Here is a 45,141-nt window from a genome sequence, read left to right on the forward strand (position 1 = left end):
TGTTAATTGGTCAGTCGTAGTTTTTTTTCACTTGTACAGATATGTGATTTTTGTAAAGTGTGCTTTACATTATATGCAAAGTATACAATGCTATAAATGCAAAGCCAACTATACATATGGTGGGGGATCGAGGACCAAGGCCATGAAGACGAGGATTCAGGAGTTGCGTAAAAAGCACAAGATCAGTCAAGAGGAGCTTGCACTCGCGGTCGGCGTGACGCGTCAGACAATAACTTCGCTCGAGAACGAGAAGTATGTTGCCTCACTCATGCTAGCTTATAAAATTGCGAAATATTTTCACTTAAGGATTGAAGATGTGTTTGATTTCAGTGATGTGGAGGTTGAAGGGCCATGGTCGAGTTTCGGACGGTTTTAACCCGGAGATTAAGATGGCTAATCGGCGTAAACGGTGTGTTTACTCTGATCGTTATTTTGACTGCGCTATACGGGTATAAGGTCCAAAGCGACGCGGGCGATTTCGTACACGGATTGCAAGTCGGGATTTTTATCGGCATGCAGATCATAATTTTGTTGGTCGGGAAAAAGTTGCGGGCCGCGCTGCGAAACGAATCGTTGCTAAAGACGCTATACATCGAAGAGCATGACGAACGGAAGAAGCTGATCATGGAAAAGACGAATTCTTTGAGTTTGTACGTAACTTTGTTTTCCGTCTCTTTGGCGGCGATTGTATTCGGCTTCTTTAACGTTACGGTTTCGATCACTCTGTTTGGAGTACTGATCGTGATCCTTCTCACAAGGATTTCCACAAAAAAATATTACAATCGAAAATTTTAACAAAAAGCAACTTTCGGCTGCTTTGATCATTCCGCTAACGGGAGAACATTTGTTCAATATACAGTAATGAGAGGCTGCCGAAACTATCGGCAGCCTTTCACTCATCTAACGGGCAGCATAGCGTAATTAAAAAAAATTGTAAAAAACTGGTATTCATGATAATTTTAGAGCATACAGTGTGCAAAATTCATCCAATTACAGGAGGCTAACGGGCAGCATAATTGTGTGGTAAAATAGTAAAATGGTGTAAATTTTTTACAAATTCTTGCCAGTATGAAAAGGTGTTGAAATCATTAATTGTTGATGGAGGTTTTCATTGAAGGATCTTAACCATAAAAGCCTATATATTTTTCTAGTAACTCTGTCTTTAGTAAACGTTGTTGTTTATATTATTTGTAGAAATAAATCCTATTTTGATTTCTTGAACTGGAATTTATTTTTAGCTTGGATTCCACTTGTACTGTCTAATTTGGTGTATCTTATTTACAAGCGTAGTAAAGTGAAGTCTATTTTTCTCGTACTATTTGGGATGCTATGGTTACTCTTCTTTCCGAATTCCCCGTACGTTATAACTGATCTTATTCATTTAACTGTATTGAAGGATCTGTATGCAAATAATGGAAATATTAGTTTTGCTTATTGGATTGATTTTATAGTAATAAATTTATTTTCTTGGACTAGCTTGTTACTTGGGGCAATCTCAATATATCAAATTCAATACATAATAATGAGTTTATATAACAAGATAATATCTTGGTGTTTTGTTATTATAGCTTCAGTTGCAGGCGGGTATGGAGTTTTGTTAGGAAGAGAATATCGATTAAATAGCTGGGAAGCAATAACTGATTGGAGTAAAGTAACTGGAATCATAGAAGGAAGTTTAACAAGTAACTCGTTTTTCTTTTGCTTATTATTTGGCTTATTTATTGGAACCGTGTATTTAACGATTTATTTATTAATTAACTGTATGAGTTCATCAAATCAGGGAAGCAAAACCTTCACATAACACTATATTCACACGGTGAAGCTTAACGGCTCCTTGGTCTGCCCGTCGAATTGCTAACGGGGAACGTTTGTTCAATAACCACACCAATGGGAGGCTGCCAGTATAATCGGCAGCCTCCATTTCGTTAAGGGGCCGTTTAGTGATATTGCTTGAGTGCAATAAGTATGCACTTTTAGTACAGGTACTTACAAAAAGGTAAGTGCCAATGTGAAGTGATGATAGGAAGAATTGGGGTAAATCAAATCCATTTATAGTATAATGATTACTTCAATATGGGATGGATACAGCGAAAAGAGGGAACAGATGCCTACGATACTAGTTGCTGACGACGATGCAAACATTCGCGAACTCGTCTGTTTATTTCTACGCAATGACGGATTCGCAACAGCCGAAGCCGCGGACGGCGAAGAAGCACTGGCCGTCTACGCCTCAACGCATGTCGATCTTGTCGTGCTCGATATTATGATGCCGATCATGGATGGTTGGACGTTATGTAAGGAACTCCGGAGAGCGAATCCTGATCTTCCGTTACTTATACTGACTGCGAGAGGCGAGACATGGGAGAAAGTGAAAGGGTTCGATCTTGGGACGGATGATTATTTGACGAAGCCATTCGATCCGTTGGAGCTTACAGTTCGTGTTCGGGCATTGCTGAAACGATACAAGATTGGCTCCACGCAGACGATCCAGTTCGGCAACGTCACGATTGATCGACAGACGTATAAGGTGATGAGAGGGACGGAGTCGCTCACGCTGCCGCTCAAGGAGTTCGAGTTACTGTATAAGCTGGCTTGTACACCCGGACAAGTCTATACGCGCGAGCAGTTGATCGATCAAATTTGGGGTTTTGACTACGCCGGGGATGATCGAACCGTGGATGTACATATTAAACGCCTGCGTGAACGGTTCGCAACTACAGCCGATTTTCGGATTGAAACGGTGCGTGGGCTTGGGTACCGGCTTGAGGTTTACGAATGATTAAATCCTTATATATTCGAGTTGTCCTGACATTTCTAGTCTCCGTCATCGCGGGCACGGTCATTGCTTTTTATGTGTCTACTTGGATATTCGAAGAAAAATTGAACGAGAACGCGCAAATTAACTTACGTAACTTTGGTCAAGACGTCGTCCGGATTTACAAGACGCTTCCGTTACGCGAAGCGGACTCGTTCGTAAGTGAAATGAAGCAGCTCGATTCCTATTATATTCGCATTTACGAGGCAACGGGTCAGTTCCAATCTTACGGTAAACTTAACGGACACAAACCTGTTATGGTGACGATGGAGCAGCTAAAAAAAGTCATTGATGGTGGCGTTGTTCAAGAAACGCCGAACGGTATTGCTACAGTCCTCTTAGGGTTGCCGTTGAAAACGGAAATGGGAACGAAAGCGATGTTTTTGGAAACACTCGCCCCTCCTTCTGCCTCTTTTGTCGCCAAGTGGGGATTGATCTTTGCAATCTGTTCGTTGCTCGCGGGAAGCTTATTGATTCTCGTTGCTTCTGTATTCCTGGTCAGACCAATCAAAAAGCTGACAAAAGCGACCAAGCGTATTGCAGCTGGAGATTTCAACGTCAAGCTGAATATCAAGCAAACGAGTGAGCTGGGTACGTTGGCTCGCAGCTTCGAAGAAATGATGCACGATCTGCAGCAACTTGAGCAGATGCGCAGGGACTTCGTATCGAACGTGTCGCACGAAGTACAATCACCGCTCACCTCGATATCCGGTTATGCTCAAGCACTTAAGCAAGTAAACCTCGCAGATCACGAACGAAGCCGTTATCTGGATATTATCATTACGGAAGCGAAGCGGATGTCCAAAATGAGTGATAGCCTGCTCAAACTGAGTTTGCTTGAATCGCAGTCACAGCAACTCCGTCTAGCCACACTCAGCCTTAGTGAACAGATCCGACGAGTCATCGTGGCGCTCCAGCCGCAATGGTCTGCCCGCAACATTCATTTTGAGCTTGATTTACAGACCGTTAAAGTAACGGCTGATCATGACCAGTTAAATCAGGTATGGACGAACATCCTCGCCAACGGCATCAAATTTTCCAAGGATGACGGCGTGATTTACGTCAGTATCCTCCAAGATACCAAAAACGTGACCGTCCGAATATCCGACTCGGGCATCGGTATTCCCCTCGAAGATCAGAAACGTATATTCGAGCGTTTTTTCAAGGCCGATCGTTCCCACAGTCGCAAATATGAGGGGAGCGGTATGGGACTTGCCATTGTTAAACAAATCGTATCGCTGCATCAAGGTGACATCCGAGTGGAAAGTGAACCTGGTCAAGGAACGACCTTCATTGTCACCTTGCCAATCACTACGCCAACAGATTAAATTGATTGCTACGGCTTCATGCGCAAGCTTCCTTGCGTGTGAAGCCAATTTTTTTTGCCAGTTCATATTCCGTTCATATTGTCGTCATAGGGAGTACATCTTCGTCGTATAAGCTTCTCTTAACGGCTCCTTATCCAAGGGCAGCCCAATAAAGAGATGAGGGACAGGAGAAGATGAACATGGAACCAAAAGAAGAGGTAATGAAAAATAGAATGCGTAAGCCGCTGCGCATTTTACTCAAAACCCTAGGCGCTTTAGCCATAGCCATCGTGCTGTTTCTAGCTATTGTATTTATCGTGAATATGTTCGCCACGAAATCGGAGCAAGGAAAAATAGAGCCCTACGGTCAGCACGTATCTGTAGACGGGAAGAATATGAATGTGTTAATTCAAGGCGAAGGCGAGGAAACGATCGTGCTCCTGCCTGGTTTTGGAACGGCTACGCCAGCGCTTGATTTTAAGCTGCTTATCGATCAATTATCTCCAATCTACAAAGTTGTAGCGGTTGAGCCTTTCGGTTATGGATTAAGTGATGGAACTGAAAAAGAACGAACCACGGAAAATATCGTAGGTGAAGTTCATGAAGCGCTGCAGCAGCTTAATATTAACCGATACATGCTCATGGGCCACTCCATTACAGGCATTTACGGAATTGATTATGTGAGCAAATATCCAAACGAGGTGACTGCATTTGTCGGAATCGACAGCAGTGTTCCAACACAACCAGGTATGGATGTCAAATTACCAATCAAAAAGTTAGAATTTCTCAAAAAATCGGGTCTCTTAAGAATGATGATGAAACTAGGTGCTGACCCCTATGCTTCATTAGCATTTGACGATAAAACCGTAGAGCAAATGAAAATGATTTCGTATAAAAACATGAATAATGACACGACCTTGAATGAGATGGGCCATATTTCTTCTAATTTTAAAGGGGCTCACGATTTAACATTCCCTAAAAACCTTCCACTTCTTCTCTTTGTACAAGCGAATAATGAAGGGGTAACAGGATGGATACCTTTGCATGAAGGGCAGATCAAAGACTCGGTACATGGAAAAGTAATCACCCTGGATGGATCACATTATTTACACCATACCAAATTCAAAGAAATCGCTGAAAACGTTAGATTATTTATGAACGAATCAAAGTAAGTGTACGGAGTAAGCTTCATCCACGATTTTGCAAATGGTAATAAGTGATGTGAAAAGCCATCCTTTGGGACGGCTTTTCACAGTTTGTCCAATTCGGCCGGTGTCCTGACGCATACTTTATTTCCCAGGTTTCAACCGCTCACGCTTGAATTAGGAAATTCGGGACACTATAGCCTAATAACCACAAGGACGAGGCTGCCGGCAAAGTCGGCAGCCTTTTACTCACCTACCTAGCAGGATTGTGAAGTTACTCTGTGGAATAGGGGAGATATCTTAAAGGAGGATTTATAGATGAATGTATTAAAATGGTTGGAAAACTGGTGAACGATCTGAAATTGATTGGGTTCACTGTAAAGTTATTGATAATGTATTTAAGGGGAGAGGCGGAAGTAATAACTTAGAAGAAATGATTGTTAGAGTTTGATTGGGAGGGAATTTGTGAGAACAAGAGGGAAGTACCTTCTAGCAGTATTGGTATGTATTATGCTTGGGATCGCTTCAAGGATGAATACCTCCGTGCTGCCAAATTTTGTGGTGAAACATTTTGGTGACGCTCTCTGGGCGGCTATGATTTACTTTGGTGTTCGTGCACTATTCATCCGAATGTTATCTGTGAAAGTCCTGGTGCTTAGTCTTGGGTTCTGTTGTGTAATTGAATTCAGCCAATTGTACCAAGCAGAATGGATAATCAACTTAAGAAACACTCTACTTGGCGGGCTAATACTCGGAAAAGGATTCCTATATGCAGATTTGGTCCGATATATTGTAGGGGCTATAGCGGCTTACGCATTGGACCACCTGCTAAAAGAGACAGAAAAGCCCTAAGGCACGGTGAGTAAACTCTAAAGTTTGAAGAAGTACCTGATTCCATTTATTCTTTAGAAGGAGTGTGAGAAGTATGTTTCATGTAAAAGATATTTTATCTAATCAGTTGTTGGCAAATGCTAATGACCCTAGTTGGTACCTACCTTTTTCCGATGCAGTTGATAATTTGTCAGAGGAAATTGCGTTTTGGAAACCTAGTGAAGATAGTAATAGTATAGCTGAAATTGTGCAGCATTTACTGTATTGGAATGAAACTTGGCAGACCAGGTACCAAAAATCTCATGTCAATGCTGTTCCTCCGATAGGAGATAATAATAGAAGTTTTATAATTCCCGAAGATCAAAAATTCACTGACTTAAAAGAACGACTTGTAGAGGTGCTATTAAAATGGCAAGATCTACTTACTGAAGAAAAACTCGAAGATGATGTATTAGGTTTTCCAGTGGATGCCAAGTGGTGGGAAATAATCGGAAATGTCTCAACTCATAATGCATATCACATTGGTCAAATCTGTTATATTCGTAAGCTACATAAGAGTTGGAATGCAGATGTGAACTAAGAAAATTAAGGAGATTACAAGAAGTGGGAATTCTTTGTCTCTACAAGAAATTGCAAATTTGTTTGAACTAACAGGTATGAATGAATCAGGAAGAATTTATAGGCCTCTTGAATGTAATAGTGGTGAAGGATGGAGAGCATCCCTTGCAATAGGCTTTGCGTTCCAGAAAAAATTGTTTTGCGCTCCCTGGGTAGAGCCACATGGAATTGAATACATATTGAGTGAATATAGCAGAAAATATTTAAAGATACTTCAAGAAGCAGGAGCGGCAATAATTCTGCCTGTAAGTAACGAGAAGTATGTAGCTAGTATTGCTAATGAAGTAGTCCACCTTAAAGAATCGTTCCTTACTCATTGACTTTAGAATAAATAATTATAATCGAAAATTCATGTAGACCATGGAGGAGATAGAATGGGCACAAAGTTCGCCAATCTTCATATCAAAACTATTAATCATGAAGTAATATTGGATGCACTGCAAAGGTTGAGCAACAAAGCTGGATCAATCCTTGCTACTCCTGATTATTCTGCTATGAGCATTATTGATCAATATGTTTACAGATCTTCTAATGAGAAACAGATTAATAAAACAGCTTCTTCAGTATCTTTTTATCTTAACCAAGAAATGAGTTGGTCCAATGTCCTTAATGATCATTTTTCATGGGGAACAGTCGAACAAATTGGAGAACTACTTTCTAACTTCGTATCAGAGCCTGTAATGACAATTGGGTTCTTTGATGAAGATATATTTGAATTTACTCTATTTCAAGAAGGAGAAATAAAAACTAAAAAATACTTTTGTGAAGAATGGGCAATAGAAGAATATGGCTTAGTATCGGAAGTAATTGATCTTGATTATTTAGAGAGCGTACTTGAACTAAATCATGAAGAGATAACCAAATTATTAGAATTACGCAATCCTGAACAAGCCATTGATGAACTTTCAAGAATGATACAAATAAATCTTTGGGTTCATTCAGAATGGATTAGTGAAGATAATGAGATTGAGGAAAGATACTCAAAGCTAGAATTAAAGATAATGTAAGTATTTCAAGAGGACATGAACTGCCGATAAACCATATTCACGCTTCGGGGCAATCGCCCCTCAGTCCAATATGACTCTTTAAACTAACGCAGAACGATAGCTCAGCGGCAAACTTTTTGAACACTCAAATTGGGTGATGATAAACTTTGTATGGTGAAAGAATGGAAAGATGGAGTTATTTCGAACTTAAACAGTATGTTTACAAGGATTTTGAAGAATTTACTTTGAAGGATGGTCTCCAACCAAGGCAGGCTATTTCTAGAATTCAAGTTGAGTATGAAAGGGTAATGGACGAGAGTTATCTCGAAAGTGTTATCATATATTCTCAATTAGCCTCGATTGCTCTAGAGAAAAATTTCATAAGCCAAAGAGAGGATATAAGACTGAATGTAAGCAAAATGCTTAAAGAAATAAAGTACTCCGACTTTCAAAGTGAGCTAACAATCGAAGAATTAGCAGCTTTTAAGCGTGATTTAGATGAAGTAACTAACAAACTTAATGACGATTCTTTGAGAAAGACTTAACTAACATGTAACGATAAGCGGAACAGCGGATGCCGATGCATCCGTTTTTTGTTCGCTGAGCTAACGAGCAGCATAATTCAAACTTCAATACAAAACAAATTAAATCAAATATACCCTTGTTTTAGTTCTCTCGTCGCCTTATGGTGATAAATGGAAGGTATTCTTAGAGAGTCAATTTCATGGGGGATATTATGAATAATCTAACAATCGAATTGTGCGAACTTAAAAACAAATTTATCATTAATAACCTGTACCCCCTGTACTTACACGATTTAGCGGGAATTCGGAATGTACTGCCAAATAAATATGGTGTTTTCGAGGATGATGAAAAATATCATACACTTGAACAACAAATACCTGTATTTGATATATGGTGGGAAAAAGAGGGGATTCTGTTTCCTTATCTTTTAAAAGTCGATGGATTACCAGCAGGATTTATTTTGGTTACAAGTCCACCCTATTTGTTTGATAATTGTGACTTTATGATAAACGAAATATTTATTCTAAGGCCATATAGAGGTAAAGGAATAGGCGAAAATTCCGTAAGAGAAGTCTTCAACTTACATCGAGGAAAATGGATGCTCTTTACTACACCAACTGACAAGAATTTGGATACTATAAGTTTCTGGAGAAAAACATTGTCTGGGTATACAAATAATCAATTTACCGAAGAAGATAAAGAACTGAATGATGTCGGATTCTCCAAAGTTTTTAAATTCAATAATGAAAAGTTTTTGAAATAAGTATAGAGTATGTGGGATTTCCTTTTTCTGAGAGGGAGAAAATAAATTCATTCTATGAGAGCAAGTTTGACGAGGATGAAGAGCGTATTAAAAAACGTATTATGAATGTCGAGTATGATTTTTTTAGCACTACAAATTTTAAAGATAGAAACGATCCAAAGAACAATGTACTGTTTGAAAAGCTATCCTCAGATCAAAAAGAAATCAGAGAAAACTTTGAAAATTATACAGATAAAATTAGTTAATCCTGTTACTACAAATATTAATGATATTTCCCATCTTCACGCTCAATCAGAGTAGGATGGTTTCGTTTTATGGTTAAGGGTTAACTTTCATCGGCAAAACTTTATTGCGCTAGCGCAGAACGTTAGGTTATGAAAAGAAAGCGGGAGGAAATATGATTCTTGAAAGATATGGAAGCATTATTAGAACAAATAAAGAGCTTACCTTATTGTAGAGTAAGACCATCAATGGGGATGCCACATATGGACAAGCATTAGCTTCCTGCTGATGTAAGACGTTTTTTTGAGCTTTGCGGAGGAGTGGTTCTTTTTGAAGGCAAAGGTTATACATGCGAGATAATTTCGCCAGAAAAATTCACTCTATCTAATCCAGTCATCATTGGAGAATCAGTAGAAGAAGATATATCTTCACATTGGTATATAATTTGCCAGGATGGTACAGGCGATTACATCTCTATCGACCTACATCAAGACCGATTAGGAAAATGTTACGATAGTTTTTGGGATAGACACGGGGTTGTGGGGGACTGTCCTGTAGTAGCTAATTCATTTATTGAGCTACTTAATCAATTGGTTAAAAATAACGGTGAACGATGGTACTGGCTAAGAGAGGATTTTAAATCCTTAGGGGATGCTTACGATTGAGATTATTGAGGATGATTCATTGGGCTAGCGCAGAACGAGAGCTTAATGACTAACACAATTTGTTGAGGAAGTCTGCTATTATTGAATGGACGGGATAGCGTACAAGACCGGAAATTTGTGGTGATCATAAACAATTAAAAAAAGGAATTAATAATAATGAGTGATTTGAAAGTTCCACACAAGATTACTGGGGTTATCCTTAATTTAATGCTTTCGATCTTTTGTAGTCTACTTGGCTTGGTTTTGTTAATAAAGGTTTCGAATAATAATTGGGTAATCTTAATAATGGTATTTTTTCTGTTTTCACTCTCTTTAATTGGACCAATACAAATTTTGAATAGAATAAGAGGAGTCCCAGTACTCATTCTTACTGATTATGGGTTAACAAATGGCAGGGGAATGTTATTTTTTAAATGGGATGAGATTGAATCCTTTACTTTTGAGAATATAAAATTATCGGAGTATCTAACAGTCAAAGTTCAAAACGTTGAAACCATTATAAACAGAAGTAAGGGTCTTAAGAAATACTTATATATCTTATTTAAGTACAATGATCGCTCTCGAAATTTTACTATTATAAATGTAAATATGTTAGGAATATCAAAATCGAAACTAACTGAAGAAATTAACGAACGATTACAGCGGTTTAATGATACGGAATGCTAATTTATTTATTTTAGGTATATGGATAGGGATCGCCGGCTCTCGCGCAGTCTGACGGTCCCTATTTTACTGAACTAACTATGTTCGATTTTAAGAAAAAGGAAAATAAAGGGTATCTAAAGAAGGAGGGATTTTACTTGGTAGAAGATAAGGCTCTTCAACAGATTAAAAAATTAAGACTAAAAACTCTGGGATTGCTTTAGGCAATAACAGAAGAACAATCGTACATAATTCCTGTTGGATTTAACAACCATGTTTGGTGGAACGCAGGACATATTTGGGTTGCCTGGGATGGTATGACTTTCTCGTATTTAAATGAGGATAGAAAACTCTCAAGCATTCACTATAGAATGTTTAAGAAAGGAACCAGCCCCAGTGAATGGAATGAGGCTTCACCATCATATAATGAGATTCAAGAACAATTAAAAAACCAAATAGAAGAAGTAATTAATTCTTGTAGAGGAAAACTTGATAACCCTCTTGCCATGCCATTTATCCCAAGAATAAATACGATTGGAAAGATGTTGAAATTTTTAATTAAAGAAGAGACACACCACTTTAATGTTATTTTTAAGATAAAGGGATCTATAGAACAACAACAAAACAAGTTTTCTGAGGGATTACTAAGCTAATGGATAACGTTACTATCAAGAGTCCTATGATAGTAATGACCAGTTGTATTACCTCTTAGATGCACTGGAAAGTAAGGAAGTTGAACTTAACAAAATCCGTGATGAGTTCAATGTATCGTTTAAGTTTATGATGGTAATAAAAGTTGGGAATAATGAAAAACCTGCGATGTATTAACATCATAGGTTCATTAGCTTTGCCTATTCAATAAATGCAGACGTAGATTTTGACTTGTACATTTATAGTTAATCGATGATTAACATGAGTTTTTTTAGCGATACAGACGGATTAATCATTGATCTCCGTAATACCATGCAAACCTTCTGGAGTTTGCCATTTGTGTCAGGAAAACGATTCGGCACAAATAAACCTGTTTATATTCTGACCAGTCGCAATACATGTTCTGGTGCTGAAGAATTCGCTTACAGTCTGCAAGCAATCAAGAGAGTAAAGATTGTCGGCGATAGAACTCGCGGCGGAGCAAATCCAGGTAGCGTCAAGAGTTATTGCAACACTTTAGCGAGAACCCGGAACCAGGACGAGAGGAGTTATTGGAGGATATCAAAAAAATATTAGAGAATAGATAATAGATATAAATTCTAGTGAAGTTTAAGGATAGTTTTGTACACTATAGGGCTTCAACTAACGGATAAGCGATTGCTCACTATTCATTAATTCGTGCGAAGTACGATTCAACTGAATCAATTAAAGTTACTGAAGAGATGCTTGCTTGGCTCCCAGAAAGGACCTTGATTAGGTTATAATAGTGGTGAAAGATTACGCTAACTGGGAACGTTTGTTCAATAAAAAAACAAGACGAGGCTGCCGGCATTAACCGGCAGCCTCGTTGAAGTAACGGGCAGGTTAGCATGGAAAAACAATGACTACTGGAGGTAAACTAGGTGGGACTATGGAATAAAACTAGAAGACATTTTAGTTAAGTAGGGAGGTGTTTTATATCGCGTTAACTCATGAATTTTATCTTGTACCAAGTACAATTGAGGTACAACAACAATTTTGGATTGGGATAGAGAATCGATCAGAAATAGTTGACAGTGTGGAAATTCATGACGATATTATTCTATACATTAGTGACACTTTAAAATGGATTCCTAGTAAAAACCCTACTATAAAATGAACTCCGAGAGGAGCAGGAATTAACTACCACGGGGTGACTCTTTTTGACGATGAATCTGCAATTGTCTTAGGTAATGTCTTTAATTCTTGGAAACAACTATTTAAAAATTCTCCTGAAGTTATAAAATTAACGGGAGAGTATTTGACGATTGTAGACCAGCATGATTCTGGTCACTATGAAAATTTATTTCTCAACAGAAATGAAATCTTAAAGCAATTTGATAAAATTGTCTCGTTCGCAAATAAATTGTCTAATGGCTCATTTTATTTGATTCATTGTGGAATCTAAATCTACATTTATTGAGCTAACAGCGAACGATAGTTCAATCAGATCATAGATTAGATGCCATCAAGGCAGCTGCTCCATTTCTCATTAACCTAAAACGGGGATTTGTTAATATCAAAGAAGAATTAACTGTTATTTGTCGAATGTATTCTATATTGAATGATAATCTACTTATGACTGAGAGGTATGAAATGAAGGTCAAACGAATCGTCGCCAATATAAATACGAGGGATATCACGGCAGCTAAGTCCTTTTACCAGGATGTGCTCGGCCTTGATTTAATGATGGATCATGGTTGGATAAGAACTTACGGTTTAAACGAGGAGATGGGCATTCAGATTAGTTTCGCCTCACAGGGTGGCTCTGAAACTTCTACGCCAGATCTATCGATTGAAGTCGATGATGTCGATGCTACATTAGAAGGAATGAAGAGAGCTGGATTTCCGATTGAATATGGGCCTGTTAATGAACCTTGGGGAGTTCGACGATTCTATGTTCGCGACCCGTATGGTAAGCTTATCAACATTCTTGCTCATGAACATTGATACACTAACGGATAATTGTAAAGGGAAGCTGGTTTGTTCAACTATCTAAAAAGGCAGCCAGTCCAGGTGGAGTGGTTGCCTTTTCTCAAGTAACCGACAGATTTTTTCAAGTTATACTCGAATAAATGCTATACTTAAATTAACAGATGCTGGATAGAAGTGGAGAGTTTGGGGATTGATTTCACTGCAGCTTTTCAACATTCTTTTAATTATAAGTCCATAGTTCAGTTAAAAGATGATCTTGTAAGAGGGAATAAGTTTCCGAAGACAACTCATTGTATAAAAACAGTCAAGAGGAATATTCAGATTTTCAATTGGAACTTAGGTATATTTGCAAGGAAATTGCTGATTACTTTACTTCTAACTCATCAATTTATATGGGAGACAATTACGGTGGGTTAGACTACGTTTTTGAAGGGCTGGATATGGATTACTATTCAACATCCCTTATGGAAAAATTTGGTGAATCTAAGAGTTCCCTCGATGAACTCATAGATAGCTCTGTAACAAATAAATGGATATTAGATGGTTATTATTTTGATTATTTTATTGATTTAACAAACTAAAAAAGAATCACTTAACGGTTGAACTAGCGTGAGAACCTTTGTACAATACAAAACCAGGACGAGACTCCCAGAAATAATAGGCAGCCTCGTTAATTACATAATCCTTATAAAGAAGGGAAATGAGCAATATGGCAAATATCGAGCACTTACAGACCGTGAATGTTCCAGCTTCAATGGTATATGAAGCATTAACCACTACAAAAGGACTTTCAGAAATATGGACAAATGAACTAATAGTCAATGATCAGATAGGTTGTATTAATGAGTTCCGATTCGGCGGCAAAGGCTTAACAAAGATGCGAGTTGATGAGCTTGTTACCGATAAAAAGATTTTGTGGCAGTGTGTGGATTCAGATCCAGAATGGATAGGTACGACAATTTCTTTTGATATGGAGGAAAAAAACGGGAAGACTTCAATTATTTTTCGTCAGATGAATTGGGAGGAAGTGACCGCATTTTATCGCGTATGTAATTATAATTGGGCTATTTTTTTGTATAGTCTTAAACAGTACTGCGAAGAAGGTGAGGGTCTTCCGTATCATAAAAGGAAGTTTTAGAACTATTGAAAACACGGATGGGTGGATGATTCAGTAATCGGATATAGCATCTTTGAAGAGTTCGATATAGGGAACTACATCATTTTTACACATAGACAACTTACAAAGGCATGCTTCGTGGCTGCTCTTCTTTTATTCATTCAATTAACAGGAAGATTAGTGTTATAAGAAATGAATAACTAAAATAAAGAAAACTCGCCAACACTACGGCGAGTTTTGCTTTGTTATATGCTAAGGCGAAGGCACCAACACAATGGTAGTATCTTTTTCATAAGTATAGTTAATCAATTGTGTTTTTCATGGCCATGTACATATTTTCCACATGTTCGTCGACTTCATCTCGTGACATGCGTAAGCGATTCACAGAAGTACCATATCCAATTTCCTTTTCACCTTCTTCTAATCCTTTGAAAATTCCATCTGCGAATGCATCTAATGGTTCCGCATGCGTATGCAACCCCGCCCCACCTAAATCTGTATTCACTGCTGGAGGAGCAATTTCAATTACTTCTACAGACGTATTCGAGAGTTGGTGTCTTAGACTCACTGTAAATGAATGAAGTGCCGCTTTTGTTGCTGAATAAATCGGAGCAATCGCAAACGGTGTAAAAGCTAACCCAGATGTCACGTTAATGATAGTCGCCTCTTCTTTTGTTGCAAAAAATGGAGCGAACAACATGGAGAGATGGAAAGGCGCTTCAATGTTGGTTGTGATTTCTTTATTGAAATAACTCCAATTGTTCTTCGGATCCGCTTTTAACACATTAAAGCGTTGTTGGATCCCTGCATTGTTAACTAACACATTCACTTCTGGATAGTTCGCGATTACCCAGTCAAACAATGCTACACGCTCAGATTCAATATCCAAATTACATCCACGAGTAATAAGGCTTGGGAATTTTTCTTTCGCATTTTGAAGTACATGCTCACGTCGTCCACAAATAATAACTTTATTTCCAGCTTTTATAAAGCGCTCAGCAAAAGCTAATCCTATTCCAGCACTTCCGCCTGTAATAAGTATTGTATTTCCTGAAAGTTTCATTATAGTTCCTCTTCTCATCATTTTCTTATCTTAATAAAAACAAATTTATTTTGCCTTTTTTGAAATTGTATTAAACCCAGCACTAAGCAAGCCGTCAAAGTCATTTTCACTCTTTTCTTTCCTGAGTACGTTTAGTGTAACGTGTAATTTTTACATCAATTCCTTTTAAGGATTCTGTCATCAACGAAATCTCAGCTTGCACAGCTTGCTTGTGATTCTTCATCATTTCAAGTCGGAGTTCAATCGTGTTGTCTCCTTCAACGATCCAATCAATATATTGCTTGATATCACTTATTGCCATGTGCGTGTTTTTTAAACAAGTAACGGTTTCAAGGAGCGCCATTTGATTTTCTGAAAATAACCGCCTACCAGCTTTATCACGCTCGATTAGTGGTAGTAATCCTTTTTTTTCATAATAACGTAACGTGGATTCTGGAATATTGAATTTGTCTGAAGCTTCGCTAATTAAACAATACTTCATCTGGAGGCCTCCAAATTTTATCTTTCATTGTCGACAAGAATATGATACGACTTAAACCATAGTTTAAGTCAACAAAAAATATTTTAGTTTTGTAGAAGGGATAAACTAATTTGAATCCACTTGTGAAGATAATTCTAAATGAAACTAAACTAAGGGGTAACGATAGCACAATAGACAGGGAACAGAATTGCCGCGCGGCAGCTGCTCCCAGTTTTCAGTAACGGGTAGAATTCTTCATCTGGGGGGGAAAGAACAATATGAGACCCTGGAAGAATGTTGTCTTAGGGAAGATCACCGCGGCAGATAGCTGTTTGACGGCGAATTGTGTGTTTAAAGTTATTTAACAGGGGGTTGACAGTGCCGGACGTAATAGAAAAACTGAAACCTTACTTGCAGGGATTAAAGCTTTATTGTTTCATCATATAATGTCGGGTGACAAGATCTTTATCTCATTCCCAATTTTGACAAGAGTATTATCTCATTCCCGATGGACAGGATTGGAGACTTTTTGTTGGCCATCGGATCGGTTGCCTTTTCTATACAAACGGGCAGGAGAGTTTAGCAATAATTAATTTTTACCAGTTATGATCTCGAACAGTTTGTTATTATATGTAATAAAACATTTGTTAGATATGTAAAAGGGAGATATATGAAAAGGACAAATACTCATTCCACTTTGAAAGAAAACATTTTTACGATTGAATGTAAGGATATTATTTTAAGAGAATTCATAATTGATGATCTAGACGTGTTTCATTCCCTAACCTGGCAACCTGAAATACATGAATACTTGCCAGGTTGGAACGTATCTAAAGAACAACGGGAAGATTGGTTTATAAACTACGAAATTAAAGGGAACGAACAGTTTCTAAATGCAGTATCGGAAGGCGGAGACATTGGTGAACTCGGTCTTCGTTTGGGAATAATATCGAAAGAGTCGGGTGAGTTTATCGGTTGGTGCTGTACGGGAATAAAAGACGAATTACCGCCTCCAAACAGAGAGATCATGTATGCAATATCAAAGGATCATAGAGGCAAGGATTATACCACGCAAGCTTCACAAGGGATAATCAAGTATTTATTTGAGAATACGAACGTCGAGGTGCTTAATGCTATAGCTCTTTTACGTAACGAACCGTCAATTAAAGTAATACAAAAATGCGGTTTAAATTTTCAAAGTATTATCGAGATTGATAACGAAAGATATAATTATTACAAACTTAGTAAAAGTGAGTGGGAAATCAAGGTGTAGTGATCTTTCATCGTTAAGCTAACTGGAAACGATAGCACAATAAACAGGGAGCAGATTGCCGCGGCAGCTGGTCCCTGTTTTCATTAAAGTAATGTGCAGTTATTCGTGGTTACTGGATACCTTAATCATCCACGACGGCGGCAGAGTGGATGGCCGTTTTCTTAAGTAATGGGAGGTTTACGTAGTTCACGTGCCGAATATGGATAATACAAATAATGGATGCAAAACAGATCAACCCAAAGTGACGTTTTGTAATTAATTTGTTTGCAACCTCCTGTTGTTTGAAGAAAGTTGGAAAAGATTATGAAGAGAAGAACTAAGAAACTAACAACTATTGTAATAGCTTTAGTTATTTTAATATTTGGGATAAATCAATATTTAGATTTAGGGTTGAGAACATTAAAGTATTACTCAACCAAAAGTTCGGATCTGACCAATGAACAAATCTCTGGAATAAGTTTAAATCAATCAATGAGATCGAAGGATTTTATAGATAGATTTGGTGAGGGTAAAGATTTAAATAATGCCTTATTTGATTACTACAAATTAAATAATGGAATAACCATTGCCACAGAAAAGAATGATGACAAAATAATAAGAATCGGAACACACTCGAGTGAGTTTGAAACAAAGAATGGATTAAAAGTAGGAAGTTACAAAAATACAATAATAGAACAATATGGCGAAGATTACTTTGAAAGGTTTGAACAAGGATCTAATATAATTGGATATATTGATAAAAAAAGTAAAGCAACTATCGAATTTTGGATTGTTGATAATAAGGTATTTTTTATAAGATTAGATAAATCAAAAATGTATTAAACCTCGAGTTCATAACAAGATCTAGCAGGCTGCCGGTGATTAATTCGGTGGCCTATTCCGCTAACGGGCAGATTACGCAAATTATTTTCCTAATTACAAGCTCAGATGGTAAAATTTCAAAAATTGAAAAGATTCAATTTATCTGAACGCATTTGATAAGTATAAATCGACTACAGGCTTCTTCCTAACAAGGTACCAACTTGTTTAGCCATTACTTTAGGTGGAAAAGGCATCCCGTTTCTGATCCACCATTCAATTACACCTACATAAGCAGTGCCCGCATATTGCAGCATGACATCGTCAATTAAATCTGAATTTCTTCCGCTTTCTCTGTCAATTTCACCTTTGAATCCTTCAATAAAAGAAGCAAGAAGTCGAGCTCTAAAAGCTGACGGGACCCCAGTACTGGCTAACATCGTCGAAAAAAATAAATAGTTCTTCTCAAAATATTCAAAATATGGGACAAGAGCCTCGTTCCAATCCATCTTACAGGCCCATTCATCCATTTCTCCTAATTCATTAAGATGAGTTTCTATGAGTTTATCTAGTAAATCAAATTTGTCTTGATAATGAAGATAAATGGTTCCGCGATTTAAGTTTGCTCGGTCTGCAATATCCTGAATGGTGATATCATCGAAATTTTTTTCTGTCATCAGTCCAATAACCGCATTTTTCAAAGCTTCCTGTGTTTTAAGAATTCTACGATCCACTTTAGCCATCGTACACCCACCCAACTTCTAAGATACTTAACAACTTCAGCCGATCTGTTGATATCTCAACAGATTACAGTTTATTAACCATTGAATTTACTTACTTAATTATATAATAATAGACACAAGTTGGTTAATCAAATCATTTTGATTAAACATCAAATTTTGATTTATGTAAAAGGAGACAACGCCCATGTGCAAAACTCACGTTTTAAGTGTTTCAGCGGCCAAAGCGCCATTTGAAAAGACAACGATTGAAAGACGACAATTACGACAGGATGACGTGTCGATCGATATTAAGTTTAGCGGCATTTGCCATTCGGATATTCATAGTGCACACGGGGACTGGGCTGGAGGGATTTTTCCAATGGTGCCTGGTCATGAAATTGCCGGGATTGTAAAGGCAGTAGGGGAGAAGGTAACAAAATTTGCAGTAGGTGACCGCGTTGGCGTAGGCTGCTATGTGGACTCTTGCGGAGAGTGCGAGTACTGCCTCCGAGGAGAAGAGCAGCATTGTTCAAAAGGTTTTGTAGCCACGTACAACTCCTTGGACTATGACGGAAATCCAACCTATGGTGGTTACGGTCAAAACATTGTCGTTACTGAAAGATTCGTTGTGCATATTCCGGATCGTATGGAGTTAGATGTAGCCAGTCCGCTATTATGTGCCGGCATTACGACGTATTCCCCCTTAAAACGCTGGAAAGCAGGCCCAGGAAAAAAGGTAGCTGTCCTAGGAATGGGTGGTCTTGGCCATGTTGCGATTCAGTTTGCGCATGCGATGGGTGCGGAAGTTTCAGTCTTAAGCCGAGCAAAGGATAAAGTGAATGAAGCGCTCAGCTTTGGTGCGGATCATTATTTTTCAACAATTGACACTGAAACTTTTACCATGCTAGCAGGCCGTTTCGACCTGATTCTAAACACGGTATCCGCGCCAATTGACGTCGATGGGTACTTATCGCTGCTTCGTGTAGATGGTACACTCATTAATGTGGGTGCACCGGCGGAACCAAGTCAATATAACGTTTTCTCGCTAATCATGAGCCGCCGTAGTATATCGGGTTCCTTAGTTGGCGGGCTCCTGGAAACGCAGGAGATGCTTGATTTTGCTGCAGAGCATGGCATTAAGCCTCAAATCGAGGTCATCCATGCCGATCAAGTTGACGAAGCGTATGAGCGAATTCTGCGGAGTGACGTGCGTTACCGATTCGTTATCGACATCTCCACTTTATAGACGAATGAAAGATAAACTTAAACAGCAATCGCTTCGATTAGCCATTATTCTAGCTGCGTTTTCCGCATTGGGGCCATTTACGGTCGATATGTATCTTGCATCGCTTCCACAGATTATGGTTGAATTCAAAAGCAATGCATCTATGATTCAAGCAAGTTTAACTGCCAGCTTATTAGGATTAGGCTTAGGCCAGATGGTAATGGGGCCCTTAAGCGATAAATATGGAAGACGGACGCCATTGCTGATAGCCATGATTTTATATATCGTTTCATCAATCGCTTGTGTTTATGTACCCAGTATTGAATCCTTCATCCTTGTACGATTTATCCAAGGGGTTGCCGCATCAGCAGGCATCGTGATTGCAGGTGCGATTGCTCGTGACACATATAGCGGAGTCGAATTGACGAAATTTATCTCTATGCTTACGATGATCAGCAATGTCGCTCCATTAGTTTCCCCAAATGCCGGAAGTGCAGTCACTTCATTCAGCTCCTGGGTTGGCGTGTTTGTTTTTCTAGGGTTATTAGGAATACTATTAACGGGGATCACAACATGGGGATTAGAAGAAAGCTTACCTGTAAAACTTCGGGTCACTGGCAATTTCATAGCATTAATGAAAAATTACAATCGTCTGTTTCGGGATCGAATATTTATGGGATATGCCCTAGTAAATGGTATGTTGTTCGCCGGTGTATTTGCCTTTGTTGCCGGTACTCCGTTTATCTATCAGAACATTTTCGAGTTGTCACCGCAAATGTTCTCGATCCTGTTTGCCATGAATGGTCTTGCTATTATGGTTGGATCGCAGGTTGTCAAACGAGTGGCAGGTAGGCTAACGGAAGGTAGTATATTTCGGGCCGGATTATGGCTATCCTTCATTTCGAGTTCCGCTATCCTTATCACAGTTCTCTCAAAGGGGTCATTATCGGCGATATTTGTATCAACCTTCTTATTTGCTGTATCCATTGGTATCATAGGACCGGTTTCTTTTACCTTAGCTATGCAATCGCATGGACAGATTGCGGGAAGCGCGTCTGCTGTACTAGGTACCTTTAAATATGCGTTAGGCGCACTTACATCCCCACTTGTGGGAATCGCGGGAGATCATTCAGCCGTCCCATTCGGAATCATTATGATTACAACCAGTTTATTAGCCGTCGTTTCCTATGTCGTTCTCATTAGGAAGATAGAGACTCAAAGCGATGGAATCAAAAAAGCTAGAACAAATACCTAACCTACGGAGGGATTTAGAAAATGGAAATTAGAAGAGTCGGGTCACAACCTTCAGGAAAAGGACCATCGGATTATTTTACAGGCACGGTTCGTATCGATCCACTGTTTGAAGCAGCGGAGCCTGCACGCGTAGCTGGAGCCAGCGTAACGTTCGAACCAAGTGCACGGACAGCATGGCACACGCATCCACTTGGGCAAACGCTAATCGTAACAGCTGGCAAAGGGCGAGTACAACGCTGGGGAGGTCAAATTGAGGAAATTAGTCCTGGTGACGTGGTTTGGTTTCCACCCGGCGAGAAACATTGGCATGGCGCTTCGCCTACCACAGCAATGACGCATACAGCCATTCATGAACGGCTTGACGGAAAGGCCGTCGAATGGATGGAAAAAGTGAGTGAGGAACAATATAACTATTAAAACACGAGCACGTTGCATAAATATCCATCATTTCTAAGACTTTCAATGACTTTCAATAGATATTCAGATGTAACATTGCCGCGTATATCGCGGCTTTTTGTTTTATGAGATAAGATTTCTTGTCAAACCCAATGATAAGAACAGAAGAATCGTAGGAAAGGTAGCGTTATTTACGATTAAACTAATGGGCAGCATTCTACTCAAAATGAACGAATTAATCAATTCACTTATTCTACCTTAATTATCGGAGTCGACATCGCAAAATTCAAACATGTGGCTCGTGCGCAAGACTTCCGCGGAGTCGAGTTCGGGAAGCCGCTTTCGTTTGAAAATAATCGAGAAGGCTTTGATATCCTAAAAGAAAAGCAAGTGAAGTACGGTGTGGTGAATCCATTACACGTGAAGAAAAGCAAAGAACTAGACGACAATTCTCCTACGAAGAATGACACTAAAGATGCGAAAGTGATTGCACAGCTGGTCAAAGACGGGAGATACGCCGTACCTAGCCTTCCTAAGGGCATTTATGCCAAGTCTTATTTGGCATATTAACAAAAGGACACGAATTCAGTGAAGAAAAAATGATACAGGATATCCCTCGATTTACAGAGTTACCGCAAGCAGCTTAAGTAGGGAAACTCAGTGTTGATGATCTAAGCAAAGGAAAGATAACAAGAAGCACGGATGAGTCGGAAAGGCACTATCCATACGGACGAAGATCCTGTCGGGCAGCATATCTGACCTCCACCTCATGGACAGGTTGAATGAAGGAATGTGGGAGCGTAGACTCTGCGAGATGTGGGAGGGTTGACCGCCATGAGCTCATGTGGAGATCCATAGGTGCAACCATACATTACCATATGATCCACTTTTTATATCAGGTGGTTTAGGTGGAGCGTTTTTTGCCCTTCAGGATATCCATAAATTTCTTCCTCTACAACTTCGTACCATTGAAATGTTATCTGCTAAAAAGAAAATTTGGTCAAAATCTAAGAAAACGAGAACAATTTAGAGCTTAGCGATTGTCCATAGAGGGAGGATAGTTTAAAGATAAATATTCACACCAGAACAAGTGATCGGTATTATATAGGGGGATTGAACAAACAGCCAAAGGGGGTTTTTAATTGGAATTTGGACTTTCCCATAATAAGTTTAACGATAAAAGACCAGGATCCCTTGTTAGTACGATTACTGGAGTGTTAGAACTTCTTTGGTCATTGTATGCGAATATTGGGAAAGCCAGGGGGAACAACGGTACTTGGTCTTTACGAGAAGACACTCCTAATTACTCGACATGTCCTACATGTAACGGCACAGGCACTGTTATTGGTGATATTGATCCAATTCGTATGGTCGCAACCGAACTTTCACTTAAAAAAGGAGCGGTACTTTTATGGGCGGGTACTAACTGCAGACCTGTTGTAAAGATTAGAGAATTGGCCAAAGTGATCGGAATTGACTTTGAAAAGCCACTTGCTGAGCAGGATAAGCAATTTACCGATATTTTACTTTATGGAAATGATAAGGAACCTGTAACATACACTGAAATTGGTGATATTATTCTATCTACACTTAATACATGAACAGGAAGTGGAAAACTAGTGGGGTTGCCAGTTATTAACGAAGAATTGGCTAAACGTATTGTAGATAGTGAAACTGATTACTTTACCTCAAGGATTAGTTCCATTGGTGAACGAAGTGGCAATCCGGAAGGAGTCGAAGTTAGGCAACTCGGAAATACAACTGCTTTTTATATCAAAAAGATGCCTTGGGGGTTATTCAATTCAGTAAAGGGGTTCTCACAGGACGATATAGACAAACTGGAAGCGGTTACTACCTTTTACCGTGAAAGAAACAGAGCTTTTCAGTTAGATATAAATCCTATTGGTATTAATCTTAAGATGTTAAGGCAATTAACTGAAAAAGGATTATTTCAAGATAGCTTTCATTCTGTTCTGTATGGTCTACCCAGATGCGAGTTACCCAAACTACCCTCAAATATAAAAATACGTCAAATTGATACTGAGGCGGATTTTGACCTCTTTGCAGGCATACATTGTATCGGGTCTGGAATGGATATCGTACATAAACATCACTTTGTAAATAACAATATCGGTTTGCTTAATCGCCCTGGTTGGAAATTGTTCTTAGCCTTATGGGATGACGTACCAGCTGCTGTTGCTGTTATGCATATCAGCAACAATATTGCCTCTTTCACATTAGCTGCAACGGCTCCTGCATTTAGGCGGAAAGGTCTACAAACTTCACTGTTACTGTGGCGAATGTACGAAGCATATAAATCTAACTCTGAACTTGTAGTTGCTCAAGCAAGCTTTGGTAGCTCCAGTCAAAATAATATGGAACGAGTCGGTATGCAAATCGCGTGGACACGATCAGTTTGGCTACCCATTAACTAATAATAAAGTGAGGGGATCATTGAATGTCCAATATAATATGCCAGAATTAGTAAAAGATTTTGTTTACAATGCTCATGCTGATTTCGATAAAGTCAAGGAATTACTTGAACAACAAACCAGGATTAATTAATGCTGCTTGGGATTGGGGAAATGGTGACTGGGAAACTGCACTAGGTGCAGCCGCACATATGGGAAAACGTGATATAGCTCTTTATCTGTTGGAAAAAGGGGCAAGAATCGATTTATTCTCTGCTGCAATGTTAGGCAAACTTGGTATTGTAAAAGCGATAATTAATGACGATCCGGAAACTCTTCATTTGTCAGGTCCTCACACAATTCCATTGACAGCTCACGCAAAAGCTGGTGGAGATCATTCAATTGAAGTTGTTCAATATCTCGAATCATTTCAGTGAAAATATTATAGTAAACAACGCTTCCATCAAGGATTAAGTAAACGGGAGACGTTAGTACAAAATTAACCAGGGAGCAGATCGCCGCGGCGGCTGCTCCTTTTGTCATTAAGCTAAGGGCAGGATAACGCAACAAACCCTTTCCCATGAAAGATTGTTGGGTTATTCACTCGAAATCTTCTACCAGATAATCAGTGAAGTTGTAGGGAATATAATATCCCTTATCATCCATATCAGCAGTGGTTAAATGACACCGATGTTACAAAAATGTAACATCAATCTAAATAATGTTATTTGATTCGATGGTAGAGCATCTAATTTTCTTTTAATATGTTTTAAAAAGAGATTGGATGGTGCTGAGTTTGGATATTTTAGAAATTAATTTATCATTGTTTAGGTTGGTTAATGACTTAGGAAAAGAATATCCCTTTTTGAATCCCACATTTATTTTTATTGCTGAATATATGGTTTTTTTACTTGCACTAAATGTTATTATTATTTGGTTTACAAGAGATGTGGACAATAGAATTATGATTCTTTGTGCATCAATCGCTTTCATTTGTGCCTTTACGGTAGGAAAGGTTTCAGGGGTATTTCACTCGAATTATCAACCTTTTGTTGAATTAAATGACGTTAATAAACTGATACATAAAGAAAAAGACAATTCTTTTCCAAGTGACCATACAATTTTATTCTTCTCATATTGTTTTTCATTCTGGCTTTTTAAAAGAGGTTGGTCAATTTTATGGGTATTGTTAGCTGTTCTAGTGGGAGTCTCCCGTATATGGGTTGGGGTTCATTATCCTTTAGATATTTTAACAGGAATATTAATTAGCCTAACTGCTGCAACTTCTATATATTTAATATTCCCTAAACTTAATGTTACTCAGGCCACCATAAAATTTTATGAAAAATATGAAAACAAGCTTCTTCTTCTGTTCAAAAGAACAATGAGAAACAAGTCAAAAAACTTTTAGATTTATTCAAAAATCAAGTGTTTCGTTTAGTTGTCGGGGTAAGAGGTTCGGGCTCGCGCCACTTATACCTTTTTGGCGATGTCTGCCCCAACGACCAGTGCTTTTTCGGTAATTCGTGGAATTATACGAATAATGCTAACAATGAGATTGTGCAGCGAATTGGCTTACAAACAAAGGATCTAATGTTGTCCTAGTGAATCCGGCCACGACCAAAAAAACAAGGAGAATCGAGATAATAGTCCTTCCAAGAGATATCCGAAGGATACGCTTGTCATCACGGACATTGTAAGCCGTGGTTATTATTATGAACATACGCGGCAGACTCAAGAGTTCCAAAGACTACGCACCCTGATGAGTGATCGAGAGTTTTGGGTCGCCTATAGTGTCCGGTTGCAGAATCGAATTATTCGCTGGTTGGATATTCGCTTCCCAGAGTATACATCGGTGTTTAAGGATTGGACTTGCAAACTTTCAATGGCTACATTGAAAGAGATACCATTACTGCAGGATCTCGCGTCTCAATCCATAGACGATATGATTACGACTTGGAGAAAGCATATGAGTAGAGCAGGTGGATCTACAGGCACTCAGAAAGCTGCTGAACATATTTCTCAAGCCAAACGGAGTGGGGGGATGTCACGACTTTAGCTGAGGCAAAGCAAGATTTAGAACGATTAATCGCAGAGTACGAGCGCATCGTGGAAATGCTAGGGGACGTTCAAAAGCAAATTCTATCCATACTTAGTGAGATTCCGATGGCAAGTCAGCTTCGCTCCATTAAGGGCATTGGTCCCATCTTTATTGCAGCGATTTTAGCTGGCGCAGCTGACCTTAGACAGTATGCGCATGGACGTCAGTTACTACGAAAAGCTGGTCTTAATCTAGCTGAAAGTACGTCGGGAAAACGAAAGGGACAGATCGTTATATCAAAGCGAGGGGATTTAACCTTACGCAAATATTTGTTTCTCGCTACCATACAGCTGATTGGTGTCAATCCTGTATTTCGAGAGTTACATGAGTATAACGTTAAAGTTAAGCATATGAAGAAGCTCAGATCCGTATTTAAACTGCTTGGAAAAGTAGCCCGAATCTTAATCAGTATTGTCCAGAAAGGTGAAACATTTACACCTGAAAAGGCAAGTCATATCATTGCGTAAGCTGCATAACTGGAAATACCACGTCTTTTGACTCATTCGCAGGATTCTAAAAAGAAAGCACGGAGAACCGAGTTCCTGTCCGAGAAGGGCTTTGACCCGTCCGCTAAACGCAATCGGTCTCCACACCTTGGATAAGTATAACGATGGAAGATTAGGGCCTAGACCCGTAGAGCCATGGGATGGTAAACTTCCAGGTATTCGTGGAATATGCGCGCAGTAGAGTAAAATTTAGGGGAATGATTTAGGGGAATTGATTTACGGCTCCTCTGTTCCCGCACGCCTTAAATGCAAGAATTATATCCATAGGACTTCGTTCTCTAAGATATTGTTACTTTCAAGGTGATGAAATCCTGCGAATGAGCGAGTATACGTTAGATAAACCATTAAAACCAAGGGAGGGGTAGGATAGTTCAATTAAAATTAATAATTCTCTTGCTCAAATATTACAGATTATTCCATAATTAAACATCCTATAAGAAAGAGAGTGATTAAAATGAAAATATTTAATTTATTTTTCCGTAGAACGAATTTAGAGGTGCGGAAGGGATAATCATTTTCTAAAGTCCCTTTCTAAGATATCAAATATGGAGGGGAAATAACTATATGTCTTTCAGTAAATATGGTGCATTATGTACAGAGGTATATGACCACACAAAGAAAATTGATGATTCTTTTGGTAGGGATGTAGAGTAAGAAAGGTGGGAGATTTTTGATAGAAACAAAACGTCTTATAATTAGAGAAATGGTGCAGTCCGATTATGATGCATTGTGCGGAATATTGTGTGATGAGGAAGTAATGCGTGCTGCTTATGAAAGTGCATTCAACTTAGAAGAAGCACAAAATTGGCTTAACAGACATCTTAAAAGATATGAAAAGTATGGTTTTGGACTTTGGGCTGTTGTATTAAAAGAAACAAACGAAATGATTGGTCAATGTGGCTTGACAATGCAAGACTGGAGAGAAAAAGAAATTTTGGAAATAGGATATTTGTTTCAAAAAGTGTATTGGCACAAAGGTTACGCAACAGAAGCGGCAATTGCTTGCAAGGAATACGCTTTCTTAGTTCTTAATGCAAGTAGCGTTTATTCTATTATTAGGGACACAAATATAGCCCCTCAGAAAGTTGCTGTTCGAAACGGTATGAATATTATTGATAAAGATATTAAGAATTTTAGGAATATAGATATGGAATTTTTTCTGTATTCTGTAGAGCGAACAAAATGAGCATAATACGAAGTAAAAACAATTGATAATGTAATATGCCTTTAAGAGGACCCAGCCAGGTGTACTTAGATATAAATATAGGATTAAATCTGAAGCCATGTCGTTAAACTAACTGGGACCGTTACTTCAATAGGGATCGTCGGCTGCCGCGCAGTCTGGACGGTCCCTATTTCATTAAAGGGCAGGTTTGCTCGTCCTCAGCTCGTATTCAACTCTGGAAAAATGAAACAAATTTACTTGTTTTTCGTATAAGAAAAAGAGGTGATGAAGTAATGAGGAAATTTTTGATCGTAATGGCATGCATCATATTTATTCTGGGTTGTTCAAAAAACACTGATAATAAAGATTCTAAAATTCTTCCCGTCGATACTGCATTAACCAATCAAAACGGCTTAGAAAATTGGAAATTAGTAATGATTTCAAAAATCAATGCTCTAGGACGACAGGGTTACGATATTGAATTTATGTATACAGGGAGTGCTTCTGTTAAAAGTGTAGTTGTATATTATCGAGTGGATACAAAAGAAAAGCTTTCAGGTAAAACTGTAAAAGCTGATTCAAAAACAGTTGTTTCAAAATTAGAATCGAATGAAAAAATAACGTTATCCGATTTAGAGTTACCGATTAATATACCTGTTTCGGTAGAAGTGGATTGGCTAGAAGGAAACCATATTAATAAGGGAACGGGTACTTTTAACATTACAGAATCAAAACAAAAATAGTTTTGTTCCACTTTACTAACGGGAAACGATAGATGAATAAAGACACATAAGCAGCTGGGCACGAAAAGGGGTACAGCAATAATGAAACGTTATGTAAATTCAGCACTTATTTTTAGTGTTGCTGCATTAATTAGTGTCATTTACATCTCACAGCTACTTGGTATTATCTGTGGAATTATTAGTATAGTACTAAGTCTGCTACACATGAAGACTGAGAAAAAGAGATGTATAGTTGCTATTACAATCAGTACAATTACAATTTTGGTACCTATCGTCTTGGTACTAGCCCTAGTTAATTCGCTCGACGGATTTTAATAGTATAGACTGGCAGGAATTAACCTAATGGATATCGATAGCTCAATAAAAAATAAACGACACAATTTAGGTGTCGTTTATTTTTTTCATTCAAACCCTTACGATAAGCCTCTACAGCAGTCTGGCGCGAGCTATATCCAGTTCATCCTTAGTGTATTGGTCAGAACGAATTAAGTTTTGATACACTAGAGGGGTGGACAAAAAGATAGTTCGATCCTAAAGTTACACGAAAAAGAAATATCAAATAATTATCAAGAATACACCAGACTTGAATGTATACCTTGTAACCGAGGAGTAGGAAATAGGAGATAGTATGAATGAATATACCGATTTTTTAGAAAAGCATATGGGAAAAATTCAATATGGTTGGACTAGTAATGAAAGTAATCAAAAACTTCCGTTCCAAATTGTAAAGTATGCTGGGGGACCTTTTTCAGGGACCGTTTCATATTCAACATTAGGACTTAGCAATGAAGAGTTAAGATCTTCTGTATCTGGAAAACAAATACGACAAGAACTAATATTTACTTCGTATGCATTCCACGGAGATAATAATATTCCTGGTATTCTTCAACAAATAGGTCAGCAAGCATTGAAAAACAAAACTGCTTTTTTAAGAGGTGATGTTATAGGTCCTTATGGCCAACTGTTTGATAAGTCGGAACTAGAAGCATTATATGTCACATGCCCAGTTTATTTCCCAGATGAATTTCAAACATATACTACTGAAAATAAGACATCAATCGTACAATCATGGATAGTACCAATAACCTCTAAAGAAGGAACGATAGCACAATAAACAGGGAGCAGATTGCCGCGGCAGCTGCTCCCTGATTTCATTAAAGTAACGGGCAGGTTTGTTACAATAATCACTATCACAATTTACTAGCTTGACTGAGGCGTACGTTAAGGAGATTGCCAGTTTTTCTTTTTACCTTATTCGATTATAGTAAACATAGGAATATTATTCTAAAATGGAATAGGGTGTTTCTTATGGTAGTTGGCGAACGGATTGGCAGAGGCAACACTGCGGATATTTATGCATTAGGGGCGAAACAGGTCCTTAAAGTATTTCGCGAGCCTAAACTGCTTGACCTGGAGCGGAATATTAGTAACGCTATTGAGGAGTTGGCGGTAGGTGCCCCGATATTTTATGGAACCGTAGAAACTGACGGTCTTACCGGACTTGCATATGAGAGGATCCTGGGACCTTCCATGCTAGAGATTCTATTGGGTAAGCCGGAAAAAGCTGCAGAATACGGCCGTCAACTGGCTCAACTTCACACCAAGATACACGGCGTCAAGGCAACCGGTCGTTTGGAATCAATTAAAAGTCGACTGACTTATATGATCAGCGGCATTCGTCACGTCGGCTTCGAGCCGCTACGAGAGGTGATCGAAAGCCGTCTATCCAAGCTTCCCGGGGGTGATCATCTTTGTCACGGTGACTTCCATCCTGGCAATGTGCTTATAAGTCAAAGGGGGCCTGTCGTCATCGACTGGATGACCGCAGTATGTGGTCCGGCACAAGCCGATGTAGCCAGAACGATCATTATACTGCGTCACGCGGTCTTGCCGGAGGAGCTTTCCGAGGTCGTTATCCAGACGTTTGGTCAACTTAGAACAATATTACTTCAAACGTACGAGGACACATATCTCGAACTGACCGGATACAGCCGGGAGGAGATCGCTAAGTGGGAGCTTCCGCTAATGGCGGCACGCCTAGGTGAGAGCATTCCGGAGGAGGAGCAACGCACTCTGCTCGATATAATACAGCGCCAGTTAAACTAGTTTTCATCACTTAGAGAATTAAGCTAACGAAAAACGTTACTTCAATATACTACAAAATGAGGCTGCCACCGCAAAACGATTGGCAGCCTCATTAAGCTATTGGGCAGTTTAAAACAATGAATCTCCTAAACAAAAAACTAATATGGTACAATAATCCAAAACGGTAAAATACGATAACGGATGTGACCCGGATGGAAAAAATACGACTTCGTGCGTGTGCATTGATTATTAAGGATGATGCCATTTTACTTATCGAGTACAAGAATGATAATGGTGACGGTGTCCATTACAATCTTCCTGCAGGTGGTGTTGAGCCAGGTGAAACCTTTGTTGAAGCTGTGAGAAGGGAAGCAAAAGAAGAGGCATGTGTCGACGTAGAAGTCGGTCCTGTTGCCTTTGTTTACGAATATCAACCAATTAAAAGCAATTATATATATGGCGATACCCACTCTGTGGGGATTACATTTAAATGTGAATTGAACTCAGGATCATATCCCAAGCTTCCACAAAAGCCAGATCCTAATCAAACAGATGTTAAATGGATTCCGATTTCGGAGTTGCATAGGATTCAACTGTACCCAGAAATTAACCAAGACATTGTTGATTATTACAGTGGTAATACGTATCGCAATTATGTTGAAGAACAAGAGATACAACAAAAGCTGTTACGTTAACTGGGAGCGAGAGTTTAATAATACCGGAACAGGCTATCGAGGGCTTGATATCGGTATCCTATTACGGTGACGGGCAAACGTTTGATAGGAGGATTTATGTCAACTCACATTTATTTTGTTCGTCATGGTATAGCTCCATTTTCACTGGAACTTGAATTAGCAGGAGGAGCAAGTCTCTCCAAACAAGGAAAATTAGACGCAAAAAAAGTAGCTGAGTTGTAGGTAATGAAAAAATAGATGTTATTGTTTCTAGTTCATATAATCGAGCAAAAGAAACGGTTACTCCTTTGGCGGAGCTGTTAGAGAAAGAGATTATATTTTGGAAGCAAACAAGCAAACCTGATGTATATAGACTTGAATTTAAAGAAAACAAATTAATAAATGTTAAAAGATTATGGACATCATCCTAGGTAAGCTGACAAAGCTAACGTAAACGATACTTGAACGGCTGCCGCGAAGCAGCCTTTATTACGTTAACGGGCAGGTCTGTATGGTAAAATAGGGAAACCTAGCTACTTCCAGCCTTATGATTGCTTAGTAAAGGAAACCTAAGTTTGGTTTGAATACGGAAGTCTGCTGAGAGCAGAATCGGAGGAATAGGTTGAGACGGTTCACAGTGGAACGCGAAGCACCTGATTACCATGAGTGGCGTAAGAAGAACCCATTAGGATTTGTCCTTAACATAAACACATGGAGTGCTACTTCAGCGTCTACCACAACCATCATTCATGATGCCGTTGGTTGTTCATTTTTAAACCTATCACGCACGGGAAATAGGGAACGACATGGTACGAAAGAACATCCAAAGCTTATGTTCAACGTACATTCAGGAGCTGGTGAAGGAAATGCTTAGAAAGGGAGTTGTCCATTGAAGAGAAAAGGCATAAAAATAGCTAAGATAACTATATTGACTGTTGTTCTTCTTGTTGCGGTCGGATTAATTTCCCCTACATGGACACCTGCAATTAAAGGCGACAACAGCATAAGTTTATTAGAGCAGATCGACATCAACGGCACTAGGCATGAAGTAATGATTAGGGGGAACGACCGGCGCAATCCGATAGTGATCTTTGTGCATGGCGGCCCAGGTTGTTCCGAAATTCCGTATGTACGGAAATACCAAAGATTGCTTGAGAAAAATTTTACAATTGTACACTATGATCAACGAGGCAGTGGGAAATCATATCATTTCTTTGAAGACTACTCCAATTTATCAACAGACTTGCTCGTGAATGATTTATTGGAGCTTACAGATGATGTGAAAGAGATGTTGGGACAATCGAAAGTGCTGCTGATAGGTCATTCTTTTGGTACATACATAGGGATGAAAGCTGCGGCTAAAGCCCCGGAGAAATTTGTTGCTTATATTGGTATTGGACAGGTTGCTGCTCATGTGCAAAGCGAATTGGACAGTTTGGATTATACTATAGACCAAGCAAAGCAAGCAGGGAATCAAAAAGATGCGGTACAATTAGAACAGCTTCGAGATCCCATCGAACGAGGGGAACAATTTACCCCTAGAGACATGATTCGGAAATACGGCGGAGCAGCACGATTAATTGACGATAACAGGGATTATTATACAGGCTTTCTTTTTAATCGGGAATATAATTTACTTGATGTCATTCGTTATATGAAGGGGGTTTCGATCTCGCAGCAAATCTTATTGGAGGAAGAGTCAAAAAATCATATAACAGACATTGTCGATAGATTGGAGATTCCCTTTTATTTTGTCATGGGGCAATATGATTACATGACATCCGTAAATGCGGCAAGAGACTATTTTAATGTGCTGGAAGCATCTAAAAAGGATTTTGTTATTTTCAAAGAGTCAGCTCATTATCCACAGTTCGAGGAAAAAGAGTTATTTGCGGAATGGTTGAACGCTACATGGAGAGATATGGCTATCTAAGTGATTGTTCTTTGAAATTCACAATCCCATAATGAGGGCTGTGAAACTGACCACGGAGGGAGCAGGCACCGATGAGGTCAGGGGTTCGATCAGGCTCCATTGATCGAAGAGTAACCCAATGATCAAGCGTTATTGGGAGCCTACATAAATGGGGAGCCATTCCTGTTCCAGCCACTTGGTATGTCTCCTTAAGCTAACGAAAGAACGAGAGTTCAATCTGGCAGCTGACCTTAATGGTACGGCTGCCTTTTTTTCAACTAAAAGGGAGCCTCACGTTTTTAGAAGTGAGGGCTTTTTTTGTCTTTTGGCGCGCGCTAGGGAATGGGGATCAAGTTCTTGTCATTAGAGGCCGCGTAAATAGCGGTTTTTTCGTTTTATGGGATAAAGTTCTTGTCAAAACCAAATGACAAGAACTTTATCCCATTCCCGATTTTGACAAGAATATTATCTCATTCCCGATGGACAGGATTGGAGACTTTTTGTTGGCCATCGGATCGGTTGCCTTTTCTAAATTAACGGGCAGAAGAGTGTAGCCCACTAGAAATATTATGCGAACGCACGTTCTTTACAATTTCACCAGTTACGGGTATTATTAACATTATTTAAAAGGTATATAGGAGGATTAATATGGCTGATAAAGAAGTACTGGACTATGGAGTAATAATCGAAGAAATAACGAGGTTTAAAAAGCTAGATGAACCTCGTTTCCTCGAACCAATAAGTGAAGGCAAATGGTCAGTTAAGGAAATAATAGGTCATCTATTTTATTGGGATAAATTCATCCAGGAGAAACATTTTCCATATATAAATCAAGGAGCTGTATTAATCTCATTTCCGGACCATGATGAGCATAATAGTGAGGCTATTCAATATATCAGTGTTTTTAAAACTACTGGCTCTTTAATAGATGAGTTTGTTGAGAAAAGAAGACAGTTAATTGAAATGATGTCTGGAATCGGGAGTGATGTAATATTTACAATTGGTTCGGGGAATCGTCAATTTACAATTGAGTCTTATCTAAAGATATTTATTGACCACGACATTCATCATCTTAAACAAATACAAGTACGATTAAGCTAAGCAGTGGACTATATCGCAATAAACAGGGAGCAGATTGCCGCGGCAGTTGCTCCCTGTTTTCATTAAAGAGTTATGCGTGGTTACAGGATACCCTAATCATCCACGACGGCAGCCAGTCGGCTGCCGTTTTCTCAAGTAATAGGAGGTTTAAGTAGTTCAGGGGCGAATACTAATTCTGGCCAGTTCAGCATATCCGTCTCGGGGACATTCATTCTAGCACACCAAGTAGCGAATTCGAACGGCTTTCCTGTCTGCATCAGCTGTTCCACCCGGAAGCCGGTCAGCTCGATGCGACGAATCCACTACGTTTTTTTCCAAGTGCGGAAGTGGCTGGGGTCTCGCCGTTGTTCAATATCATTATAGAGGGTGTCGATCCGCTTCTGGAGAGATGTTGTCCATTAGAATAAAGCTTCCGCCGTACTTCAATACGCGCCATGCTTCCTCTACGAATCGGTCGGGGTCAGGAAAGTGATGGGCGGCGATTCGGCAGCTGACCATATCGAATTGTTCTTTGGCAAAGGGAAGATTCTCCGCGTCCCCAACAACGTACCTGATATTCGTGCAGCCCTTCTTGGTAAGGAAAACTTCCGCTTCTTGCAACATCTCGGTAGTAATGTCCAGCGTGGTCACTTCACCGACAAAGGAGGCCAACGCCAAGGCGCAATGTCCGCCTCCGGTTGCGATATCGAGCGCCTGCGCGGCATTCTCCGGTTGAGCCCACTCGACTAATGTTTTCAAATCTTGGCCGGATGCATGACGTGGGCTAACGACATATTTAGAAGCGTTAGCTCCAAATTGGGCTTTAATCATGATCCTTTGTATCCATTCCATCACTCCTCCAATGTTTCATTGTATGAAACTCGGTTTCAAAAAACGAACCTATAATGGTAACATATCATGCTTAATTATAATTGTAAAGACGGAGACTCTGGTCTTACTAACGGTTGGATCAGTCCCTTTATGGCTGCGATCTTCATGCGAAAGGACGTTGGCTCTTCGATTCGGCACAGCAACTCGAGGGCGTAGAAATGATTGCCGTGGACAATTTTAAGGCCATTCTGATGCACCGTATGAAGGGACTTGCGGATGCCACTATCCGTCCTTGCGGATTGGAGCCTGTAGCATGGCATGCTGAACAGGAGATCGAAACAATCCAGCTTCTAGCTATTGCGGAGCTCGCGTCTGCAACTGGACGTTTGATAACCCTAAGTATTAAAGATGAGGCTTGCATATACGTGCGGCCTCTTTATTTTCGTAAAAATCATGAAGGAGTGTTTTAATAATATAAATAACGTACTTTAGCAAGCACCAGTTAAAATAATAAATTGATTCTGGGAAGCTAATACTACTATCGCGATAGTAACTGTCATTAGATCAGCAAGTGAGAGGAGAGATTAATCATGTTACATTATTACTTTTCTGATAAAGCTCATATTTTTTGGGATGATGTGATTGAATCTGTAGTGATTCGCTGGAGTTATTTAGCTCATGAGGAAGATTTTCGCCTCCCCCTTAATAAATTAGTTGAACTTGCAGCGATAAAAAAGGCGAAAAAAGCATTGTTCGATGAAAGCCATAGTCTGTTTATAGCAAAGGAGACACAATGGTTGTCTGACGAATGGTTTCCTAGATTATTAGACGCTGGCATAGAAATTATAGCTATCGTCTTTCCAGAGAAAACAGTTCCTAATATCGACGTAGGACAATCTATTGAAAAGAAAGATTCAACTGAATTGATTTATCGTGAATTCGATAATATTCATAGTGCAGTCAGCTGGCTATCATCAGTACCGATAGGGTGCGTTAATTAGCAATTGAAATGACTTAAAAAAGTTTACAGTCATGCAAACATAAATTTTACTAATGATATTATACAAAACTGGGGATAATTTCATTGTCCCGGAATTCTCGTTATACCGGACGACAGTAAGACAAGAAATTGTATAAACTGATCTCCGGAGGGGCCAATGGTAAATAATACGGATAAAATTTGTCAAAGAGCGCGAGAACTTGCCTTACAGCATACGCCAACGTTAGTGCGAATCCAGCCTAAATACATATGGAATCAATTTGAGAAGAACATAGAGAGTTTAAGGGATTTTGTTATATCGTTGCAAAACAGTCCCGCAAGTTGTGCCTTACCAGCGGAAGAATGGCTGCTTGATAATGCTGAATTTATTGAGGAACAAGCAATAGAAGTAAAAGCTAATTTTACCAACCGCTCTTTTAATTACTTACCTTCTTTTCAAAAGAAGGGTATGTTACGAATCCAGAATCTTTGTGAGGATTATTTGGAGCAAGTTGACGGTATATTGGATGAGGAAACCCTTGTATCCTATATGAACGCATATCAAGAAGTATCGGCGTTGAAACTTGCTGAAACCTGTTCCATCTCACTCATACTAAGGATGTCTTTGATAGGAAGGCTATCTGAAACGATGGCACTTGTCCGGGAACGTCGGGAGGTTTGCGTAGAAGTTGAACAGTTACTTTCAAGAATAGAACCTACCAAGTTAAATCCAGAGACGATTAACGCAGTCTTAGAAGAAGCAGAGCAACAAGTACCGCTATCAGGTCCATGGATCGTCCATTTGATTAGTCACTTGCGGGAGTGGGCAGAGGATTCAGCGACAGTGCGGGAATGGTTAGTTTGCAAATTAGAGAATAGTTCTATGGATCTGGACCGCATTGTATCGTACGAGCATCAGCTTCAATCCTCCTTTCAGGTTAAGGCAGGTAATTTAATCAGCAGCTTGCGAAAAAATGAGCGTATGGATTGGAATAGCTTATTTGAACGCATTAGCTTGTTAGATCAAACGTTTCGTCAGGATCGTACAGGTGACTATTCGCGGCTTGATTCTTATAGCAAGAACGAAATCCTTCATCGAGTTGAAAAATTAGCGCACCGTATGCGTATACCCGAAAATTTGATTGCAAAAACTGCAGCAGCTCTTTCGAATGAAGAGAATGATCGGTGGAGTGAAAAAAGAGGGCAGGCAGATGACTTACCACGATCGACGTTTGTGGCTTACTTTTTATTTGAACCAGCTGGAATTAAGAAGTTAGAGCATTCCTTGCGATTATGCAGTAAAACTAGACAAGTGCGTGGAATAGGTATTGCCAAAAGATCAACTGGTACCTATTTATCTTTGCTAATCGGATTGTTCGCGCTTGCACTGATAGCATCTGCTTTTTGGATTGGGGGAGATCGTGGATTAACACCGTTAGGGTGGGTAGTTGTTTTACTTATGCTTTCCCTTCCTGTAAGCGAATGGGTCATTACTTGGCTCCACTTTGGTATTGAGAGAATGATACGCCCTCGGCCTTTGCTGCGTTATGATTTTTCAAACGGAGTACCTTCCAATGCAACCACGATGGTCGTCATTCCTGCCATATGGTCGACAACAGAGGAAGTAGAAGAGCTTGTTGATCGTCTGGAAATTCATTATTTAGCCAACCGCGATCCGAACATACATTACGCTCTTTTGGGTGATTTTACTGATGCTGCGGAAGAAACGCTTCACAAAGACGAAGCGCTTGTTACTTTTACCAAAGAAAAAATTGCGATTCTCAACCGTATGTATGCGATCCCAGAAGGAGCAACCTTTCATTATTTCCAGCGCCGCAGAAAGTGGAACCCTGCTGAGGAAGTATTCATGGGATGGGAACGAAAACGCGGAAAATTGGTGGAGTTTGTCGAACTGCTGAAAGGAAGCAAAGAGACGAGTTTCGATTCTATGTTAAGTGAAACCGTGGATTTACCGCCAATTCGCTACATCATAACATTGGACGCGGATACACAACTTCCAATGGGAAGCGCACAGAGAATGATTGGTACGCTGCATCTTCCTTACAACAGACCACGCTTAAATCAAGCGCGAACTAGGGTCATTGAAGGATACGGAGTACTGCAGCCTCGGATTGGAACTAGTTATGAGTCAGCCATGCAATCGAGGCTTGCTTACATTTGTTCGGAGCCAGGATTGGACCCGTATGCCTTTGCCGCTTCAGATCCTTACCAGGATGCAATGGAGCAGGGGATTTTTACGGGAAAAGGTATTTTTGATGTGGATATATTTGCAGAGCTTTTATGCGAACGTATTCCTGAAAATACAGTGCTTAGCCACGATTTGCTTGAAGGAGGCTTTCTGCGGGCAGCTCTGCTATCGGATGTTGAACTGATCGATAACCACCCGTCAAAGTTTCTAGCATATCAACAGCGTTTGCACAGGTGGGTCCGAGGAGATTGGCAGATGCTCTGTTGGCTTTTCCCTCATGTTTGCGACCGTCGTGGAACATTAAGACCCGTAGATCTGTCCGCTATTACACGTTGGCAAGTGATCGATAACTTGCGCCGCAGCTTACTTCCAATTGCTTATCTCATACTCTTGGCACTTGGTTTAAGTGTTCTGCCTGGATCCTCGGTAGGTTGGTTTTCTTTCATTCTTGCAACCATGCTATTACCGATTATCCGGCAATTTGTTCACATGAAGACCGTCATTTGGCATCCACGGAGGGTGTTGTCAACGGTTTTACACGTCTTAATGAATATTTTGACCTTACCATTCCAAAGTGCGGTTCTGCTCGATGCGATCGGGAAAACCCTATATAGACTGTCAATTAGCAAACGTCGTATGCTTGAATGGACAAGTTCTTCTCAAATTGAACGAAACAATAAGGGAAAACAACAGGCGTTGCTTCTAGGATCACGTGGCGGATATGCATTGATTATCCTCTTTGCCATAGCGGTAGCACTGCAGCAGGAAAGTGCGTTAAGATGGCTGGGTTTCACGCTTGGTTTAATTTGGGCATTAGCTCCTCTCGCTGTCCGCTGGCTGGACCAGCCAATTCCACAGGAAGAGCTGCAATTCACAGATGTGGAAGAAGACCAAATGCGTGTGTTGGCTAAACAAATTTGGGCATTTTATGAGGATTATGCAGGGCCTAAGGATCACTTTCTGCCACCGGATAATGTGCAAATGGATCCTCCAAATGGCGTTGCGCATCGCACGTCTCCAACCAATATTGGTTTCTTGTTGACAGCTGCCTTAGCTGCTCGGGATTTCGGATTTATTGATACTCCCGAGCTTGTGGAGCGTTTAGAACGGACTGTGGGCACCGTCGAAAAGTTAGACAAATGGAACGGGCATCTATATAACTGGTACGATACCATTTCCCTTGATGTACTGCCGCCGGCCTATGTCTCAACAGTGGATTCGGGGAATTTCGTGGCTAGTTTGATGACAGTTAAGCAAGGATTAGCCCATTGGCTAAAGATTGATTTCACACGAAGCAAAAATCCATTTACGTCAATTATTGCTGGCAATTCGGGCTTACAAGTTGAGTTTTCCGTTGAGCTCGATCAAACAAGTCCTGAAGAAGTGACATACATCGGACAAGAAGATCCTCATGTATTTAACGAAGTGAAGCAAGATAGGAACTCATCACCCCAAATAGCCTTTAGTGATTGGCTAGAGCTCGGCAACAAGCTGATCGATCGTCTCGAGACATTGATCATGGAGACCGACTTCAGACCGCTTTATGATTATAAGGCCAAACTTTTCGTACTGGGTTTCCATGCGTCTTCGAACCAGCGGGATAACATTCTCTATGACCTCTTAGCTTCCGAGGCTAGACAGACAAGCTTTGTTGCGATTGCACTAGGGCAAATATCTGTATCCCATTGGAATGCGCTCGGCCGAACGGTAAAAAGGCAAGGGAATCAGATTTCTCTGGTTTCATGGTCCGGTACAATGTTTGAATACTTGATGCCAGGGCTGATTATGCGCACTTATCGGAACACGATCTGGGAAAGTACGTATCGAGGTGTCGTGAACCGACAAATCGAATATGCGCATGAACGGGGTGTCCCTTTCGGTATCTCGGAATCCGGTTATTACGCGTTTGATTATCAAATGAATTACCAATACCGGGCTTTCGGTGTCCCAGGCCTAGGTTTCAAACGCGGTCTTGAGCAAGATTTGGTTCTGGCGCCGTATGCGACAGTCATGGCACTTCCTTTTGCCCTGAGTAAAGGCTTGAACGATTTGCAACGAATGGAGGAACTAGGCGCGCGCGGACAATATGGCTATTATGAGGCCATTGATTTTACCCCTGGACGTATGCCTGAAGGTGATACTTACAAGATCATTCGAAGTTTTATGGCACATCACCAAGGAATGAGTTTACTGACGCTTGCCAATGTATTGCTGCCGAGTAAAATGTATGATCATTTTCATCGCGATAAACGGGTGCAGGCTGCGGAACTCTTGTTACAAGAGCGGATTCCACCACGGAATACGATAATAAATCGTGAATTATCCGGTCAGTCACGAATCGAAAAACCGAAACCGGCTCATATAGCTCCTCTGCGGGAATATGACTCTGCCAATACGGCAGTACCGGAATTAAATATACATTCGAACGGGACACTTACCACGATGATCTCTAATAGCGGCAGCGGGTTCATACGGTTTGAAGGCATGGATGTAACCCGCTGGCGGGAGGACCCAGTGACGGACAACTGGGGAAGTTATATGTATATTCGGGATGTCATATCGGATAAAGTGTGGTCTCCGACTTTTCAACCATGTCGCTTGCCGTCAAATAAGCAACTGGCGCAGTTCGCACAAGATCGATCTACGTTCTTATGTGAAGATGGGGATGTGCACACGACACTTGAAATCTGTGTATCGCCTGATTCGAACGCAGAAGTTCGTCGTTTAACGATTGTCAATAAGGGGAGTGAAGCTCGGACTCTTGAGGTGACGACGTTTCTCGAAATCGCATTAGCGCCTCATAATGCGGATAAAGCGCATCCAGCTTTTACTAAGCTATTTATTGAAACACAATTTGAAGCTGATGCAGAGTGCCTGCTTGCACGTAAACGTCCTCGAGATGGTGGAGAAAAATCCGTATGGGCGTTCCACACGTTAACGACTGGCGGCAGGCCACTTGGGCCGGTAGAATTTGAAACCGATCGTGCACGGTTTATTGGTAGGGGATATACGTTATCAAGACCTAATGGAATCGCAACCCGACTTGGCAGCACGGTTGGGTCGGTGGCTGATCCTGCATTTATCATGCGACGGCGATTAACGCTACAGGCTGGTGAACAAGTTGAATTGACAGCTCTAACTGGCGTAACAGAGTCGAAGGAACAAGCAATAGATATTGTGCAGCAGTTGTCTCAGAAACAACAAATCGAACGATCTTTTCAGCTTGCTTGGACGAGGAGTCAAATTGAAGTTCAGCATTTACATATATCTATTGCCGATCTAGCTGTTTTTCAATTGCTTGCGGGTTGTACGTTGTACGCGGCACCATTACGCCCAGAGCGAGAGAGTAGTATTGCTGTTAACAAAAAGGGACAGCAGGGATTGTGGGCTTACGGGATATCAGGTGACTTGCCCATAGTCATAATACGGGTTTCAGATGCAGTAAATCTATCATTTATTAACAAGCTAATCATTGGATTTGAGTACTTGCGTCATAACAGGCTGTTCATCGATCTTGTGATTTTGAATGAATCTGTCGAGGGATATCAGCAGGATTTGCAGGAAGCCCTTCGGCGCATGGTCGAACAAATCATTAGCGGACAAGGATCAGGGCAAGGGGGCGTTCACGTATTGCCCGTCACTCAATTAGCAGATGGCGACAAGTCATTGTTGTATGCAGTATCCCGTATTGTGCTGCGAGCTGACGGTCCAAGTCTAAAGGCGCAATTAAAAGCATCTGTTCCGAGCTACACTTCGGATGAGACGATTCTGATAACGGCACCACCAAACCGCTTTGCTCCTGCAAAGGCTGTTGAAACGAATGATCTTCTCTTCTTCAACGGTTGGGGAGGTTTTACGGCAGATGGCCGCGAGTACCATATCGTTCTTAAAAACGGTAATTACCTGCCTTCACCATGGATTAACGTCATGGCTAACCCGAAATTCGGATGTATAACATCGGAACTGTACACAGGGTATACATGGTGGCGCAACAGCCGCGAATGTAAATTGACGCCATGGTCAAACGATCCCTCCATCGACCAACAAGGGGAAGTATGCTACTTACGAGACGAGGAAAGCATGGAATATTGGTCGTTGACACCAGCCCGCGAGCAGCCAACTTCCAGCTATAAGGTCGTATATGGTCGTGGGTATACGCGTTATCATCATGAAAGTCATGGTCTTCTGCAAGAAATGACCGTTTTCGTTCCACTGGACGATCCCGTTAAAGTGATCAAATTGCGATTGCAAAACACATCGTCCGAACATCGGAAAATATCGGTCACTTATTATGCTGAATGGGTACTTGGTGTGCACCGTGAAGGGAATGCTTCTTTCATCGTCTCGGAATGGGATTCAGAGAATGAAGTACTGATGGCACGAAATACGTATCAAGAGAATTTCCGCGACGCAACCGCGTTTTTAACGATTCATCCGCAAATGGAAGCATCGGCAGAGTGGGAGAAGGGAAACCATCAGGAAGCTGCTAGTACAAATATGGACATGACATGGACATCGGATCGCTTGGAGTTTATTGGCCGGAACGGCAGTATTGATCATCCTGCTGTCATGAACCGACTTCACTTGTCAGGCACAACTGGGCCAACATACGAGGGCTGTGGAGCTATTCAAACCAAATTCGTAATTAAGCCTAATTCTGAACAAATTGTCTACATCCTACTAGGCTGTGAGGATTCTCGTGAAACCGCGGCGGAGCTTACACAGAAGTATCGTCAAACTCTTGTTTGCGATCAGGCATACGAGGATGTGATAAAGTTTTGGGATGATGCAATGGGCACGATTAGGGTCTCTACACCTAGTCCTGAGATGGATATCATGTTGAATAACTGGTTGCTATACCAGACACTTTCATGCAGGATGTGGGCGCGTTCTGCATTTTATCAAGCGGGTGGGGCTTACGGTTTCCGGGATCAGCTGCAGGATTCACTAGCGTTGCTCCATAGTCGTCCTGACCTCACACGGGCGCAAATTGTACTTCATGCCAGCCACCAATATGAAGAAGGCGATGTTCAACATTGGTGGCATGAGGAAACGCACCGCGGTATCCGTACTCGCTTTTCTGATGATTTGTTGTGGCTACCATATGCTGTGGTCAGGTACATGGAACATACTGAAGATGAGAGCATATTGAACGAAACCGTTCCGTATCTTCAAAGCGAGCCATTAAGTGAAATGGAACATGAACGCTATGAGCCGACCGTGTTGTCCGAGCAAAGCGGTACGATCTTAGATCACTGCTTTCGTGCACTCGACCGAGGTTTACGGTTTGGTGAGCATGGGCTGCCGCTGATCGGAATAGGAGACTGGAACGACGGGATGAGTCGTGTTGGCGCTGAAGGACGAGGCGAAAGCGTGTGGCTCGGCTGGTTCTTGGGTCTTGTTTTGCATGGAATGGCTAATTTATGTGAACAACGCAGTGAGCACGAGCGGGCAGAAAATTACAGGCGGATACAGGACAAACTGGCAGATTCACTTAACGAAAAAGGGTGGGACGGCCAATGGTTCCGACGAGCATTCACCGATTCTGGAGAATGGCTTGGTTCCATCCATAATGCGGAGTGTCGAATTGATGCAATCGCACAATCATGGTCCGTCATTTCAGGTTTGTCGCAGGCAGACAAAGCGTTGCAGGCTATGCGTTCTTTTGATCGTGAGCTTGTAGATCGCAGCTTGTCGGTAGCGCATATTCTGTATCCACCGTTTGATCAAACGGATCCAAGTCCAGGTTACATTCAGGGTTATCCTCCAGGGATCCGTGAGAACGGAGGTCAATACACACACGGTGTAATCTGGAGCATCATTGCTTGGTGTGGGCTTGGTGAAGGAGACAAAGCATTTGAACTATTCCACATGTTGAACCCTATCATGCATACGAAAACGTCATCTGAAGTTCGAAAATATGTGGGTGAGCCTTATGTCATGTCTGCTGACGTGTATACAGAGGAGCCTCATAAAGGTCGTGCTGGATGGACTTGGTATACAGGTGCGTCAGGTTGGATGTACCAAGCCGGCATTGAATGGATTCTCGGTCTGCGCCGTAGAGGAGAACGGTTGTTCATCTGCCCAAGTATGCCAAGAGAATGGCCGGAGTTTGCCGTAATCTACCGTTTCGGAAAATCTGAGTACCACATTACTGTCATAAATTTATTACAAAAGTCCAGTGGACAAACAACGTTATCGATTGATGGAAAGGCAGCCGATATGAAAGAGTTCACTACAGAGGACGGTCCTTTCATCCTATTACATGACGATAATGAAATCCACCAAATCTTACTGTCACTATATTAAATAATGGGTCCCAATCAACGTGATATGTTGATTGGGGGGCTATTAAAGTAAATAATTAGCAGTACCAAAATTACAATGAGGCCGCCGGCATTGAGACTGCAGTCGGCTACTTTCACTAATTAAGCTAACAGGATGTGTTGTGTGTCTATAGCTAAGAGAAAAGCTGAGAAGAGAAGGGTGAGCTGAGGATATGGGTGAAGCAACTAAGAGATTAATGATTTAAATGCACTTCAAATTCTTCAAATTGCTGAGATGGGACTGTTCACCACTACCAAAGGAAAGTGATTCAATCTATCTCAATTTTTATCGTTTGTTTCGTGAAGCCAGCCTGCCTTCATAAAAACGCGGGTGGCTTTTTTTTGCTGCGGAAAAAAAACACTCGGGAATTCGGGAACGGGATCAAGTTCTTGTCATTTATGACATCAAGTCAAGTTCTTGTCATCTGTCGAGTGACAAGAATATAATCCGATTAATATCCGCCAAAATTAGGTTAAATTATTGTTTCAATGCACTAATCAACAAAAAACGTTGGATATAGGTTTATTTAAATGGATAATAACCCGCCAAAATCAGCGGCGGGGGCAATCGGAATAATTTATTGTCATTTATCGGAACAGATTCTTGAGATTCTTGTCATCAGACATCGAATCGCTTTCTATGAAGCGGTCAGTAAAATTACTAATTACGAACGAAATTCGCCTCACT

Annotated in this window: 44 protein-coding genes and 4 pseudogenes; 44 read left to right on the plus strand and 4 right to left on the minus strand. The window is 40.4% G+C overall.

Annotated features, from left to right (window positions below; translation table 11 throughout):
- Positions 1 to 142 precede the first annotated feature (142 nt).
- From GC096_RS32985 to GC096_RS33085, 21 genes and pseudogenes are all read left to right on the plus strand, one after another.
- Positions 143 to 376 (plus strand): helix-turn-helix transcriptional regulator, encoded by a 234-nt coding sequence (locus GC096_RS32985; protein WP_171636453.1) that lies wholly within the window; start codon positions 143 to 145, stop codon positions 374 to 376.
- A complete protein-coding gene (locus GC096_RS32990; RefSeq protein WP_171636455.1) occupies positions 352 to 795 on the plus strand; it encodes a hypothetical protein in 444 nt (147 codons plus the stop codon). Before GC096_RS32985 ends, GC096_RS32990 begins: the two co-directional genes overlap by 25 nt.
- A 421-nt stretch (positions 796 to 1,216) precedes the next feature.
- Positions 1,217 to 1,801, plus strand: a complete 585-nt coding sequence (locus tag GC096_RS39600; RefSeq protein WP_376769545.1) for a DUF1361 domain-containing protein — start codon at positions 1,217 to 1,219, stop codon at positions 1,799 to 1,801.
- Positions 1,802 to 2,104: 303 nt separating this feature from the next.
- Entirely contained in the window at positions 2,105 to 2,779 is a 675-nt protein-coding gene (locus tag GC096_RS33000; RefSeq protein ID WP_171636460.1) for a response regulator transcription factor, read from the plus strand.
- Positions 2,776 to 4,143, plus strand: a complete 1,368-nt coding sequence (locus GC096_RS33005; protein ID WP_171636462.1) for a sensor histidine kinase — start codon at positions 2,776 to 2,778, stop codon at positions 4,141 to 4,143. The genes GC096_RS33000 and GC096_RS33005 overlap by 4 nt, the downstream gene beginning before the upstream one ends.
- 179 nt (positions 4,144 to 4,322) lie before the next feature.
- Entirely contained in the window at positions 4,323 to 5,294 is a 972-nt protein-coding gene (locus tag GC096_RS33010; protein ID WP_171636464.1) for an alpha/beta fold hydrolase, read from the plus strand.
- Positions 5,295 to 5,628: 334 nt separating this feature from the next.
- On the plus strand, positions 5,629 to 5,718 hold the full coding sequence (locus GC096_RS39605) for a hypothetical protein (protein ID WP_171636533.1): 90 nt from the start codon (positions 5,629 to 5,631) through the stop codon (positions 5,716 to 5,718).
- A gap of 80 nt (positions 5,719 to 5,798) precedes the next feature.
- Positions 5,799 to 6,119, plus strand: a complete 321-nt coding sequence (locus tag GC096_RS33020) for a ribosomal maturation YjgA family protein (RefSeq protein ID WP_312886396.1) — start codon at positions 5,799 to 5,801, stop codon at positions 6,117 to 6,119.
- Between the two features lie 73 nt (positions 6,120 to 6,192).
- A complete protein-coding gene (locus GC096_RS33025) occupies positions 6,193 to 6,678 on the plus strand; it encodes a DinB family protein (RefSeq protein ID WP_171636467.1) in 486 nt (161 codons plus the stop codon).
- A gap of 34 nt (positions 6,679 to 6,712) precedes the next feature.
- Positions 6,713 to 7,036, plus strand: coding sequence for a hypothetical protein (locus GC096_RS33030; RefSeq protein ID WP_171636469.1), 324 nt, complete (start codon positions 6,713 to 6,715; stop codon positions 7,034 to 7,036).
- A gap of 54 nt (positions 7,037 to 7,090) precedes the next feature.
- Entirely contained in the window at positions 7,091 to 7,723 is a 633-nt protein-coding gene (locus GC096_RS33035) for a hypothetical protein (RefSeq protein WP_171636471.1), read from the plus strand.
- A gap of 146 nt (positions 7,724 to 7,869) precedes the next feature.
- On the plus strand, positions 7,870 to 8,247 hold the full coding sequence (locus GC096_RS33040) for an Imm3 family immunity protein (protein ID WP_171636473.1): 378 nt from the start codon (positions 7,870 to 7,872) through the stop codon (positions 8,245 to 8,247).
- A gap of 191 nt (positions 8,248 to 8,438) precedes the next feature.
- Positions 8,439 to 8,990, plus strand: a complete 552-nt coding sequence (locus GC096_RS33045; protein ID WP_171636475.1) for a GNAT family N-acetyltransferase — start codon at positions 8,439 to 8,441, stop codon at positions 8,988 to 8,990.
- A gap of 512 nt (positions 8,991 to 9,502) precedes the next feature.
- Positions 9,503 to 9,877: pseudogene (locus GC096_RS33050) on the plus strand (SMI1/KNR4 family protein); the annotation flags it as partial.
- A gap of 156 nt (positions 9,878 to 10,033) precedes the next feature.
- Complete coding sequence (locus GC096_RS33055; protein WP_171636477.1) at positions 10,034 to 10,543, plus strand: STM3941 family protein; 510 nt, start codon at positions 10,034 to 10,036, stop codon at positions 10,541 to 10,543.
- Between the two features lie 203 nt (positions 10,544 to 10,746).
- On the plus strand, positions 10,747 to 11,172 hold the full coding sequence (locus GC096_RS33060) for a DinB family protein (RefSeq protein WP_171636537.1): 426 nt from the start codon (positions 10,747 to 10,749) through the stop codon (positions 11,170 to 11,172).
- A 25-nt stretch (positions 11,173 to 11,197) separates the two neighbouring features.
- Positions 11,198 to 11,347: pseudogene (locus GC096_RS39610) on the plus strand (DUF4279 domain-containing protein); the annotation flags it as partial.
- Between the two features lie 135 nt (positions 11,348 to 11,482).
- Positions 11,483 to 11,746 (plus strand): S41 family peptidase, encoded by a 264-nt coding sequence (locus GC096_RS39615; protein WP_376769546.1) that lies wholly within the window; start codon positions 11,483 to 11,485, stop codon positions 11,744 to 11,746.
- Positions 11,747 to 12,784: 1,038 nt separating this feature from the next.
- Complete coding sequence (locus GC096_RS33075) at positions 12,785 to 13,138, plus strand: VOC family protein (protein WP_171636483.1); 354 nt, start codon at positions 12,785 to 12,787, stop codon at positions 13,136 to 13,138.
- A gap of 275 nt (positions 13,139 to 13,413) precedes the next feature.
- Entirely contained in the window at positions 13,414 to 13,704 is a 291-nt protein-coding gene (locus tag GC096_RS33080) for a hypothetical protein (RefSeq protein ID WP_171636485.1), read from the plus strand.
- Between the two features lie 128 nt (positions 13,705 to 13,832).
- Positions 13,833 to 14,261 carry an SRPBCC family protein gene (locus tag GC096_RS33085; RefSeq protein ID WP_171636487.1) on the plus strand — a complete coding sequence of 143 codons (429 nt, stop codon included), beginning with the start codon at positions 13,833 to 13,835 and terminating at the stop codon, positions 14,259 to 14,261.
- A gap of 280 nt (positions 14,262 to 14,541) precedes the next feature.
- Here GC096_RS33085 and GC096_RS33090 read toward each other — a convergent pair whose 3' ends face one another.
- Positions 14,542 to 15,303, minus strand: coding sequence for an SDR family oxidoreductase (locus GC096_RS33090; RefSeq protein WP_171636489.1), 762 nt, complete (start codon positions 15,301 to 15,303; stop codon positions 14,542 to 14,544).
- 106 nt (positions 15,304 to 15,409) lie between these two features.
- Complete coding sequence (locus GC096_RS33095; protein ID WP_171636491.1) at positions 15,410 to 15,784, minus strand: MerR family transcriptional regulator; 375 nt, start codon at positions 15,782 to 15,784, stop codon at positions 15,410 to 15,412.
- Between the two features lie 649 nt (positions 15,785 to 16,433).
- Here GC096_RS33095 and GC096_RS33100 point away from each other — a divergent pair.
- Together GC096_RS33100 and GC096_RS33105 are read left to right on the plus strand one after the other, a co-directional pair.
- Positions 16,434 to 17,036: a GNAT family N-acetyltransferase gene (locus GC096_RS33100; protein ID WP_171636493.1), complete on the plus strand. Its 603-nt coding sequence runs from the start codon at positions 16,434 to 16,436 to the stop codon at positions 17,034 to 17,036.
- 303 nt (positions 17,037 to 17,339) lie between these two features.
- On the plus strand, positions 17,340 to 17,858 hold the full coding sequence (locus GC096_RS33105) for a hypothetical protein (RefSeq protein ID WP_171636495.1): 519 nt from the start codon (positions 17,340 to 17,342) through the stop codon (positions 17,856 to 17,858).
- 170 nt (positions 17,859 to 18,028) lie between these two features.
- Here the strand turns inward: GC096_RS33105 and GC096_RS33110 are convergent, their stop codons facing one another.
- Positions 18,029 to 18,577, minus strand: coding sequence for a TetR/AcrR family transcriptional regulator (locus GC096_RS33110; RefSeq protein WP_171636497.1), 549 nt, complete (start codon positions 18,575 to 18,577; stop codon positions 18,029 to 18,031).
- A gap of 184 nt (positions 18,578 to 18,761) precedes the next feature.
- On the opposite strand from GC096_RS33110, the gene GC096_RS33115 reads away from it, so the two are divergent.
- From GC096_RS33115 to GC096_RS33200, 18 genes and pseudogenes are all read left to right on the plus strand, one after another.
- On the plus strand, positions 18,762 to 19,802 hold the full coding sequence (locus GC096_RS33115; protein WP_171636499.1) for an NAD(P)-dependent alcohol dehydrogenase: 1,041 nt from the start codon (positions 18,762 to 18,764) through the stop codon (positions 19,800 to 19,802).
- Positions 19,717 to 21,036, plus strand: coding sequence for a multidrug effflux MFS transporter (locus tag GC096_RS33120; protein ID WP_312886394.1), 1,320 nt, complete (start codon positions 19,717 to 19,719; stop codon positions 21,034 to 21,036). The genes GC096_RS33115 and GC096_RS33120 overlap by 86 nt, the downstream gene beginning before the upstream one ends.
- 20 nt (positions 21,037 to 21,056) lie before the next feature.
- Positions 21,057 to 21,452, plus strand: a complete 396-nt coding sequence (locus tag GC096_RS33125; RefSeq protein ID WP_171636501.1) for a (R)-mandelonitrile lyase — start codon at positions 21,057 to 21,059, stop codon at positions 21,450 to 21,452.
- A gap of 213 nt (positions 21,453 to 21,665) precedes the next feature.
- A pseudogene (locus GC096_RS33130) lies at positions 21,666 to 21,995 on the plus strand (IS110 family transposase); the annotation flags it as partial.
- 578 nt (positions 21,996 to 22,573) lie between these two features.
- On the plus strand, positions 22,574 to 23,032 hold the full coding sequence (locus GC096_RS33135) for a hypothetical protein (protein ID WP_171636503.1): 459 nt from the start codon (positions 22,574 to 22,576) through the stop codon (positions 23,030 to 23,032).
- Between the two features lie 18 nt (positions 23,033 to 23,050).
- Positions 23,051 to 23,866 carry an N-acetyltransferase gene (locus tag GC096_RS33140; protein WP_171636505.1) on the plus strand — a complete coding sequence of 272 codons (816 nt, stop codon included), beginning with the start codon at positions 23,051 to 23,053 and terminating at the stop codon, positions 23,864 to 23,866.
- Between the two features lie 37 nt (positions 23,867 to 23,903).
- A pseudogene (locus tag GC096_RS33145) lies at positions 23,904 to 24,279 on the plus strand (ankyrin repeat domain-containing protein).
- Positions 24,280 to 24,626: 347 nt separating this feature from the next.
- Positions 24,627 to 25,253, plus strand: a complete 627-nt coding sequence (locus GC096_RS33150) for an undecaprenyl-diphosphatase (RefSeq protein ID WP_171636507.1) — start codon at positions 24,627 to 24,629, stop codon at positions 25,251 to 25,253.
- Positions 25,254 to 25,604: 351 nt separating this feature from the next.
- Positions 25,605 to 25,901, plus strand: a complete 297-nt coding sequence (locus GC096_RS38940) for a hypothetical protein (RefSeq protein WP_246303142.1) — start codon at positions 25,605 to 25,607, stop codon at positions 25,899 to 25,901.
- Between the two features lie 56 nt (positions 25,902 to 25,957).
- Positions 25,958 to 26,410, plus strand: coding sequence for a transposase (locus GC096_RS33160; protein WP_246303143.1), 453 nt, complete (start codon positions 25,958 to 25,960; stop codon positions 26,408 to 26,410).
- A gap of 709 nt (positions 26,411 to 27,119) precedes the next feature.
- Positions 27,120 to 27,635, plus strand: a complete 516-nt coding sequence (locus GC096_RS33165; protein ID WP_171636511.1) for a GNAT family N-acetyltransferase — start codon at positions 27,120 to 27,122, stop codon at positions 27,633 to 27,635.
- A gap of 272 nt (positions 27,636 to 27,907) precedes the next feature.
- Complete coding sequence (locus GC096_RS33170) at positions 27,908 to 28,357, plus strand: hypothetical protein (protein ID WP_171636513.1); 450 nt, start codon at positions 27,908 to 27,910, stop codon at positions 28,355 to 28,357.
- Positions 28,358 to 28,985: 628 nt separating this feature from the next.
- Positions 28,986 to 29,471: a suppressor of fused domain protein gene (locus GC096_RS33175; protein ID WP_171636515.1), complete on the plus strand. Its 486-nt coding sequence runs from the start codon at positions 28,986 to 28,988 to the stop codon at positions 29,469 to 29,471.
- 194 nt (positions 29,472 to 29,665) lie between these two features.
- Positions 29,666 to 30,463, plus strand: a complete 798-nt coding sequence (locus GC096_RS33180) for an aminoglycoside phosphotransferase family protein (protein ID WP_171636517.1) — start codon at positions 29,666 to 29,668, stop codon at positions 30,461 to 30,463.
- A 191-nt stretch (positions 30,464 to 30,654) separates the two neighbouring features.
- On the plus strand, positions 30,655 to 31,137 hold the full coding sequence (locus tag GC096_RS33185) for an NUDIX domain-containing protein (RefSeq protein WP_171636519.1): 483 nt from the start codon (positions 30,655 to 30,657) through the stop codon (positions 31,135 to 31,137).
- Positions 31,138 to 31,233: 96 nt separating this feature from the next.
- The gene (locus GC096_RS39200; RefSeq protein ID WP_281366857.1) at positions 31,234 to 31,359 is read left to right on the plus strand and encodes a histidine phosphatase family protein; all 126 of its coding nucleotides are present in this window, start codon (positions 31,234 to 31,236) and stop codon (positions 31,357 to 31,359) included.
- A 646-nt stretch (positions 31,360 to 32,005) separates the two neighbouring features.
- Positions 32,006 to 33,049 carry an alpha/beta fold hydrolase gene (locus tag GC096_RS33195; RefSeq protein ID WP_171636521.1) on the plus strand — a complete coding sequence of 348 codons (1,044 nt, stop codon included), beginning with the start codon at positions 32,006 to 32,008 and terminating at the stop codon, positions 33,047 to 33,049.
- A gap of 627 nt (positions 33,050 to 33,676) precedes the next feature.
- Positions 33,677 to 34,129: a DinB family protein gene (locus tag GC096_RS33200; protein WP_171636523.1), complete on the plus strand. Its 453-nt coding sequence runs from the start codon at positions 33,677 to 33,679 to the stop codon at positions 34,127 to 34,129.
- Between the two features lie 357 nt (positions 34,130 to 34,486).
- Here the strand turns inward: GC096_RS33200 and GC096_RS33205 are convergent, their stop codons facing one another.
- Positions 34,487 to 34,960, minus strand: coding sequence for a class I SAM-dependent methyltransferase (locus GC096_RS33205; protein WP_171636525.1), 474 nt, complete (start codon positions 34,958 to 34,960; stop codon positions 34,487 to 34,489).
- 113 nt (positions 34,961 to 35,073) lie between these two features.
- On the opposite strand from GC096_RS33205, the gene GC096_RS33210 reads away from it, so the two are divergent.
- From GC096_RS33210 to GC096_RS33220, 3 genes are all read left to right on the plus strand, one after another.
- Positions 35,074 to 35,409: a hypothetical protein gene (locus tag GC096_RS33210; RefSeq protein ID WP_171636527.1), complete on the plus strand. Its 336-nt coding sequence runs from the start codon at positions 35,074 to 35,076 to the stop codon at positions 35,407 to 35,409.
- 120 nt (positions 35,410 to 35,529) lie between these two features.
- Complete coding sequence (locus GC096_RS33215; RefSeq protein WP_171636529.1) at positions 35,530 to 35,940, plus strand: hypothetical protein; 411 nt, start codon at positions 35,530 to 35,532, stop codon at positions 35,938 to 35,940.
- 156 nt (positions 35,941 to 36,096) lie between these two features.
- Positions 36,097 to 44,436, plus strand: coding sequence for a glycoside hydrolase family 94 protein (locus GC096_RS33220; RefSeq protein ID WP_171636531.1), 8,340 nt, complete (start codon positions 36,097 to 36,099; stop codon positions 44,434 to 44,436).
- Positions 44,437 to 45,141 lie beyond the last annotated feature (705 nt).

Source organism: Paenibacillus plantarum, from assembly GCF_013141695.1.
Taxonomy (GTDB): Bacteria; Bacillota; Bacilli; order Paenibacillales; family NBRC-103111; genus Paenibacillus_E; species Paenibacillus_E plantarum.

What these genes read in the sequence shown, in the direction of transcription:
- GC096_RS33120 (WP_312886394.1), top strand. Translation starts at nt 19,717, where the DNA reads ATGCCGATCAAGTTGACGAAGCGTATGAGCGAATTCTGCGGAGTGACG.
- GC096_RS33035 (WP_171636471.1), top strand. Translation starts at nt 7,091, where the DNA reads ATGGGCACAAAGTTCGCCAATCTTCATATCAAAACTATTAATCATGAA.
- GC096_RS33005 (WP_171636462.1), top strand. Translation starts at nt 2,776, where the DNA reads ATGATTAAATCCTTATATATTCGAGTTGTCCTGACATTTCTAGTCTCC.
- GC096_RS33180 (WP_171636517.1), top strand. Translation starts at nt 29,666, where the DNA reads ATGGTAGTTGGCGAACGGATTGGCAGAGGCAACACTGCGGATATTTAT.
- GC096_RS33075 (WP_171636483.1), top strand. Translation starts at nt 12,785, where the DNA reads ATGAAGGTCAAACGAATCGTCGCCAATATAAATACGAGGGATATCACG.
- GC096_RS38940 (WP_246303142.1), top strand. Translation starts at nt 25,605, where the DNA reads ATGAGTGATCGAGAGTTTTGGGTCGCCTATAGTGTCCGGTTGCAGAAT.
- GC096_RS39615 (WP_376769546.1), top strand. Translation starts at nt 11,483, where the DNA reads ATGCAAACCTTCTGGAGTTTGCCATTTGTGTCAGGAAAACGATTCGGC.
- GC096_RS33055 (WP_171636477.1), top strand. Translation starts at nt 10,034, where the DNA reads ATGAGTGATTTGAAAGTTCCACACAAGATTACTGGGGTTATCCTTAAT.
- GC096_RS32990 (WP_171636455.1), top strand. Translation starts at nt 352, where the DNA reads ATGGTCGAGTTTCGGACGGTTTTAACCCGGAGATTAAGATGGCTAATC.
- GC096_RS33150 (WP_171636507.1), top strand. Translation starts at nt 24,627, where the DNA reads ATGGTGCTGAGTTTGGATATTTTAGAAATTAATTTATCATTGTTTAGG.
- GC096_RS33090 (WP_171636489.1), bottom strand. Translation starts at nt 15,303, where the DNA reads ATGAAACTTTCAGGAAATACAATACTTATTACAGGCGGAAGTGCTGGA.
- GC096_RS33085 (WP_171636487.1), top strand. Translation starts at nt 13,833, where the DNA reads ATGGCAAATATCGAGCACTTACAGACCGTGAATGTTCCAGCTTCAATG.
- GC096_RS33105 (WP_171636495.1), top strand. Translation starts at nt 17,340, where the DNA reads ATGAAGAGAAGAACTAAGAAACTAACAACTATTGTAATAGCTTTAGTT.
- GC096_RS33175 (WP_171636515.1), top strand. Translation starts at nt 28,986, where the DNA reads ATGAATGAATATACCGATTTTTTAGAAAAGCATATGGGAAAAATTCAA.
- GC096_RS33205 (WP_171636525.1), bottom strand. Translation starts at nt 34,960, where the DNA reads ATGGAATGGATACAAAGGATCATGATTAAAGCCCAATTTGGAGCTAAC.
- GC096_RS33010 (WP_171636464.1), top strand. Translation starts at nt 4,323, where the DNA reads ATGGAACCAAAAGAAGAGGTAATGAAAAATAGAATGCGTAAGCCGCTG.
- GC096_RS33125 (WP_171636501.1), top strand. Translation starts at nt 21,057, where the DNA reads ATGGAAATTAGAAGAGTCGGGTCACAACCTTCAGGAAAAGGACCATCG.
- GC096_RS39200 (WP_281366857.1), top strand. Translation starts at nt 31,234, where the DNA reads ATGTCAACTCACATTTATTTTGTTCGTCATGGTATAGCTCCATTTTCA.
- GC096_RS33025 (WP_171636467.1), top strand. Translation starts at nt 6,193, where the DNA reads ATGTTTCATGTAAAAGATATTTTATCTAATCAGTTGTTGGCAAATGCT.
- GC096_RS33215 (WP_171636529.1), top strand. Translation starts at nt 35,530, where the DNA reads ATGTTACATTATTACTTTTCTGATAAAGCTCATATTTTTTGGGATGAT.
- GC096_RS33170 (WP_171636513.1), top strand. Translation starts at nt 27,908, where the DNA reads ATGAGGAAATTTTTGATCGTAATGGCATGCATCATATTTATTCTGGGT.
- GC096_RS33110 (WP_171636497.1), bottom strand. Translation starts at nt 18,577, where the DNA reads ATGGCTAAAGTGGATCGTAGAATTCTTAAAACACAGGAAGCTTTGAAA.
- GC096_RS33185 (WP_171636519.1), top strand. Translation starts at nt 30,655, where the DNA reads ATGGAAAAAATACGACTTCGTGCGTGTGCATTGATTATTAAGGATGAT.
- GC096_RS33000 (WP_171636460.1), top strand. Translation starts at nt 2,105, where the DNA reads ATGCCTACGATACTAGTTGCTGACGACGATGCAAACATTCGCGAACTC.
- GC096_RS33020 (WP_312886396.1), top strand. Translation starts at nt 5,799, where the DNA reads ATGAATACCTCCGTGCTGCCAAATTTTGTGGTGAAACATTTTGGTGAC.
- GC096_RS33220 (WP_171636531.1), top strand. Translation starts at nt 36,097, where the DNA reads ATGGTAAATAATACGGATAAAATTTGTCAAAGAGCGCGAGAACTTGCC.
- GC096_RS33115 (WP_171636499.1), top strand. Translation starts at nt 18,762, where the DNA reads ATGTGCAAAACTCACGTTTTAAGTGTTTCAGCGGCCAAAGCGCCATTT.
- GC096_RS33045 (WP_171636475.1), top strand. Translation starts at nt 8,439, where the DNA reads ATGAATAATCTAACAATCGAATTGTGCGAACTTAAAAACAAATTTATC.
- GC096_RS33100 (WP_171636493.1), top strand. Translation starts at nt 16,434, where the DNA reads ATGAAAAGGACAAATACTCATTCCACTTTGAAAGAAAACATTTTTACG.
- GC096_RS33160 (WP_246303143.1), top strand. Translation starts at nt 25,958, where the DNA reads ATGCTAGGGGACGTTCAAAAGCAAATTCTATCCATACTTAGTGAGATT.
- GC096_RS32985 (WP_171636453.1), top strand. Translation starts at nt 143, where the DNA reads ATGAAGACGAGGATTCAGGAGTTGCGTAAAAAGCACAAGATCAGTCAA.
- GC096_RS33095 (WP_171636491.1), bottom strand. Translation starts at nt 15,784, where the DNA reads ATGAAGTATTGTTTAATTAGCGAAGCTTCAGACAAATTCAATATTCCA.
- GC096_RS33200 (WP_171636523.1), top strand. Translation starts at nt 33,677, where the DNA reads ATGGCTGATAAAGAAGTACTGGACTATGGAGTAATAATCGAAGAAATA.